The following is a 57,471-nucleotide window of genomic DNA, read 5'->3' as shown; positions in this document are numbered from 1 at the left end:
ACGACCTCGACGGCACCGTCACCGACTGGGTGACCCTGCCGTACAACGAGGCGCGCTACGGCAGCAACAAGGGTCCGCAGGGCAACGGTGCCTGGACCCAGGCGCAGGAGTTCATCCGGGACGCCACCAAGGCCTGGTACGACGGCGAGCTGGCCAAGGGCCGGACCGCCGCCGACGTCAAGGCCGAGATCAAGCAGTACGACGTGCACGACCGCTACGACTTCGACAAGGACGGGAACTTCGAGGAGCCGGACGGCTACATCGACAACCTGGTCGTCGTGCATGCGGGCGTGGACGAGACCTGGGGCGGCGGCGCCCAAGGCGGCGACGCCATGTGGGCGCACCGCAGTTGGGCCCTGCCGGACCCGACAGGCCAGGTCGGCCCGGCCGGCAACAAGATCGGCGGTGCGCCGGTCGGCGACACCGGCGTCTTCGCCTACGACTACGTGCAGGGCGGCGAGAACAGCGGCGTCGGCCTGTTCTCCCACGAGTACGGCCACAACCTCGGCCTGCCGGACCTCTACCCGACCAGTGGCGGCGACAACAGCGTCAGCTTCTGGTCGCTGATGTCCTCGGCCTCGTACCTGGGCCGGGGCAAGAACACCACGGGTGAGTACCCGGGTGACCTGGACGCCTGGAGCAAGCTGCAGTTCGGCTGGCTCAACTACGACGAGGCGCAGGCCGCGACCCGGTCCAGCCACGCGCTCGGCGTCAGCGGCTACAACACCGACCAGGCCCAGGCCGTACTGGTGCACCTGCCGCCGACCACCAAGACCACCACGCTGGCCGACCCCTTCGAGGGTGGCTCGCAGTGGTACAGCGGCACCGGTGACTACCTGGACAACTCGCTGACCCGGACGGTGGACCTGACCGGTCGCACCTCCTCGGCGGCGATCTCGGCGGCCACCTGGTACGACATCGAGCAGGACTACGACTTCCTATCGGTCGAGGCCAGCACCGACAACGGCAAGAACTGGAAGGCCCTGGGCGGCACGGTGGACGGTGCGCCGATCGGCAACACCACCGCCAACACCCCCGGCCTGAGCGGCACTTCGAACGCCTGGCGGCAGCTGAACATCCCGCTGGACGCCTACCTCGGCCAGACCGTGCAGCTGCGCTTCCACGTCACCTCGGACAGCAACACGCACGGCAAGGGCGTACTGCTCGACGCGGTCAAGATCACCGCCGACGGCGCCACCCTGCTCGAGGACGGCGCGGAGAACGGCAACCAGGGCTGGGTGCTGAACGGCTTCGCCCCGCTCAAGGGCAAGGACTCCGTCAAGGAGCACCCGCGGGCGTACCTGGTGGAGAACCGCCGCTACGTCGGCTACGGCGCCTACCTGAAGACCGGCCCGTACAACTTCGGTTACGGCGGCGTCGAGGGCAAGGCCGGCGTGATCGACAACTACCCGTACCAGGAGGGTGTGCTGATCTGGCTCTGGGACACCAGCTACCTGGACAACAACACCAAGGAGCACCTGGGCGGCGGCATGATCCTGCCGATCGACTCCCGCCCGCAGGCGATGAAGTTCAAGGGTGGTGTGCTGGTCAACGGCCGTGCGCAGAGCCACGACGCGACCTTCTCGCTCAACCCCACCTCGGCGTTCACCCTGCACAGCGCGGGCGTGGCGACCAAGTTCCCGTCGAAGCCCGGCATCCCGGTCTTCAACGACCGCACCGGGGTCTACGCGGACCCGGCCATCCCGCAGCTGGGCGTGGCCGTCCCGAACACCAACACCAAGATCGAGGTCGTTCGGGAGACCCAGGGCGGCAAGCTGACCACCATCAAGGTCGGCCCCGCCTCCTGATCCACCGTCACCAACCGAGCCCCGGCCCGCGCAACCCCTGCGGGCCGGGGCTCCGGCGTGTCCGGGAGGCGTTCCCCGTACGATCGACGCAGGGTTGGATGGGAGGGCCATGCTGAGCGTCCAGGCACTGGCCGGGCAGGCCGGTCTCCGGCTGACCGGCGCGACCGAGGCCGGGGCCGAGGCCGGGAGCGGGCTGGAGGTCACCGGGGTCGGCGATCCGGACGGCGAGCTGACGGGCCGGCTGGTCCGGCTGCCCGAGCCGTGCGGTGATCCGGAGCGGCTGTTCGCGGCGCTGGCCGCCGGACGGGCCGCCGCCGCCGTGTCGTCGGCTTCGCCCGGGCCCGAGCTGCTGGCGGCCGCCGAACGGCACGGGGTGCCGGTGCTGAGCGCCGAGGGACGGCCGGTGTGCTGGCTCACCCTGGCCCAGCTGGTCGCGGACGCCCGAGTACGTACCGTGCAGGCCCAACAGGACGAGCAGGCCCGGCTGTTGAGCCACCTACGCGGGCCGGCGGACCGGCGGCTGGAGCGGCTGGTCGGCTGGCTGGCGGGCGCCGTCGGCGGGACGGTGCGGCTGACCGGCGGGCCTGACCTGAGCGCACCGGCCACGGGTGCCCAACTGCCGCCGGACGCCGTGAAGTTGGCCGGGCAGCTCACGGCGGGGCGGCTGCGCTCGGCCGCACTGGACGACGGCCCGCTGCACCTGCGGCTCACCGCGATCGGGGCCGAACCCCCGTACCCCGTACTGACCGTGGCCAGGACCGCACCCTTCGACGGGCGGGCCGCCGCGCTGGTCACCGCTGCGGCGGACCTGATCGCGCCGCTGGTGCAGCTGCAGGCCGCCGCGGCCGACCGGGAGCGGCTGCGGAAGGTGGCGGCGGCGCTGCGGGTCGCGGTCTTCCAGCTGCTGATGGGTGGTGAGGTGACACTGGCCCAGCGCACCGCCGAGGGCCTGACGGCCGGGTTGCTGGACGCCGAGCACCAGCGGGTCTACGTGCTGGAGGGCCCGGCGGCCGAGCGGGACGCGCTGGCCCTGCGGTGCACCGAGGCCACCGCGGGCCGGGCCCTGGTGGTGCGCTGCCCGGCGTACGACCAGCACCTGATCGTGGTCGCGCCGATGCGCGGCCAGGTGACCGAGGACGGCTGGGACGAGGTCGGCCTGACGCTGCGTGACTTCCTGGCCGACCGCCCCGACCGGTACCTCGGCGGCAGCGGCCGGCTGCCGCTCGCGCAGACCGCCGGGTGCTACGGCGACGCCACCCGGGCGCTGGCCGTGGCCCGGCTCCGGCCGGACCGGGCCGCCCTGTACGCGGCCGAGAGCCGGCTCGGCGAGGTGCTCGACCCACGGGCGGCGGCGGGCTGGGCGGACGCCCTGCTCCGGCCGCTGCACACCCTGCCGCTGAGCGGCCGGGACCAGCTGCTCGGCACGCTGCACCTCGGTCTGGAGTTCCCCGCCACCAGCGCGGCGAAGATCATCGGCATCAGCCGCAACACCGTCCGGGCCAGGCTGGACCGCGCGGGCGGGCTGCTCGGCCTCGATCTGGACGAGGTGCGCGGGCAGGCCGTGCTGCACCTGGCACTGCGGATGGCCGGTCAGGTCGGCGACACCGCCGGCGCCCCCGTACGGCTCACCGAGGTCCTGGCCGCACCACCCGCGGTCGAGTGGTCGCGGACCCTGCTCGACCGGCTGGCGGCGGACGGCCGGGAGCTCCGGCGGACCCTGCTCGGCTGGCTCCGGGCGAACTGCGGCGTCGACCGCACCGCCGCCGCGCTGGAGCTGCACCCGCAGACCGTCCGCGACCACCTGCGGGCCGCCGAGCGACTGTTGCAGCGTCAACTGCTGTCGGGCGGCGGCGGCGTGTACGAGGTCGCGCTCGCCTTCGCGGCCCTCGGCGAGCTGCCACTGGAGCAGCCCGTGCACCGTTGAGCCCCGTGCACCGCTGAGCCCGGGTCGGCCCCGGACCGTGCAGTCGTGCGGTACCGCACACCGGTGGGCACTGCTTAGAGTCGGGGCCGAGCTCACCGGGCGGGGTCCGCTGCTACGGATCACTCCGTCGGCCCCGCCCGGTGGACAGGGTGCTCACCGGGCGGGCGTCCCCCACGACAGTCCCGCCCGGTGAGCGACGGGGCAGCCGCCGGTCAGCGGCGGAGCGTCAGCAGCCCGCCGAGCGGGACGTGCAGGGCGAGTTCGAGGCCCTCGACGGTCAGGGTCACCTCGGCGACCGTACCGCCCGTCGCGTCCTGGACCAGGGCCGTGAGCGTCCCCGGGGCCCGGTCGAAGAGCAGCCGGACCAGGGTGTCGGGGTCGGCGTTGCCGAGCAGCAGCAGCTCCCACTCCCCCGGCACCGCGACCGGCACCGGAGCGTAGCGGCCGAACGCCCGGGCGCCGTCGCGGCGGGACTCGATCAGCGGGTAGGCGAGTTCGGGCCGGTGCGGACGGAACTCGGAGCGCTGGAGCAGGTCCCGGTGCTCGGCCATGACGGACAGCCAGAACCGCACCGCGGCCAGCTGGCCAGGACCCTGGACGGCCAGGTCGACGGAGACCTGCGGGGTGGCGAACAGCACCGAGAGCAGCAGCACCGCGATCTGCTCGGGCGCCTCCTCGGGGTGCCAGGTGAGCGGGTCGGCGTGCACGGCCAGCGGGCCTGCGGTGAGCCGCAGGTCGGCGGTGCGGGTGCGGTTCTCGGTGGCATTGTGCGGGCAGTCGGTGGCCCGGACCATCGTCGCGTACGGCCACAGGCCCGGGCCCATGTACTGCTGCCGGTGCTCGACCAGCACCTCGGGCCGCACCGCCCGCAGCCGGGCGTCGAGTTCGGCCAGCAGGCGGCGGACGCCCTCGGCCACCTCGGTGCAGTCCGGGTCCGGGGAGGCGGTGGTGGGCTCGCGCAGGAAGGTGTCGATGAAGTCGATCTTCAGGCCGTCGACCCCGTACCGCTCCACCGCCGCCGCGAGCCGCTCCACCTGGTGCGCCCGGACCACCGGGCTGCGCGGGTCGAGGACGTACGTCTCCAGGGTCGGCAGGTGGGCCAGCGCGTGCTCGGCGAGCGTGTCGATCGCCGCGCTGCGGTCGCCGGCGAACGGGAGGGCGTGCCAGAGCAGGTAGTTGAGGCCCAGCGCGCGGACCCGGGCGACGTGCTCGGCGAAGTCGGGGAAGCCGACCGGGGCGGGCTGCCAGTCGCCGGTGGTGGCGTAGGAGCGGCCGTTCTCGTCGGTCTGCCAGCCGTCGTCGACGATCAGCGCGCCGAAGCCGAGCGGGGCGGCCAGCGCGGCCAGCTTCTCCACCTCGGCCGAGGTCATCGCCAGGTGCAGGGCGTACCAGGTGCAGAAGACCGGCTCGAAGGCCGAGTCCGGCACCACCGAGAGCGGCAGCGAGGTGCCCCACCAGGCGGCCGCGCCCCGGACGGTGTCGGCGAAGTGACGCCCGCTCAGGTCGAGCAGCAGCCGCAGCGTGCCGCCCTCGTGCTCGACCCACCAGCTGAACTCGCCGGTCTCCTCGACCGCACCCTCGCCGATCGAGACCGGCAGCACCGTCTCGCCGACCGCGAAGGTGCAGAGCGCGGCGTCCGCCGTGCCGACCAGGCTGCCGACCGGCGCACCCTTGGGCAGCGCGGCGATCCGGGGCAGCGCCCAGGACGGCGGCAGCCAGCGGGTGCCGGTGCCCGGCGTCCAGTAGCCGGTGGCGCCGGTGCACGGCAGCCGCCACTCCACCCGGGCCCGGACCGGCGCGTCGTCGGTCGGCCGGGTGGCGGTGACTTCGATCAGCAGCACCCCGGGGACGTCCTGCGGGGTGACCCGCACCGCGAGCTCCCCGGCGCCGACGGCGGTGGCTCTGACCCGCAGGCCCGACAGGTCGAGGCCGGTCTCCACCGCACAGGCGGTCTCGGTCCGGCCGGAGGGGTGGGCGCTGCCGTCCCAGCTGAGCGGGGGTGGTGTCTGGGTGGTCACGAGGAGGTGGCCTTTCACGTGAAAGAGCCCCGGGGGGGGGGCCCCGCCGGGGCCTGGGCCCCGGCGGGGAACGGGTTACTTGATACGAGTCACCTGCGGAGCGGTCCCTCGCAGGTGTAGGCGGAGGTGCCGGCCCGGCCTCCGGGCCAGATCTCGACCGGGCCGAACCAGCAGTTGGTGTCGGCCAGGTTGTTGGCGACCGGGGCGGACCGGTCGAGCAGGTAGGTGTCCACCGTCTCGGCCATGTCCTTGAAGACCTGGCCCTGGTCGGCGGGGGCGGTCAGGTTCGCGGTGATCCGGCCCTGGCAGCTGAACCGCATCTTGTTGTTCCAGTCCCCGTTGTCCTTGCAGACCGGCGGGTTCTGGGTGGCGGCGGTGAAGCCGGCCTGCGCCTCGGCGGCCCAGGCGTACGCCAGCGAGCCGTTCGGGGTGTAGGAGGTCGCCGGGACGAAGAGGCTGCGCAGTTCGGTGATCTGCCGGGTCAGGTAGGCGTCGTACTCGGCCTGCACGCCCTGGTCGGTGCCGATCCGGTCCTTCCAGGCCCGCACCCCGGCCAGGTCGTCGGCCCGCAGCAGGCGGTACAGCTCGGTGAACCGCTCCGGGTGACGCTCCGCCAGGTAGCCGAAGAAGGTGGCGGCGTACGGGTAGGTACGGAAGCCGGTCGCCCGGGTGGCATGCACGATCTGGTCGACCGTCATCCGGGGCACCCGGTTGTCGTCGTCGGCCTTGACCGGGTTGACCATGTTGGTCCTGGCCCTGACCCCGTCGGCGCGGGTGGAGCCGGCGAAGAACTCGGCGGTGCCCTCCTCGATCGGGAAGACCTCGTCGGCGGACCAGCGCGGGCCGTCGTAGCCGCCGTGGATCGCCCAACGGCCGTTCAGGTAGTGGGTGTACTCGTGCCGGAACAGCTCCTCCAGGCTGAGGTAGGACTCGCTCGTCGTGCGCTGGTAGGTGTAGAAGGTGGCGCCGTTCTCGATGTACATCCCACCGTTCTCGACGTCCGAGATCCCGTGCAGGTAGCCCTGGAAGGCCCGGTAGTCGGGCTTGGTGCCGAACAGCTGCACGGTGAGGGTGGAGTTGACGTCCTCGGCCAGCGGCGCGTCGGTGCCGAGCAGCCGGAAGTACTGCGCCTTGACCTGCTTGGTGGCGTAGTACAGCTGGTCGACGGCTGCCCGGTCGAGCGAGGTCCGCACCACCAGGGCGCCGTTGTCGTAACTGTAGGTCTGCGGGAACAGCACCCGCCGGATGTCGTCCGGGCAGACCGCGTACCGGCTGCACAGGTCGAGGTTGTACACGCCCCAGACCAGGCCGGACCAGGCCGGCGTGAAGCGGCCGTAGTCGCGGGTGACCTGCTCGAACAGGGCGGTCATCGGGGCGGTGAGCTGCGGTCGGAGCGCCGGGATCTGGGCGAACCGGCCGTACTCCAGCATGCTGTTGGCGATCAGGTACTCGCTGCTGGTGCCGCGCAGGTGGCGGTAGCCGGCGAAGTCGGCGAAGGCCGCCCGGTAGTCGGAGTCGGCCGAGACGGCGGCCAGGAAGGTGCCGGCCGGGTCCTCCAGGCGGTTGCCGACGCCCTGGAAGTTGAGCTGCTGGGCGTTCTGCCCGGCCCAGTTCCAGCCGGCGTTCCCGACGTACGGGCCGGGCTGCGCGAACAGCCGGAGCACCCGCTTGGCCAGGCCGGTCTGGGCGGTTCGCAGGCCGGGGTGGCTGGCCGCGCAGAGCACCTCGCCGAGGGCGTCGCCGTTCTTCGTGTTCGGCTCGAACACCCGCTGGTTGGCGGTGTAGGCGGTGATCGCCCGCTGGACGGCGGCCAGGGTCGGGGCGTCCAGGGTGACCTCGACGTGCTCGAAGTCGTAGAGCACGGCGACGTGCAGGTAGTACCAGAGCTGTTGCTGGTTGCGGTCGGTGCCGTCCAGGCCGGGGGCGATCGAGGTGATCCGGTCGGCGACGGCCTGGACGTGCGCGGGGGCGAACACCGGGGCGTACCTGGGGTTCCAGCTGCGCAGCAGCGGGGCCAGACAGTCGCCGTACTGGACGGCCGGGTCGGCCAGGAAGTCGGCCAGCCGGGCCGGCGTGAAGGCGCTGAACGCCTCGGGGGTGCAGCCGGGTGCGGCGGCGACGGCGGAGCCGGCCTGTTGGACCGTCAGCTCCGGTCCCGGCTGCCCGCCGCCGTCGGCGGTGGCCGCGTGGTCGACGTGGTCGTCCGGACCCGCGACCGGGGCGGCCGAGACGGCGGGGACGGGGTCCGCCGTGCCGGTCGCGGCGGCCGCCGGGAGGGTGGTGAGGGGTAAGGCGAGGCTCGCCGCGAGTGCGACGGTGAGCAGCGCGCGGCGCGCGCCACGGGGTCGGGACACCTTGACTCCTGTGGTGTGGGGGTACTGGCCGGTGTCGAGCGGAAGCCGGCCGTCCTCGGGGTGTCCGGTGACGGTCGGCTCGGGGAGGACCGGCCGCGGGGAGGGCGGCCGGGGTGGTGGTACCCGTGCGGGGCAACCGCGGAAGCGGTCGAACGGCTGCCCCGCACGGGAGTTGTGAGGCCTGGTCGGACGCAGCCCGCCGTTACGGTTCCCCGCCGCGTCCGACCAGGGGCATGGGTCACCTGCGGAGCGGGCCCTCGCAGGTGTAGTTGGCGGTGCCGGCCTTGCCGCCGGGCCAGACGTTGACCGCGCCGAAGGAGCAGTTCATGTCGTCCAGGTTGTTGGCGACGCCCTTGGTCCGGGTCAGCAGGAAGTAGTCGACCGTGTAGGACATGTCGTTGAAGACCTGGTCGGGGTTGTTCGCGTCGGCCAGGTTCGCGGTGATCGCACCGGTGCAGATGAACCGCATCGGCTTGTTGTCCCAGTCCCCGTTGTCCTTGCAGGACGGGGTGATCCCGGTGGCACCGGCGATCGCGGTCTGCACCTCGGAGGCGTAGGCGAACTTCAGCCAGCCGTTCTGGGTGTACGAGGTGCTCGGCACGTACAGGCTGGGGGCGATCGCGATCTGGGCGTTCAGGAAGGCGTCGTACTCGGCCTGCAGGCCCTGGTCGGCGCCGGTCCGGGTGCGCCAGGCGTCGAAGCCGGCCGGGTCGTCGGCGCGCAGGTAGCCGTACATCTCGCGGAGCTTGGCCGGGTGCTTGGCCCAGAGGAACTCGTAGAAGGTGCCGGCGTAGTTGTAGAAGTGGAAGGCCGGGGTGTCGTTGTAGCTCGCGTGCAGCAGCTGGTTGACGGTCAGCCGCGGGACACCCGCCGCCTCGTCGGAGGCCAGCTTGGCCACCAGCGACTTGCGGACCTTGACTCCCTGGTCCCGGGTTGAGCCGTCGAAGAACTCGGCGGTGCCCTCGTCCATCGCGGTGGTCAGGTCGTTGGCGTACCAGCGCGCGTCACCGAAGTAACCCGGGGTCGCCCAGCGGCCGTTGAGGTAGTGGGTGTACTCGTGCCGGAACAGCTCCTCCAGCGTCAGGTACGACTCCGCCGTGGTGCGCTGGTAGGTGTAGAAGGTGGCGCCGCGCTCGATGTAGATGCCACCGTTGCTGGTGTTCATCCCGGTCAGCAGCGGGTGGTAGACCTCGTAGTCCGAACGCGTCGCGTACAGGTGGATGTTGAGGGTGGAGTTCGGGTCCCCGGCCAGCGGGACGTCGGTGCCGAGCACCCGGAAGAAGTGCGTCTTCACCTGCTTGCTGGCGTAGTACATCTGGTCCACGGTGGCCCGGTCCAGCGCGGTGCGGACGGAGACGGCACCGTTGTCGTACTTGTAGGTGTACGGGAAGAGCTTCGCCTCGATCACGTCGATGCAGACGTTGAACTGGGCGCAGTTCCCGTAGTAGTTGGACCAGCCGACCACCTTGATCCAGGGGCCGGACCACTCGCCGAAGGTGGCCTTGGTGGTGGCCAGCAGGGTGCCGATCTCGGCGGTCACGCCGGCCCGCAGCTCGGCGATCTGGCCGGTCCGGCCGTACTCGCCGACCGCGTCCCTGGCCAGCCACTCGCTCGCGGTGCCCTTGAGGTGGCCGTACCCGGCGAAGACCCGGAAGGCGGCCCGGTAGGAGGCGTCGGCGGCGACCACCGGCAGGAAGGCCGGGTCCTGGTTGGAGATGCCCAGCCAGTTGAGGTTGAGCGCGGCCAGCGCGGCGGTTCCCCAGGCCCAGCTCTCGGCGACCCTGGTGCCGGGGGCGAACTTCGCCAGCACCTTCTTGGCCAGGCCGAGGTTGTTCTGCCGCAGGCCCACCGACCCGGCGACGGTCGTCATCTCACGGATCGTCACGGCGGCCAGGTCGGTGTCGTCGAAGGCGTGCGGGCTGTTCCCGTACGCGGTGACGGCCTGCTGGATCGCGGCCACCGTGGCGGCGTCGGTGACGTCGATGCCGTCGTGGTTGAAGTCGTAGTAGACGGTGGCGTGCAGGAAGGTCCACAGCTCGTAGAGGTGGGCCGCGCCGGTGCCGTCGTCGGCGGCGGAGCGCTGGGTGATCCGCTGGGCGACGGCCTGGACGTGGGCGTCGTCCATGGTGGTGTTGTACCGGGCGTCCCAGGTCCACAGGAAGTTCTTCAGGCAGCCGTCGAAGGTGACGGCCGGGTCGGTCAGGAAGTCCGCGAGCCCGTTCGGGCTGAGCGAGGTCATCCCGTCCACCGTGCACGGCACGCCGGCCGCGGTGGCCGCGGCGCTGCCGCCGACGGCGAGTTCGGCGGCGGTCGGGGCCGGGGCGCCGACCCGGTCCGGCAGCATGCCGGGGACCGGTCCGGAGCCGAGCGAGCCGCCACCGGGGGCGGGCGCGGCGGTGCCGATCTTCGCGGTGACGTCGCCGAGCCGGTCCACCTCGTCGTAGCCGGTGGGCAGGGTCGGCGTCGGGGTGGTGGCGGCGGCCGAGCCGGCCACCGGGGTCTTGGCGATCGCCTGGCCGGTCTGGATCGCGGGCAGCGCCAGCGTGGCCGTCAGGACCGCAGCGAGCAGAACTCGACGCGTGGTACGGGTGGTTGCCATGGCTCTTCTCCAAGTGGGGGCGGAGATGTGGGGGGTGCACCGGTGGGGGCGGTGCGTGGAGCTCACGTCGCCGCCGCGCGCGAAGGGAGGGTGCGCGGCGGCGACGCGATGGAGACCGACGGGGGTACGTCAGGCCTCGGGGAAGTGGCAGGCGGCCTGGCGGCTGCCACCTGCCGGGGTGATCTGGAGCAGCGGCCGCTCGGTGCGGCAGATCTGCTGCGCCTTCGGGCACCGCGGGTGGAAGGTGCAACCGCTGGGCGGGTTGGCCGGGCTCGGCGGGTCGCCGAGCAGCACGATCCGCTCCCGGGCGCGTTCGGCTGCCGGGTCGGGCAGCGGAACGGCCGAGAGCAGCGCCTTGGTGTAGGGGTGCGCCGGGTTGGCGTACACCTCGCGCTGGTCGCCGATCTCGACGATCCGGCCCAGGTACATCACCGCGACCCGGTGGCTGATGTGCTTGACCACGGCCAGGTCGTGCGCGATGAAGACGTACGCCACGCCGAGCTCGCGCTGCAGCCGCTCCATCAGGCCGACGATCTGGGCCTGGATGGAGACGTCCAGGGCGGACACCGGTTCGTCCGCCACCACCAGTTCGGGACGGGTGGCCAGCGCCCGGGCGATGCCGATCCGCTGGGCCTGACCGCCGGAGAACTGGTGCGGGTAGCGGTCCAGGTGCTCCGGGGCCAGGCCGACCAGCTGGACCAGGTCGCGGACCTCACGGCTGATCTCGGCGGCCGGGGTGTCCTGGGCGCGCAGCGGGGCGGCGATGATCTGCTGGACGGTCTGCCGCGGGTTCAGCGAGGCGAACGGGTCCTGGAAGATCATCTGGAACTTGCGGCGCAGCGGCCGCAGTTCGCGCTGCGTGGTCCTGGTGATGTCCTGGCCCCGGAAGGAGACCTGACCGGCCGTCGGGTCGAGCAGCCGGACCAGCATCCGCCCGGTGGTGGACTTGCCGCAGCCGGACTCGCCGACCAGCCCGAGCGTCTCGCCGGGGCGGACCTCGAAGCTGACGTCGTCGACCGCCTTGATTCCGGCCGCGCGGCCGAGGCCGGAGCGCGGACCCGGGAAGGTCATGCCCAGGCTCTCGACGGTGAGCAGCGGTTCGGTGGTCATGAAGTCCCTCCGTCGAGGTCGAGCGCGCACGCGTTGCGGTGCCCCTCCGCCACCAGGCGGAGCAACGGGCGCTCCCCGGTGCAGAGTTCACTGGGCTTCGCGGCGTAGACCGGGCAGCGCGGATGGAAGGCGCAGCCGGCCGGCGGGGCGAGCAGCGAGGGCGGGCTGCCGGGGATCGAGCGCAGGCTCTCCCCCTCGACGGCGTCCACCCGGGGCAGCGAGTCCAGCAGCCCCCGGGTGTACGGGTGCCTGGGGGTGGCGAACAGCGCGTCGGCGTCGGCCTGTTCGGCGGCGGAGCCGCCGTACATCACCAGCACCTCGTCGGCCACCCGGGCGATCACCCCGAGGTCGTGAGTGATCATCACGATGCCGAGGCCGCGGTCCTGCTGAAGCTTCATCAGCAGCTCCAGCACCTGGGCCTGGACGGTGACGTCCAGTGCGGTGGTGGGCTCGTCCGCGATGATCAGATCCGGGTCGCAGGAGAGCGCGAGCGCGATCATCGCCCGCTGGCGCATACCGCCGGAGAACTGGTGCGGGTGCTCCCCCGCCCGGCGGGCCGGCTCGGGGATGCCGACGTCGCCCAGCACCTCGACGGCGCGGGCCAGGGCGGCCTTGCGGGTGCCGCCGTGGTGCTCCCGGTACGCCTCGGCGATCTGGTCGCCGATGGTGAAGTACGGGTGCAGCGCGGTCAGCGCGTCCTGGAAGACCATCGCCATCCGGCGCCCGCGCAGCTTGCGGACGGTCTCGTCCGGAGCGCCGAGCAGTTCGGTGCCGTCGAACTTGACCGAACCGGTCACCTTGGCACCCCGGTGCAGGCCCATCACGGCCAGCGAGGTGACGGACTTTCCGGAGCCGGACTCACCGACGATACCCAGCGTCCGCCCGCGCTCGACGGTGAAGCCGACGCCCTTGACGGCCTTGACGATGCCTTCGGCGGTGTTGAACTCGACTTCGAGATCGGTGACTTCAAGCAGCGTACTCACGACAGCCTCGCCCTCGGGTCGATCCAGGCGTAGACCAGGTCCACCACCAGGTTGGAGGTCACGATGAAGAAGGAGGCCAGCAGCGTGACGCCCATGATCACCGGTTGGTCGGACTTGTTCAGCGAGTCCGCGAAGAGCTTGCCGACGCCCGGGAGGCTGAACAGCGACTCGGTGATCAGCGCACCGGCGAGCAGCCCGCCGAGGTCCATCCCGAGCATGGTGGCGATCGGGGTCAGCGCGGGCCGCAGCCCGTGCTTGGTGACCACCCGGCGCTCGCGCAGGCCCTTGGCCCTGGCGGTCCGGACGAACGGCTCCTCCATGGTCTCGATCACCGAGTTGCGGGTCATCCGGGCGTACAGCGCGGCGAACAGCAACGACAGCGTGATCCACGGCAGCACCAGGTTGCGCAGCCAGCCGACCGGATCCTCGCCGAAGGCGATGTACCGGGGCAGCGGCATCAGGCCGAGCACCGTGACCACCAGGTAGAGCAGGATCATCGCGGTGAAGTAGACCGGCAGCGCGGCGATCCCGATGGTGCTGATCATCACCGTGCGGTCCACCCAGGTGTTCCGCTTGAGCGCCGAGAGCACGCCGGCCGAGAGGCCGAGCGCCATCCAGCAGACCGCCGCACCGAGCGCGAGCGAGGCACTGACCGGGAACCGGTCCATCATCAGGTCCCAGACCGGCTGGGCACTCTGGAACGAGTAGCCGAAGCACGGGAAGTTGCACTGGACCGCGTACTGGCCGGTGCCGAGCGTCTGGCCGGCGAAGATGCCGATCAGGTAGCGGCCGAACTGGACCGGCAACGAGTCGTCCAGGCCCATCTGCTGACGGACCATCTCGATCCGCTCGGTCGAACAGTCCTTGCCGCAGAACTGGGCCGCCGGGTCGGCGGGGAAGAGGTAGAACACCGCGAAGGTCAGCGCGCAGATCACCACCAGGGTGGCCGCGATGCCGAGCAGACGGCGGATCAGGAATCCGATCACGACTTGCCGCCCTTCGGGTCCAGGGCGTCGCGCAGCGCGTCACCGAGCAGGGTGAACCCCAGCACCACCAGGAACAGGCAGGCGCTCGGCAGGATGAAGAACATCGGATCGACCTTGTAGTAGAGCACCGAGTCGGCGATCATCTGGCCCCAGGAGGGCGTCGGGGGACGGACGCCCACGCCCAGGAAGGTCAGCGCGGCCTCGGTGCCGATCAGGCCCGGGATGGCCAGCGTGATGTAGACGATGATCGTGCCGGACAGGTTGGGCAGGATCTCGGTGAGCAGGATGCGACTGCTCCGGGTGCCGCTGGCGCGGGCCGCCTCGACGTACTCGCGGTGCTTGAGCGAGAGCGTCTGGGCCCGGATCACCCGGGCGATGTACGGCCAGCTGAAGACGCCCATCACGATGATCAGCAGCATGACGCGGTTGACGTTCCGGGCCACCGAAAGCAGCGCGATCATGAAGATCAGGCTGGGGAAGGACATCATGACGTCCATGAACCGGGAGATCGCGGTGTCGATCCGGCCGCCGAAGTAGCCGGCCAGGATGCCCAGGGTCACCCCGATCAGGGTGATCATGATCGCGGCGGAGAAGGCGACCAGCAGGCTGATCTGGGCACCGTAGAGCAGCCGGGCGAAGATGTCCCGGCCGAGCATCGGCTCGACACCGAGCCAGTGCTCGGGGCTCATCCCGCCGAAGCTGCCCTTGGGCAGGCCGCCGAGATAGGAGTTGATGGCCCTCTTGTCGGTGTCCGCCGGGCCCTTGCCGCTGATCGCGGTGAGCACCGGGGCCAGCAGGGCGGCCAGGATGAAGAAGGTGATGATGCCGAGGCCGGTCAGTGCGGCCTTCTGGCGGCGCAGCCGGTGCCAGGCCAACCGCCAAGGAGAGGCGGGCTGTTGGTGACGGTCGGCGGCGGAGACGGGGGCAGCGGGACTGGCCGCCGCCCCCGCTCCCCCGGCCTCGGCCGGAGAGAGCGGGGCGGTCATGGGGAACTCCCGACTACTTCGCGGTCTTCAGGCCGATGACGGCGTAGTCCACCTGGCCGGCCCACACGGGGTGGGCGAAGGCGCCGGCGATGTTGGAGCCGACCAGCAGCGGCTTCTTGGCCCAGACCAGCGGCACGGCCGGCGACTTGTCCATGATCTTGGCGTCCAGCTCGAGCCACGCCTTGTTGGCGGCCTGGACGTCGCTCATCGCGGCGATCCGGTCCAGCTCGGCGATGGTCTCCGGGTCGTTGAACCGGGTGACGTTGCCGTAGTTACCCTTGTCCTTGATGGCGCGGCCATCGAAGATCATCGGCAGGAAGGTGGCGGCCGACGGGTAGTCGGGGCACCAGCCGCCGATCGACAGGCCGGGCTGCTTGGTCTTGTCACCGGTGATCGAGCTGACCGCGGTCGGGTCGACCGTGGTGATGGTGATCTCGACGCCGACCTTCTTCAGCGCGGCCTGGACGGCCTCCGCCTGCTGCTTGCCACCGGTGGAGGTGATCAGCTCGGTGGCGAAGCCGTTCGCGAAACCGGCCTCGGCCAGCAGCGCCTTGGCCTTCGCCGGGTCGCCGCCCGGCTTGATCAGGAAGTGGTCGATCGGCGCACCCTGGGTGAGCACCGGCGGCAGGTAGGTGGTGGCCACGTCGGTGAACGCCGGGCCGCCGAGCGCGGCCGCGAAGGCCTCCTTGTCCACCGCGTACTGCATCGCGAGGCGGACCTTGGCGTTGTCGAACGGCGCCTTGGTGTTGTTCATGTCGAGCTTGGTGGTGCAGCCCGCGTTCTCGGAGATCAGCCGCTTCTTGACCTCCGGGTTGGTGAGCACCTCACTGATCTTGGAGGGCACCAGGTCGACGTAGGAGAGCGCGCTCTGGTCCTCGCCCTGGTCGGCGATCAGCCGCTCGGCCACACCGGTGCCCTTGAGGGTCTGGTCCACCACGATCTTGTCCGGGTAGGCCTTGCGGACCGTGTCGGTCTTCTGGTCCCAGTACGTGTTGCGGACCAGCACCATGCGCTTGCCGCGGTCGTACGACTCGATCTTGTACGGGCCCGAGGAGACCGGGTGGTTGCTGTAGTTGGCACCGGTCTCCTTCGCCTTCGGGACCGGGGCGAAGGTCGGCAGCGTGACGGTGTAGCCGAACTCGGCGACCGGGCGCTGGAGGTGGAAGACGATGGTCTTCTCGTCCGGGACCTCGATCGACTCCTTGCCCAGGCGCTGGCCGGCCAGCGGACCCTTGTAGTCGGCCGGGGCGACCAGGTAGGTCCGGGCGTAGTCCGGGCCACCGGGCAGCTCGGGCGAGTAGGACCGCTCGACGTTGTACTTGATGTCGTCGGAGACGATCGGCGTGCCGTCCTCGTACTTCAGACCGTCCTTCAGCTTGAAGGTCCAGGTCTTGCCGCCGTCGGTCACCTGACCGAGGTCGGTGGCCAGGTCGGGCTCGATCTTCAGACCCTCGGCACCCGGGGCCGCCTTGAAGGTGGTCAGGGTGCGGTAGAGGGTGCGGACACCGAAGTCCATCACCGGCATGGTCCAGTTACGGGTCGGGTCCAGCTGGTCGAAGTCGGTGTTCGACAGCAGGGTCAGGGTGCCACCCTTGACGGGCGTCCCGCCGATGATGCCGTTGCCCTCGGTGGTGACACCGCCCTGGTTGGTGTCGTCGCTGTTTCCGCCGGTGCTGGAACAGGCCCCGAGGCCGAGGGTGAGTGCTGCCGCGATCGCCGCTGCAAGGGCGGCATGGGTACGCCTGGTCATAGTGCAACTCCGCAGTGGGAGGCCACAGTTGCGGCCTTGGTTCGCCCCGGGGCTGATCCGGGGCCACCGAGAGGGCGACCGCTGGGGTCTAGCCGCTCCAAGGTGTGACCCGTAACATAGTAATGTGAAATTGCACTGGCAAGGGATCGGGCGGCTCGTTACCGAGCTGTGTCCGGTTGCCGCCTCAACTCCCGCCCCACGCAATGACATCAACACCACTGAATCCGGACAGACCGCCCCGCCGAAGGAGTCGCAGACGTGACCACCGCCCCCCGCCCGCTGAACACCGGCAGCCACGACCTGCCCGTCTCCGCAGCCCTTGACGCCTTCATGGGCACCGGCTGGGCCCCCACCTCGCTGCCCGCGAGCGACCGGGTGCCCGGCTACGCCGCGATGCCCGGCCGCCGGGCCCGGCTCGCCGCCGCCTTCCCCGGCGAGCGGCTGATCGTCCCGGCCGGGCAGCTCAAGGTGCGCAGCCACGACTGCGACTACCGGTTCCGCCCGCACAGCGCGTACGCCTGGCTCACCGGTCTGACCGGCGAGGAGCAGGTCGGCCACGTGCTGGTGGTCGAGCCGAACGGCGAGCCGGTGCTCTACCTGCGCCCGCGCTCGCCGCGCGGCGGCGGCAGCCAGTACGGCTCCGAGTTCTTCCGCGACCGCCGCTACGGCGAGTTCTGGGTCGGCCGCCGTCCCGACCTGGCCGAGGCCGAGCAGCTCACCGGCATCCGCACCGCCCACCTGGACGACCTGGAGAAGCTGCTGACCGGCAGTCAGCCCGTCACCCGGCTGCTCGGCGGGTCCGACCCGGTGCTGGAGGCGCTGCTGCCCACCGCCGTCGACACCGCGCTCGGCACCACCCTCTCCGAGCTGCGGCTGGTCAAGGACGCCTGGGAGGTCGAGCAGCTCCAGCTCTCCGTCGACGCCACCACCGCCGGCTTCGAGGACGTGATCCGCGCGCTGCCCGCCGCCTTCCGGCACGGCCGGGGCGAGCGCTGGCTGGAGGGCACCTTCAACCTGCGGGCCCGCGCCGAGGGCAACGGCACCGGCTACGAGACCATCGTCGCCTCCGGCGCGCATGCCTGCGTGCTGCACTGGATCCGCAACGACGGCGCGCTGGACCCCTCGAAGCTGCTGCTGCTGGACGCGGGCGTGGAGGTCGACTCGCTCTACACCGCGGACATCACCCGCACCATCCCGCTCAGCGGCACCTTCTCCCCCGTCCAGCGCCAGGTCTACGAACTCGTCCTGGCCGCCCAGGAGGCGGGCATCGCCACCCTGCGCCCCGGTGCCAGCTTCCGGGACTTCCACCGGGCCGGCATGCGGGTGATCGCCGAGGGCCTGGCCGACTGGGGCGTGCTCAAGATCTCCGCCGAGGAGGCCCTCCAGGAGGACAGCGGCCTGTTCCGCCGCTACACCCTCTGCTCCAGCGGCCACATGCTCGGCCTCGACGTGCACGACTGTGCCAAGGCCCGCGCCGAGACCTACCTCGACGGCATCCTGGAGGAGGGCCAGGTGCTCACCGTGGAGCCCGGCCTCTACCTCCAGCCCGACGACGAGACCCTTCCCGCCGAACTCCGCGGCATCGGCGCCCGGGTCGAGGACGACCTGGTGATCACCGCCGACGGCGCCCGCCTGATGTCCGGCGCGCTCCCCCGCACCGTCGCGGGCATCGAGGAGTGGATGGGCAACCTGCTCGGCTGACCACCCGTCAGGCGGGGGCGGGCCGGTCGGGCCCGTCCCCGCCCCGGGTGACGACGGGTGCTACCGCGCGGCGGCGGCCTCGGCGAGCAGTTCGGCGGTCAGCCCGGCGGCCGGGCCGGTACGGGCCCGGCGGTGGCCGGTACCGGCCCAGAGGTGCATCGCCGTCAGGTCACCCCGGCGGGTGGCGGCGGCGCGCAGCGGCCTGGTGAGGTGGTGCACCTCGGGATAGCCGACCGGAGCGTACGGCTCGTACCGGTCGATGAAGGCGTTGCGCAGACCCCGGGCCGGGCGGCCGGTGAAGGCCCGGGTCACGGTGGTGCCGTCCCGGTGGGTGAGCAGGGCGTCCTGGTGGTGGGGGTCGGCTCCGGACTCGTCGGTGCGCAGGTACGCCGTGCCGAGCTGGGCCGCGCTCGCGCCCGCGCGCAGGGCTGCGGCGATCCCGGCACCGTCCGTCAGCCCGCCCGCGGCGATCAGCGGCAGCGCGGTCACCGCCCGTACGGCGGCCAGCAGTTCGGGCAGCGGGCTGGTGGACGGCACCGCCGACTAACGGTGGGTGCCCCGGTGGCCGCCGGCCTCCGGGCCCTGCACACAGAGCGCGTCCAGGCCGAGCAGCGTGGCGGCCCTGGCCTCCGCCGGGGTGGTGACGGTGCCGATCTGGTAGCTGCCCACCGCGCGGAGCGCGGCGGCCTCGGCGGCCGAGGGCAGCCCGAAGGTGTACGAGAGCACCGGCACCGGATCGGCGAGCAGCAGCTCCAGCTTGGCCTCCCAGTCGTCCCGGTCCGGGCCGATCCGCTCGGGCAGCTCGACGCCGTGCCGGACGGCCTCGGGCCGCAGCAGCTCCCGGTAGGCGGCCACCGCCGCCGGATCGGCGGGCGCCTCCGGGACGAAGAGGTTCACCCCGAACGGACGGTCCGTCAGCTTCCCGGTCGCACCGATCACGGCGGCCAGCGCGGCCGCACCCAGATAGCCCGCAGGCAGCAGACCGAGCCCGCCGCCCTCGTTCACCGCCGCCACCAGCTCGGGGGTGGTGGCGCCGCCGGCCATCGGCGCGGCCATGATCACGGGCAGCTTCATCGGGACCCTCCGGTGCGGTCGGCGGTGCGGGCCAGCGCGATCCGTCCGGCGGTGCAGCCCGCCAGCCGGAGGGCCGCGTCGGCGATCGCGGGGGCCACCTCGGCGGCGGTGCGGGCCGGGTGCTCCCTGGCCACGGCCACCCCGCCCTCGACCAGGCCGAGCAGCAGGTCGGTCCGCAGCTCCCGGTCCGACGGCAGGTCGGCGGCCTGGCCCAGCCGGGCCAGCAGCTCGCCGTAGACGGCCCGCAGCTCCGCCCTGGTCCGGCGGAAGTCCAGGAACCGGTCGCCCCGCACCTCGGGCAGCTGGTAGAGCGCACCGAGGTTGTAGAGCCCGCCGAACAGCAGCTCGGAGTCGTACCTGGCCAGCCGCCAGAGCGCGGCGGCCGGGTCGAGCCCGGGGTCGGCGAGCAGCGTCCGGCCTAAGGCGAGCGAGGGTTCGACCGTGCTCTCCAGCAGCGTGGCGAGCAGGTCCTCCTTGCGGGCGAAGTAGTGGTACATCGACGCCTGCCGCAGCCCCGCCAGCTCGGCCACCGCTCTGGTGGTGGTCGCGGCGTACCCGTTCCGGGTGAACAGCGCGGCGGCGGCCGCCAACACCTGCTCCCGGCCGGACAGTTCGCTGTTCGACGGCCCGGCGGCACGCGGCCGCCCCACCCGGGGCCTCGGGAACGCGGTACCTGACACCTCGTGATCATCGCACAGCACGTTCCCGCGGCGGCCGTCCTCAGGCTCTCCGGCTCAGGCTCGCTGCCTCAGGCCGGCCGGATCAGCCCGCTGGTCAGGCCCGAGGCGATCGCGGCCGTCCGGCTGTCGACGCCGAGCTTGTCGTAGATGTGCACCAGGTGGGTCTTGACCGTCGCCTCGCTGATGAACAGCCGCTTGGAGATCTGCTTGTTGGCCAGCCCGAGCGCCAGCAGCTGGAGGATCTCCGCCTCGCGCGGCGACAGCGTCGGCCGCCCGGCCCGCACCCGCCCGAGCAGCCGGGCCGCGACCGGCGGCGCCAGCACCGTCTCGCCCCGGGCGGCGGCCCGGACCGCCGCCGCCACCTCCTCCGGCGGGGCGTCCTTGAGCAGATAGCCCGTCGCACCCGCCTCGACCGCCGCCAGGATGTCGGCGTCGGTGCTGTAGGTGGTGAGGATCAGCACGGCGGGCGGATCGGGCAGCGCGGTAATCCGCCGGGTGGCCTCCACCCCGTGCATCCCGGCGCCCATCTGAAGGTCCATCAGCACCACGTCGGGGCGCTGCGCCAGCTCCGCCAGCACCCGCAGCGCCTCCGCACCGTCGGCCGCCTCGCCCACCGCCTCCAGCTCGGGCAGGTCGTCCACCATCGCGCGCAGCCCGCGCCGCACCACCGGGTGGTCGTCCACCAACAGCACCCGGATCACTGCGCACCAGCCTCCGTCAGCACGGCCTCGGCCGTCTCGATCGTCCGCAGCGGCAGCGAGACCGCCACCACCGTCCCCTCGCCCGGCGCCGACTCCACCGTCAGTCGGCCGCCCAGTGCCGCGATCCGCTCGCGCATCCCGTGCAGGCCGAACCGCCGGCCCTCACCCGAGGGCAGCGCGAGCGGGTCGAAGCCCACCCCGTCGTCGAAGACGTCCAGGGTCACCTCGTCGTCCAGGTAGGTCAGTGTCACGGCCACCGCCTCGGCCCGGGCGTGCCGGGCCGCGTTGGCCAGCGCCTCCTGGGTCAGCCGGAGCAGCGCGACCTCCGCCTCCACCGGCAGCGGGTACGGCTCGCCGTCCAGGTGGAACACCACGCTCTGGGTATCGGCCAGCCGCCGCAGCGCCTCGGTCAGCGTCACCCCGTCCAGCGCGGGCGGGGTGAGCGCGTGCACGAACCGGCGGGCCTCCGCGAGATTGGCCGAGGCCGTCCGCCCGACCTCGGCGATCCGCTCCCGGGCCGCGCCCGGGTCGGCCGGCAGCGCCGACTCCGCCGAGCGGGCCAGCAGCACGATGCTGGACAGCCCCTGCGCCAGGGTGTCGTGGATCTCCCGGGCCAGCCGCTGACGCTCCGCCAGCCGGCCCGCCTCGCGCTGGGTGGCGGCCAGCTCGTCCCTGGCCCGGACCAGGTCGTCGATCAGCCGCTGACGCTCCCGGCTCTCCCGGTACAGCGCCGCGTAGCCGTACGCGGTGAGCAGCGCGACCACCGCGCCCGCCACCGGACCGAGCACCTTCGCGGTGGTCAGCCCGCCCGTGGTGCCCGCCTGCGCGGCCACCACCACCACGGTCAGCGCACCCACGGCGGCCACGCCCCAGCGCACCGGCAGCAGGTGCAGACAGACGAAGTACAGCGGGAAGGCCAGATAACAGAACTCGGGGTGCCGGAGCGTCAGACCGATCCAGAGCAGCAGCACCGCGCCGAACCAGAGCCCCGCCCACAGCCGGGTGGTGCGCACCGGCGCGAGAGCGCCGCCGCTCAGATAGACCGCCGCAAGCAGTATCGCGGTGAGCAGCGCCGCCGGCCCGAGCCCGCCGTCGGCCACGCCCCGGGCGACCAGCACCACCAGCAGGGCCACGAAAAGGCCGTGCAGGGCGAGGTTCATCAGCCGCAGCGCGGGCGTGTTCCCGGAGTGGCCGGGCGGTTCGGTACTGGTCACGCCTTCCGAGAGTACGGGGTGCGGGGCCCCGGCCCGGCCGCCACGGCATCAACCGTTCGATGTATTCCTGGCTGCATCCCCCGCACGAGTGGAGCCCCCCTCCTCTCCCTGATGGAATCGGGGCCGCGCGCCGACAGGGTGGAGGAGTCTCAGAAAATCTCCGTACCGGGAAGGCCACCGTGTTCGTCGCACTCCGTGACATCCGCTTCGCCAAGGGGCGGTTCGCCCTGATGGGGGCGGTGGTCACCTTGATAACCACCCTGGTCGTCTTCCTCTACGGGCTGACCGGCGGGCTCGCCTCCGCCGCCTCCTCCACCATCGCCGACCTGCCGGCCGACCAGATCGTCTTCGGCGCCCCCGCCGGGGCCACGCCGACGGTCTCGTTCAGCAGCAGCACCGTGTCGTCCGACCAGGCCGCGGCCTTCGCCGCCGCCCCGGGCGTCGAGTCGGTACAGCCGCTGGGCATCTCGATGACCCGGCTGACCGCCAGCGACACGGCCGCCTCGGTCAGCGTGGTCGGGGCCCCGGCCGGGCTGCTGCCCCCGCTGGAGTCCGGCACCGCCCCGACGGACGGTCAGATCGCGGTCGGTGCCGACACCGCCGCCGAGTACCACCTGACGGTCGGTGAGCAGGTCAAGGTCGGCCCGCGCACGGTCACCGTCTCCGGCCTGACCGCCGAGCGCTCCTACAGTCACGCCCCCACGGTGTGGACCACGGTCGCCACCTGGGAGCAGGTCAGCAGCCAGACCCAGCCGACCGCCCTCGCCCTGACCACCTCGGGTGCGGACCTCGGCGCGCTGGACGCGGCGCAGGGCACCGACACCGTCTCGCTCGGCGACTCGCTGGCCGGGATCAACGGGTACTCCGCCGAGCAGGGCAGCCTGCAGATGATCCAGGGCTTCCTGTTCGCGGTCAGCGCGCTGGTGGTCGGGGCCTTCTTCACGGTCTGGACGGTCCAGCGCAAGCCCGACATCGCGGTGCTCAAGGCGGTCGGCGCGAGCAGTGGCTACCTGGTCCGGGACGCGCTGGCGCAGGCCGCCGCCGTGCTGCTCGGCGGTGCGCTGCTGGGCGGCGCGATCGGCGGGGTGGGCGGGCTGCTGGCCGCCGCCAGCGTCCCGTTCGACGTCAGCCCGGCGAGTGTGGGCATCCCGGTCGCGGTGATGGTCCTGCTCGGCCTGCTCGGCGCCGCGCTCGCCGTCCGCCGCATCACCTCCGTCGACCCGCTGGCCGCGCTTGGAGCCAACCGATGACCACCACCGTCCAGTCCACCCGTACCGGCCTCGCCCTGCGCGACGTCACCCTCACCTACCCCGACGGCGAAGCCCGGCTGACCGCCCTCGACCAGGTCTCGCTCTCGGTCGCGCCCGGTGAGTTCACGGCGGTGGCCGGGCCCTCCGGCTCCGGCAAGTCCTCGCTGCTGGCGGTGGCCGCGACCCTGCTCCGCCCGGACAGCGGCTCGGTGCTGATCGACGGTCAGGAGGTCGGCGCACTGGGCGAGAAGGCCCGCTCGGCGCTGCGCCGGGAGCGGCTCGGCATCGTCTTCCAGCAGTCCAACCTGCTCGCCTCGCTGACGGCGGTGGAGCAGCTGCTGGTCCTGGAGTCGGTCCGTGGCGGCAAGCCCCGGGCCGCCCGCGAGCGGGCCGAGGCGCTGCTCGCCTCGGTCGGCCTGGACGCCTCCAAGCAGCGCCGCCGCCCGCACCAGCTCTCCGGCGGCGAGCGCCAGCGGGTCAACATCGCCCGCGCCCTCTTCGGCGATCCCTCCGTCCTGCTGGTCGACGAGCCCACCTCGGCCCTGGACCACGAACGCGGCGCCCAGATCGTCGACCTGCTCGCCACCATCACCCGCGAGCACCGCACCGCCACGGTGACGGTCACCCACGACCGCGACCTGCTGAGGGCGGGGCGATTCTCCCGAACGGGCAGGACCGGCTCAGGACACCGGGTGGCGGTCCGCGAGGTCGCCGTAGCCGCCGGCCTGCCAGATGCGGCGGCGGAACTCCTGGAGGGTGAGGGAGTAGGCAGGGTCGGTCGGGGTGGGCGGGAAGTGGGCGGTACCGCAGCGGGCGCAGTACCAGGCGGTGGCCCAGAGCTCCTCGGCAGCCGGGCGGCCGGCCAGCCGGGTACGGGTCGCCGCGCCGCGACGGACGACCGTGGTGAACAAGAGCACCGCCGCGAGCAGGGCGAAGCCCGAGATCCAGCCGAGGAAGGCCAGGTCGGGGAGGTGCGGCGGCGACGGAGCAACGGAGCTCGACCAGCTGCCATAGGCCGAAACCCCGAACCGGTCGTCCGGGGCGGGGTCGGCGGAGAACCAGTGCCCGGCGAGTGCGCCACCGAGGAACGTGCCGATGGCGACCAACACGGCGAACCCTCCGAGGAATCCGATCCCCGCGGTCTTCACCGCCGATCCCACCGTCAGGCTCTGCGGCACCGGCGAGAGCGCGTCCGAGACCCCCGTGGTCACCGTCCTGGTGACGGTGGTCGAACGGCCTTCGCTGTCCCGGCCGGGCACCAGGATGCGGTCCCGTCCGGCCAGGTAGACGGCCGGGACGCCCTTGACCTGGTCCGCCAGGCCACAGCTCGGACAGGGCTCCAGGGTGTGCCCGGGTCTGCGGTCGTTGGTCTCGCTCATCAGTTCCCCCCATGGGCCCGGTCGGGTGATCCAACCGGTGCTCGTCTGCGCAGACGCGGCGGCGCCCGCGCCGGTTGCACGCCGACGGGCCGCCGGCCCGCAGTGCGGTCCGACGGCCCGTCAGGGTGGAGCGGTCAGCGCGCGCCGAGGCGCAGCGCCGGCTGCTCGGCCGCTGCGGCCTCCACGCCGGCCGCCCAGAGCGAGCGGACGTGGCCGAGGTGTTCGGCCATGCAGGTCTCGGCGGCCTCGGCGTTGCCCGCGATCATCAGGTCGAGCAGGGTGAGGTGCTCCTCGGCGGAGGAGACCAGCTCGCCGCGCTGGTCCAGGCGGTTGAGGCCGTAGAGGCGGGACCGCTTGCGGAGGTCACCGACCACGTCGACCAGCCGGGCGTTCCCCGCCAGGCCGAGCAGCGAGAGGTGGAACTGGCGGTCCGCCTCCAGGTAGCCGATCAGGTCGTGCTTGCGGGCGGCCGCGACGATGGCGTGCGCCTCGGGGCGGAGCGCTTCGAGCTGGTCCCGGTCGGCGGTGCGGGTGACCCGGCCGATGGTGGGGACCTCGATCAGGGCGCGGATCTCGGTGTAGTCGTCGAGGTCGCGCTCGGTCAGCTCGGTGACCCGGAAGCCCTTGTTACGGACCGCCTCGACCAGGCCCTCGCGGGCCAGGTCGAGCATCGCCTCCCGGACGGGGGTGGCGGAGACACCGAAGTCGGCGGCCAGCGCGGGCGCCGAGTAGACGACGCCCGGGCGGAGTTCGCCGGAGATCAGGGCAGCCCGAAGGGCGTGGGCGACCTGGTCGCGCAGGCGCTCCTGGACGGAGATGAGGGCGCGGGGCTTGAGGTCCGCCATGGTGTTCCTCCGGGTGGCTAAGCAGGACACCATTGTACAATGTCACGTTACGTTGATTTGTAAAACAATTCAGGCAGAAATACCGACCTCGTACTGTGCCGCCGCCACCGCGAGGTCCTGCCAGGCCATCCCGACGCTCTTGAAGAACCGCGGACGATCCGTGGGTACAACTGCCTTGCCGTTGACCAATTCTGACAGGTTAGCAAGCCTGGATCCGGCCACACCAGGAATCAGCAGGTCGCCTGCCTCCCGGAGCGCCACCGAGCGCGCCTCCACGTACAGCGCCGCCCGCTCGACCAGCACCGTGTCGACCTCGCGGGCCGTCGGTTCGTGCGAGCCCACCGCCGCCACCGCAGCGTGGTCCGGCACCAGCGCACCGTCGAACAGCGGCTCCCGCGCCGTGGTGCAGCAGACCACCAGATCGGCCTCGGCCACCGCCCCGGCGTCGCCCGCCACCGCGTCGAGGCCGAGCCCCTGGGCGTACGTCACCAGGGCGACCACCGGCTCGACCGATCGGCCGACCACGGTGACCCGGGTCAGCGGCCGGATCGCCAGCAGCGCGTCCAGGTGCGCGTACGCCTGCGGCCCGGAGCCGAACAGCACCAGGTGCGAGGCGTCCGGCGCGGCCAGCAGGCGCAGCGCGAGCGCGGTGACGGCCGGGGTGCGCAGCGAGGTGAGCGCGATGCCGTCGAGCAGCGCGAGCGGCTGCAGGGTCGGCCCGTCCAGCAGCAGGTAGCTGCCGGTGATCCGGGGCAGGCCCCGGGCCGCGTTGGCCGGGACCACGCCCGCGATCTTCACCCCCGCGTACGCGGTGTCGGCGGCCGGCATCAGCAGCAACTCGCCCGCCGGGACGGGGATGTTGCTGCGGGCCGGGCACTCCTCCGGGTCGAGACCCTTGAGCAGTACGGCGGCCAGCGCGTCGACGGCCTGGCCGGGGGTGAGGGTGAGCGGGAGCTGAGCGATGGCCATCAGAGCAGGAACCCCGTCCCGAGAGAGTCGGCCGGGTCGAGCAGGAAGCGGTGCTCGCCGGTGCGGTGGGCGGTGCCGGTGACCTCGGTGATCCATCCGTCGCGGTGCTCCGCGGCGAGCCGCCCGGTGAACACGCTACCGATGATCGACTCGTGCCGCAGTTCCTCACCCGTCGTCAGACGGCCCTCGGCGGCCAGCAGGGCGAGTCGGGCCGAGCTGCCGGAGCCGCACGGCGAGCGGTCGATCTGGCCGTCCGCGAAGACGGTGACGTTGCGCTGGTTGGGGCCTGACGGGGTGTCCGGCAGCTCCTCGTACAGGATCACGCCGTAGACCCCGGAGAGCAGCGGGTCCGAGGGGTGCCTGGTGGCGGGCTCGTCGGCCAGTGCGGCCCTGATCTCCCGGCCCAGTGCGGTGAGTTCGGGCAGCGAGGCGGTGTCGACGGTCAGCCCGAGGTCGGCCGCCCGGACCGAGGCGTAGCAGGCGCCGGAGTGCGCCAGGCCGACCGCGACCGTCCCGCGCGAGGTGGGCACGGCCAGCTTCTGGGCGGTGACGGCGGTGGGCACGTTCCGGAAGGTGACCCCGGTGGTCCGGCCGTCGGTGCGGTGCACGGCGGCGCTCACCCGGCCTGACGGTACGTCGATCCGGACCCGGACGGTGCCGTCCGCCGGGGCGGCCACCAGACCGGAGTCGACCGCCCAGGCGCCGAGCGCGATGGTGCCGTGGCCACAGGCGGTGGAGTAGCCGTCCTTGTGCCAGAACAGCACCCCGAGGTGGGCCTCGCTGTCGTCGGCCGGGACCACGAACCCGCCGTACATCCCGGCGTGCCCGCGCGGCTCGCGGGTGAGCAGCCGGCGGATGTCGTCCAGCGCGCTGGGGCGCGGGTCGGTCGCCGTGCCACCGGCACCGAGCGCGATGGCGCGGCGCTCGGCGACGGTGTCGCCGGGGATCGGCGGCAGCCCGGCGGTGACGATCCGGAACGGCTCACCGGCGGTGTGGTAGTCGACCGTGTGGACCGGCGTCAGCGCGCTCATCGCGGCGAACCGGCGGGCAGCAGGGTCACGGTGCGCTCGGCGGTGTAGAAGTCGAGCACGGCCTGGCCCTGCTCGCGCGGGCCGTAGCCGGCACCCTTGGCACCGCTGAACGGGACGTGGAAGTCCACGCCGCTGGACGGCGCGTTGACCCGGACCATGCCCGCGTCGAGGCGGTCGGCGGCGGCCAGCGCGGTGTCCAGGTCCCGGGTGTGCACCGAGGTGGAGAGGCTGTGCCGGGTGTCGTTGGCGACCGCGATCGCCTCGTCCAGGTCGGCGGCGCGCAGCAGCACGGCCACCGGGCCGAAGAACTCCTCGGTCCGCAGCGGGTGTTCGGCCGGGACCTCCTCGAGCAGGGTCGGCTCGATGAACCAGCCGTCGCGCTCGATCCGGCTGCCGCCCGCGAGCGCGGTGGCCCCGGCGGCGACGGCGCTGTCCACGGCCTCGGTCAGGCGCTCCAGCGCGGGCTTGTTGATCACCGGGCCGCAGACCTCGGTCAGCGCGCCCGGCTCGGCGATCGCGGCCAGCGCCTTGCCGAGCGCGGCGGCCAGCGGCTCGTACGCGTCGCCGACGGCGATCACCCGGCTGGTGGCGGTGCACTTCTGCCCCGCGTACCCGGCGATCGCGGCGGCCAGGTGGGCGGCGGCCTGGGCGATGTCGGCGTCCGGCAGCACGATCGCGGCGTTCAGGCCGCCCATCTCGGCCTGCACCGGGATGCCGCGCTCGGTGGTCGCGGCGACCACGGCCCGGCCGACGGCGGTGGAGCCGGTGAACGAGACCACGTCGGAGGCGGCGACCAGCGCCGCGCCCTCCTCGGCTCCACCCGGGACGACGGTCAGCACGCCCTCGGGCAGGCCCGCGAGTTCGGCCAGCCGCAGGGCACACGCGGTGCCCTCGGGGGCGGGCTTGAGGACGACGGTGTTGCCGACCGCGAGGGCCGGGGCGGCCTTCCAGGTCGGGATGGCGAGCGGGAAGTTCCACGGGGTGATCAGCCCGGCCACACCGTACGGGCGACGGCGGGTCAGCAGCAGGCCCTCGCCGGCGGCGGGCTCGTGCACGGCACCTGACGCGGCGTAGGGCGCCTGCGCGTAGTAGCGCCAGATCGCCACCGTACGGGCCACCTCGCCGCGGGCCTCGGCGAGCGGCTTGCCGACCTCACGGACGATCAGCGCGGCCAGCTCGGCGGCGTTCGCCTCGACGGCGTCGGCGGCGCGGCCCAGGGCGGCGGAGCGGCCACCCGCACCGAGGGCCAGCCAGCCGGACTGGGCGGCGCGGGCCTGGGCGACGGCTTGGGTCGTGCCCGGGCCTCCGGCGGCTTCGACCTCGATCACGAGGTCGCTCGGGTTGGCGGGGTTGTACGAGCTGATCACGGAAAACCTTTCAGCGGACGCCCAGTTGGCACACGCCAGGGGCTCGGGGAACTGCGAGGAGATCTGGCGCCGGGGTCACTGCGAAGGTCGGCGTCGCCCACGCGGCGGAGCCGCACGTCAGCAGAGCCCCGAGCCCCTGGATAGTGCAACTCGTTCAGAGCAGGAAGCCTGCGGGGAACGGGTCGGTCGGGTCGAGGAAGTACTGCGCCGTGCCGGTGATCCAGGCGCGGCCGGTGACGGTGGGGACCACGGCGGGCAGGCCGGCCACCGTGGTCTCCTCGACCAGGCGGCCGGTGAACGAGGTGCCGATGAAGGAGTCGTTCTGGAAGTCCTGGTGCAGCGGGAGTTCGCCGCGGGCGTGCAGCTGGGCCATCCGTGCCGAGGTGCCGGTGCCGCACGGGGAGCGGTCGAACCAGCCGGGGTGGATGGCCATCGCGTGCCGGGAGTGGGCGGCGGTCGAGCCGGGGGCGAGCAGCTGCACGTGGTGGCAGCTGTGGATGGACGGGTTCTCCGGGTGGACCGGGCGGTCGGCCGCGTTGATGGCGTCCATCAGGGCGAGCCCGGCGTCCAGGATCTCCTGCTTGCGCTCCCGCTCGAACGGGATACCGAACTCGGCCAGCGGCAGGATCGCGTAGAAGTTGCCGCCGTACGCCAGGTCGTAGCCGACCGTGCCGTAGCCCGGGACCTCGATCTTCTGGTCGAGGGCGACCGAGTACGAGGGCACGTTACGGATCGTCACGGCCTTGGCCGCGCCGTCCTGGACGTGCACGTCGGCGATCACCAGTCCGGCGGGGGTGTCGAGCCGGACCGTGGTGACCGGCTCCACCACGTCGACCATGCCGGTCTCCACCAGCACGGTGGCGACCCCGATGGTGCCGTGGCCGCACATCGGCAGCAGGCCGGAGACCTCGATGTAGAGCACGCCGAAGTCGGCGTCAGGACGGGTCGGCGGCTGGAGGATCGCGCCGCTCATCGCCGCGTGGCCGCGCGGCTCGTACATCAGCAGGGTGCGGAAGTGGTCCAGGTGCTCCTGGAAGTGCACCCGGCGCTCGGCCATGGTGGCGCCCGGGATGACACCGAAGCCGCCGGTGATCACTCGGGTCGGCATGCCCTCGGTGTGCGAGTCGACGGCGTGGAAGACGTGACGGCTGCGCATGGATTCGGTCCCCTCGGTGGGAGGGCCGGCTGCCCCCGCAGCCGGCCACTGGCATTTCCTCGGTTGACGTACGGTCAGACCAGACCGTCGGCGAGGGCCTTCTCGGTCGCGGCACGGACGGCCGCCTCGATCTCCGGGGTGAGCGGGAAGCGCGGCGGACGGACCGGACCGCCGGGGCGGCCTGCGATGTCCATCGACAGCTTGATGGCCTGGACGAACTCGGTCTTGGAGTCCCAGCGCAGCAGCGAGTGCAGCGAGCGGTACAGCGGCACCGCGGTCTCCAGGTCACCGGCGACGGCGGCCCGGAACAGCTTGGCACTGGCCTGCGGCAGCGCGTTCGGGTACCCGGCGATCCAGCCCACCGCACCGCCGAGCGCCAGCTCGAGCAGCACGTCGTCGGCGCCGATCAGCAGGTCGAGGTCGGGCGCCAGCTCGGCGATCTGGTAGGCCCGGCGGACGTCGCCGCTGAACTCCTTGACGGCCACGATCGAACCGTCGGTGTGCAGCTGGGCGAGCAGCTCGGGGACCAGGTCGACCTTGGTGTCGATCGGGTTGTTGTAGGCGACGATCGGCAGACCGGCCTGCGCCACCTCGGCGTAGTGGGCGCGGACGGCGGCGTGGTCGGCGCGGTAGGCGTTCGGCGGGAGCAGCAGGACCGAGCCTGCCCCGGCCTCGGCGGCCTGCTCGGCCCAGCGGCGGGACTCGGCGCTGCCGTAGGCGGCGACGCCGGGCATCACCCGCGAGCCGTCACCGGCGGCCTCGACCGCCGTGGTGACGACCTTGGCCCGCTCCTCGGCGGTGAGGGTCTGGTACTCGCCGAGCGAGCCGTTGGGGACGACGCCGTCGCAGCCGTTCGCGATCAGCCACTGGACGTGCTCGCCGTACGCGTCGTAGTCGACGGAGAGGTCGGCGCGCAGCGGGAGCGTGGTGGCGACCATGATGCCGCGCCAGGGACGGGTGGGCTCGTGCGTTGCGGACACGTGGACTACTCCTTGAAATGGTGAGGTGTGACATTTTATTAGATGGGAAGAGCGGACACAAGGGGGCACGGCGGACGGGCCGCGCCCCCGGGGGAATGCCTCTCGCGAGGCACTACGAACCGTCGGCCAACTGGGCCAGCGGGACGGGACAGGAGAGCGGCCGGGAGTCCGGGCGCAGTTCGGTGCTGCCGGACAGGCAGGCGACGGCGGGGCCGCACATCCGGCCCTGGCACCAGCCCATCCCGGCTCGGGTGAGGAGTTTGACGGTCCGTGGGTCGGTCGCGCCGAGCTCCTCGACGGCCTCCCGGACGGCGGCGACCGGGACTTCCTCGCAGCGGCAGACGTCGGTGTCGGGACGGAGCCAGTCCGTCCAGCCCGGGCCCGGGCGGTGCGCGGCGGCCATCAGCCCCGCGAAGGCCCGGCGCCGGTCCCGGCGGCGGCGCAGCGCGGCAGGCACCGGGGCGCCGGCGATCACCCGGGCCGCCAGCTCGCCCTCGGCGATCGCCAGGTCGGCCCCGCCGACACCGCAGGTCTCCCCCGCCGCCCAGAGGCCCGGCAGGCTGGTGCGCAGCCCGTCGTCGACCTTGAGCGCGACCGTCCGGTCGGCCGTCAGCACGGTCTCCGCGCCCAGCTCGGTGGCCAGTTCGATTTGCGGCAGCAGCCCGTGGCCGACCGCGAGCGCGTCGCAGTCGATCCGGCGCTCGGTGCCGGGCACCGGGCGCCACTCGGCGTCCAGCCGGGCCACCGTCACTCCGGTCACCCGGTCGGTGCCGTGCGCCTCGACCACCGCGCTGGAGCGCCGCAGCCGGACCTTGCCGCGCAGCAGCCGCGCGCCGTGCCCGGCGCCCTCGACCAGCTTCGCGGGGTTGGCCGCGAGCGTACCGAGCCCCCGGGCGTAGCCGAGGTAGTTGCCCGCCTCGACCACCGCGGGGACACTCGCCCCGGCGGAGACCAGCGAGGAGGCGGCGGCCAGCAGCAGCGGGCCGCTGCCCGCGACCACGATCCGGCGGCCGGGCAGCACCAGGCCGGCCTTGAGCATCGCCTGGGCGCCACCCGCGGTGACCACCCCGGGCAGCGTCCAGCCGGGGAAGGGCAGTTGACGCTCGTACGCGCCGGTGGCCAGCAGGACCGCCTTGGCCTCGACCACCGCGCTGCCGGTGGATCCGGCGCCGACGGTGGCGTGCAGGCGCCAGACCTCGCCCTGCTCGGCGGTCCAGACGTGGTGCTCCGTCAGGTGGGTGACCGTACTGGCGGCCAGCCGGCCGGTCAGCCCGGTGAAGGCGGACCAGCCGTGGTGCAGCCGCTCCGGGTGGGCGGCGCCCAGACCGGGCGCGGGGTGTCGGTAGTACTGGCCGCCGGGGCGCGGGCCCGCGTCCAGCAGGACGCAGCGCAGACCGAGCTCGGCGGCGGTGACGGCGGCGGCCAGCCCGGCCGGACCGGCCCCGATCACCGCGAGGTCGTACGGGGCAGAGGGGTCAGACGGCGAGGTCGGCACGGCCGTGGCCCTCCTGGGTGGTGACGGTGGTGCCGGGCTCGGCGGGCAGCAGGCAGGTGCGCTTACTGGCCTGGCCGTTGACGGTGGCCAGGCAGTCGTAGCAGGCGCCGATCCCGCAGAAGGCGCCGCGCGGGCGGCCGTTCACCCGGGTGGTGCGCCAGGCCAGGATGCCCTCGGCCCACAGCGCGGCGGCGATGCTCTGGCCGGGCAGGGCCGGGATCGGACGGCCGTCGAAGTCGATGGTGTGCCCGGGCTCGGGCCGTGCGCCGACCAGTTCGGCGGGGGTTCGGCGCATGGTGCGTCCTCTCCGGGGTTCGGCGTTCACGCGGCGGCGCCGTCGAAACGGTCGGCGCGGAACGGGGTGAGGTCGAGCTCGGGCCGTTCGCCGGTGAGCTGACGGGCGATCAGCAGACCGGTGGCGGGGGCCAGACCAATGCCCGCGCCCTCGTGGCCGCAGGCGTGGTAGAGGCCGGGCACCCGGGGGTCGGCGCCGATCGCGGGCAGGTGGTCCGGCAGGTAGGGGCGGAAGCCCCGGTAGGCGCGCTGGACCGCGACGGTGCGCAGCACCGGGAAGAGTGCGGCGGCGTTCGCGGCCAGCCGCTGGAGCACCTCCACCGAGAGGGTCCGGTCGAAGCCGACCCGCTCCCGGCTGGCGCCGATCAGGACCGGTCCGGCGGGGGTGCCCTCGACCACGGCGGAGGTCTGCAGGGCGGCCGAGCCGCTCGCCACGTCGGCCACGTAGTCGGCGGCGTAGACCTTGTGCCGGACGATCCTCGGCAGTGGCTCGGTGACCAGTACGAAGCCCCGGCGGGGCAGCACCGGCAGCGCCACCCCGGCCAGCGCGGCGAGGTCCCCGCCCCAGGTGCCGGCCGCGTTGATCACGGCGGGGGCGTCGATCCGGCCCCGGTCGGTGGTGACACCGAGCACCTCACCGGACGGACCGGTGCGGATCGCGGTGACGGTCTCACCGAGCCGGATCGACGCACCGGAAGCCCGCAGCAGGTGAGCGGCTGCCAGCGCGGGCTGGACCTGGGCGTCCTGCGAGTAGTGGAAGCCGCCGGCCAGGCCGGGGGCCAGGTGCGGCTCCAGCTCGGCCAGCCGGTCGCCGGGGATCTCGGTCGAGACCACCCCGGCCTTGGCCTGCTCGGCCGCGAAGGCCCGCAGCGCGGTCATCCCGGCCTCGGCCGAGGCGACCACCAGGCCGCCCTTGGCCTCGTACTCGATCCGCTCGCCCAGCTGCTCGGCGATGGTCTGCCAGAGGCCGGTGGAGAGCAGTGCCAGGTCGAGCTCCGGCCCCGGCTCCTTGTCGGAGACCAGCAGGTTCCCCTCGCCCGCACCGGTGGTACCGCCGGCCACCGGGCCGCGGTCGATCACGGTGACAGCGAGGCCGGCTCGGGCCGCGTAGTAGGCGCAGGCGGCACCGACCACACCGGCGCCGATCACCAGGACATCGTGGGGGGATCTCTTGGACACGTCAGTAATATGTCACATGGTTGTAGCGCTGCCAAGGCCGTGCACACGACAGAAAGGCCCCGACCGCTGGAAGGACCAGCAGGCCGGGGCCTTACGGATGACTGACAGTCTGTCAGGTGATGTCGTCCAGCTGCTCACGGCGCGCCGCCGGAACGGCCGTCGGCAGCTCCGGGGCGGCCGACGCCTCGATGCCCTCGACCGAGCCGACCTGGTCCACCGAGAGGTCCAGGTGCGAGGCCTCGTCCTCGTCCAGCCCGGCATCGGGGTTGCGCCGGGCCCGGCGGCGGTCGTTCAGCAGGGCCACCCCGACCGCAATGAAGTACAGCACGATGATCGGTGCGGCCAGACCCAGCATCGAGAGCGGGTCCGCGCTCGGGGTGGCGAAGGCCGCGAAGACCGTGATCGCCATGATCATTGCGCGCCACCAGCTGAGCAGTCGCTTGCCGCTGACCACCCCGACCAGGTTCAGCATCACCAGCAGCAGCGGGAACTCGAAGCCGAACCCGAAGACCAGCACCATCCTGGTGATGATGTCGAGGTAGTTCTCCACCGGCAGGATCGAGGTGACCCCGCTGGCGGTCAACGAGATCAGCATCTGTGCCGTCACCGGCATGATCACGTACGCCAGCGCGGCACCCGCCAGGAACAGCGGGGTGCCGAGGCCCAGGAAGGAGAGCGTGTACCGGCGCTCGTTCTGGTGCAGGCCCGGCGCGACGAACTTCCACAGCTGGTAGAGCCAGACCGGGGTGGAGACCACCACACCGGTCGTCAGGGCGACCTTGAGCAGCACCGTGAAGGGGCTCAGCAGACCGATGTTGGAGACCAGCGCGCAGTTCATGTCGCCCGGCAGCGGCTTGCCGTCCGGACCACAGACCGGCAGCGGCGCGATCAGGAAGTCGGTGATCTGCCGGTGGTAGAAGAACGCGACGATGGTGATCGCGATGATCGCCAGCAGCGACTTGACCAGCCGGTTACGGAGTTCCCGCAGGTGGTCGGCGAGCGCCATCCGGCCTTCGGGGTCCTTGGCCGACTTCACGGCCTTCTCGGACTTGCTCAACCTCGGTCCTCAACTCGTGCGGTCTGGCCGGGGGCGGACTTGATGACCCGTGGGGCCTCGATCGGGTCGGCCGCGCCCTCCTTGGCGGCGGCCACCGTCTCGTCCTTCAGCGCCTTGGTCTCGGCCTTGAGAATGCGCGCCGACTTCCCGAGCGACCGGGCCAGATCGGGCAGTCGCTTCGCGCCGAACAGCAGCAGGGCCAGGACGACGATGATCAGAATCGTGCCGATCCGCATGTGCGACCGCCTTTCTCCCAGGGGCAGCACTCCCCCACTCCGGGCGATGGTAGCCCCTGCGGGTGACCGAGCGGGAACGAGCCCCTAGGAAGGTTTCAACTGCGCAGCTGCGTCGGCCAGCGCCCGGGAGGCGCCGTCCACCTCACGGGCCAGCGATCTGACGTCCAGCCAGAGGCGGCAGGCCAGCGCGCCGAGGACCAGCAGCCCGGCGGTGGCCAGCAGGACGGCGGCGGTCATGGTCCACGGCACGGTGTCGGCTCCTATCCTTCGACCGGCAGCAGGCGCATGGTGCTGACCCCGGCCCTGGTCAACGCCGCCACGATGTTCTCACCTGCGGGCTTGCGCACCGAGGCGCCGCACTCCGGGCAGGTGAAGCTGTAGAAGGTGCGCTCCCGGGTGGCGCCGAGCGCCAGCCGGAAGCAGTCCGCCGCCAGCTCCACCTTCGCCCGGCAGGCCGAGCAGTAGACCTTGAATCTGGTGCCCTCGGCCACGGATCAGTCCCGGTACCCCTCAAGGGCGGCCAGGGCCGTGGCCCGGGCCGAGTCGGCCAGCTCGGCCGGCGAGACGATCCGGCCGTCCCGGCCGAGCCGCAGCGCCAGCGGCCGGAGCCCGGCCGGGTCGGCGCTGCGCAGGGTGATCCGCAGCCCGCCGTCCGGGAGTTCCTCGGCCGCGTCGTGGGTGTAGTACTCGGCCACCCAGCGACCGCCGGCCCCGACCTCGACCACCACCTCGGGGTCGTCGGCGGCCGGCGAGACCAGCCCGGCCGACAGGTCGCGCGGCTCCAGCCGGGGCGGGGCGGCGGGCTCGTCCAGCACCTTGATCTCGGCCACCCGGTCCAGCCGGAAGACCCGCCGGTCCTCGGAGGTCCGGCACCAGCCCTCGAGGTAGGTGTGCCCCTCGGTGACCAGCCGGATCGGGTCCACCAGACGCTCCGTCATACCGCCGCGCCCGTGCGACCAGTAGCGCAGCCAGATCAGCCGGCCCTCGCTCAGCGCGCGGTCGATGTCGGCGAAGACCTGGCCCTCGGCCTCGAAGGTCACCCCGACCCGGGCGCTGGACTCGGCGCTGTCACCGGCCGCGTCCTCGATCTTGGCCACCGCCCTGGTGAGCGCCTGCCGGTCCCGCTCCCGCAGGCCCGGCAGCCCGGCCACCGCACGGGCGGCCACCAGCAGCGCGGTCGCCTCGTCGGCGGCCAGGCGCAGCGGCTGGGCCACGTCGTCGACGTTGTGCCACCAGATCCGCTCGCCGTCGGTGTCGATGTCCAGCAGGTCGCCGCCGCGGAAGCTGGTGCCGCACATCGGCAGCACGTTCAGGTCGTTGATCAGCTCCCGCTCGGTGATCCCGAACGCCCGGGCCACCTCGGCCACCTCCGCGCCGGGGCGCTCGCGCAGGTAGGTGACCAGCGACAGCATCCGCCGGGTCTGGTCGATCGCGTTGCTCACTGCTGGTGCCCCTCCGGTGCGAGGCCGGCCACCGCGCGCAGCCGGTCGATGACGTCTGCCCGCAGCTCCTCGGGCCCCAGCACCACCAGGTCCGGGCCGAACTCGGCCAGGTCGGCGGCCAGGCCGTTGCCGTACGGGATCTCCAGCTCGTCCCAGCCGCCGGTCAGCTCGGTGACCTTGAGCGCCTTGGTACGGAGCGGGAAGCCCGCGCCCTGGCGCAGCCGGACGGTGGCGCTGGCGGTCGCACCCTCGCCGGCGAACCGGGCCACCACCGCGCGGACGTCCACGTGCTCGGGGACGGCGCCGGTGAACTGCCCGGCCCGGGAGCGCACCTTGCCGGTGATCCGGCTGAGCCGGAACACCCGGGCGGCCTCCCGGTCCCGGTCCCAGCCGGCCAGGTACCAGTGGCCGCGCCAGCACTCCAGCGCCCACGGCTCCACCGCGCGCTGCTCGGCGGCGGAGGCACCGGCCTTGCGGTACTCGAAAGTGACGGGCCGTCGGTCCCGGGCGGCGGTCAGCAGCGGCTCGAAGGCCGCCTCGCGGGCCGGGATCCGCGGCTCCAGCGCACTGTGCTCGCGCTCCTCGGTTATCGGCATCCCGCCGGCCCGCAGCTTCTGCAGTGCACCGCTGGCGGCACCGGACATCTTGGCCTGCTGCCAGACCCGGGCGGCCAGTGTCAGCGCGGCCGCCTCCTCAGCGTCCAGGGCGATCTCCGGCAGCCGGTTGCGGTCCCGGCGGGCCAGGTAGCCGACCTCGCCGTCCAGCGCGTTCTCGTCGACGTCGATGACCAGGCCGAGCTCGCGCAGGTCGTCCTTGTCGCGCTCGAACATCCGGTTGAAGGCCTCTTCGCTGCCCTGCTGCCAGGCCTCGCGGTACGCCTCGACGGACTCCCGGAGCTCCTTCTTGGAGAGCGGACGTCTGGTGTTCATCAGGCACAGGGCGAGGTTCATCAGCCGCTCTGCCTTGGCGATCGCCATCGCGGACCTTTCCGGTAACTGGGGTGCATCGTGCTGGGTGCATCGTGATCCGCGGACGACCGTACCGGTAGCGGGTTTTTCTGCACTGGGTGACGAACTGTCAGACGCCGAGCAGGTCGACCACGAAGATCAGGGTCGAGTTCGCCGGGATCAGCGGGCTCGGCGACTGGGCGCCGTAGGCCTTGTTCGGCGGGATGATCAGCTCGCGCCGACCGCCGACCTTCATGCCCTGGACGCCCTCGTCCCAGCCCTTGATGACCCGGCCGCCGCCCAGCGGGAAGCTGAACGTCTGGCCACGGTTCCAGGAGGCGTCGAACTCCTCGCCGGTGGAGAACGTCACGCCCACGTAGTGGACCTTGACGTTGGCGCCGGCCTTGGCCTCGGCACCGTCACCCACGATGATGTCGCGGATCTGCAGCTCGGTCGGCGCGTCGCCGACGGGGAAGTCGATCTCCGGCTTCTCAAGGCTCACAACAAAGCTCTTCTCGTTCGGTGATGTAACGGGACTACGTTACGCGACGGGCCCGGTGCTAGTCGGCCGCGCCGACACCCGCGTCCAGAATGTCGATCACGAAGACCAGCGTCGAGTTGGCCGGGATCTTCTCCGAGGCCTTGTCGCCGTAGCCGAGGGCGGGCGGGATGACGACCTCGATCCGGCTGCCGATGGTCTGGCCGGTGACCGCCTTGTCCCAGCCCTCGATGACGCCGCCGCCACCGGTGGCGAAGCTGAACGCCTGCCCGCGCTCCAGCGAGGAGTCGAACTGCTTTCCGTCGGCGTACAGCACGCCGGTGTACTGGACGACGACCTTCTCGCCGGACTCGATCTTGCGGCCCTTGCCCGCGATCAGCACCGAGGTCTTCAGCTCGGTCGGCGCCGCGACGCCGGGCACCGGGGTGATGGTGGCCGGCTTCTTGCCGTTGTCCTTCACCTTGGGCATGCCCTCGGCGGGCTCGGCCACGTCACCGCTGACGGTGGCGTCCGGCGCGGTGGCCTGCTTGATGTCGATCACGAAGACCAGGTTGTCCGCGGCCCCGACACCCATCTGCGGGTTGCCCTGCGGGCCGAAGGCGGCGGCCGGCGGAGCGATCACCAGCACCCGGCTGCCGGCCGCGTGACCGGTCACCGCGTCGTCCAGCGCCGGGATCAGCTTGCCGCCGCCGGCCTGGAACAGCTGCGGCTTGTTCTGGTCGAAGGAGCTGGCCAGGTCCTTGCCGGTGGTCCAGTCCTTGCTGGTGAAGTCGGCGGTGACCCAGTTGCCCTTGCCGACCTTCGGGCCGGTGCCCTCGATCAGGGTCTTGACCACGAAGTTGCCGTCGGCCGCCTCCTTGGGCAGCTCGATGACGGCCTTCTTGCCCAGCTCGCCGGTGACCGTCGGCAGCACCTTGGCGTCCGTCTTGATCGGCGGCACCGGGTCCTGGGTCGGGGTGGCCGGGCTGGTCGGGGCCGCGTCGGCGGCCGGCTTCTTGCTGTCCGGCTTGTTCACCACGTACAGCGTCACGCCGCTGCCGACCAGCAGCACCGCGAGCACCGTGCCGAGGATCACGCCGAGCCGGCCCACCGAGCCGGGGTTCTCGTCGTAGCCGGCCTCCGAGAGGTCCTTCTTGCGCACGTTGGACGCGAAGACCTGCGGAGTCTCGTCCTTGCTCTCGCCGCTCTCGGCCCGCCTGGCCTCGGCCTGACCCCAGCCGGCCTGCTGCTTCAGAATGGCGGGCGGGACGACGATCGACTCGCCGTCTCCGGGCAGTGGCCCACCGGGCCGTGCGGCCGCCGGGTCGGCCACCGCTCCGTCGTTCGCGCCACCGGCACTCTTGTCAGTCATGACTCCCCATCCATCTCGCCGCGCCGCGCCCTCACCGGGTCCTGACGGACTCCTGCCACAGTGCGCGACAGTATGTCAGGTGTAGGTGAGGGCGCGGTAAGAGGCCGGACGTGGTGGCTGTCCGCAAATACCTCAGACGGCCTCGAGGATGTCGATCACGAAGACCAGGGTCGAGTTCGCCGGGACGGAGGACTGCGCCTTGTCCCCGTAGCCGAGCGACGGCGGGACCACCAGCTCCACCCGGCTGCCCACGGTCTGGCCGACCAGGCCCTGGTCCCAGCCCTTGATCAGGCTGCCGGTGCCGACCTGCAGCGCCTGCGCCCCGCCGTGGCTCCAGGAGGAGTCGAACTGCTTCCCGTCGGCCCACAGCACGCCGGTGTACTGGACCACCAGGGTCTGCCCCGACTGCACCGGCTTGCCGTCGCCCTTCACCAGCACGAAGGTCTTCAGGTCGGTCGGCGGCGCGGGCGGCCCGGCCGGGATGGTGATGGTCGGCGCGGCCTTGCCGTTGTCCTTGACCTGCGGCATGTCGGCCGGCGGCTGGGTGATCGCGCCGCCGATGGTGGAGTCCGGCGGCAGGCTCTCGATGATGTCGAGCACGAAGACCACGGTGTCACCCGCGCCCACCCCGAGATCGGCGTTGCCCTGGCTGCCGAAAGCGGCGGCCGGCGGGGCCACCACCAGCAGCCGGCTGCCGACCTTCTTGCCCAGCACGCTCTGGTCGAAGGCGGGTACCAGCTGACCGCTGCCCGCCTGGTAGAGCTGCGGCTTGCTGCCGGCGTCGTAGGAGCTGGCGAGGTCCTTGCCGGTGGTCCAGTCCTTGGCGGTGTAGCTGACGGTCACCCAGTCGTTCTTGGCGACCGTGGCGCCGTCCCCCTCGGTCACCGTGTTCACCACGAACTGGCCGCTCGGCTGGTCGGCCGGGAGGGTGATGGTGGCCTTGCTGCCGAAGCTCCCCGCCACGGTGGGCATCGGCGAGGCCGAAGCCACCGGGCTCGGCACCGCCGTGGCGGAGGCCGAGGAGGTCGTGGACGCCCCCGAGGAGGGCGACCCGTCGCTGCTGCACGCGGGGAGCAGGACGAGCGGCAGGACGGCGAGCAGACCGGCGATACGACGCACGGTATTCCTAACTGTCGGTCAAGTACGAGGCGCTACAAGCTCGCCCGACAGCGTACGGCCCGATCTGCTCCCCACCTCGGAGGCACCACTGTCCTACATACCGGCGATCAGCTTCTCCACCCGCTCGTCCACCGAGCGGAACGGGTCCTTGCAGAGCACCGTGCGCTGCGCCTGGTCGTTCAGCTTGAGGTGCACCCAGTCGACGGTGAAGTCCCGGCGCTGCTCCTGCGCCTTCCGGATGAAGTCGCCACGCAGCCGCGCCCGGGTGGTCTGCGGGGGCACCGACTTGGCCTCGAAGGTCTTCAGGTCGGTGGTCACCCGCTCGGCCTGGTTCTTGTTCTGCAGCAGGTAGAACAGGCCGCGCCGGCGGTGGATGTCGTGGTACGCCAGGTCGATCTGGGCCACCCGGGGGTTGGACATGCTCATCTGGTGCTTCTCGCGGTACCGCTCGATCAGCTGGTGCTTCATGATCCAGTCGATCTCGGTGGCCACGCTGCCCAGGTTCTCGGTGCGGACCGCCTCCAGGGTGCGGCCCCAGAGGTCCAGCACCTTGGCGATGGTGCCGGTGTTGATGCCCTTGCGGTCGGCGAACTCCAGCGCCTTGGAGTAGTACTCCTCCTGGATGTCCAGCGCGCTGGCCTCCCGGCCGTTGGCGAGCCTGATCTGGTGGGTGCCGGTCAGGTCGTGGCTGACCTCGCGGATCGCCCGGATCGGGTTCTCCAGGGTCAGGTCGCGCATCACCACCCCGGCCTCGATCAGCCGCAGCACCAGGTCGGTCGCGCCCACCTTGAGCAGGGTGGTGGTCTCGGACATGTTGGAGTCGCCGACGATCACGTGCAGCCGGCGGTAGCGCTCGGCGTCCGCGTGCGGTTCGTCCCTGGTGTTGATGATCGGGCGGGACCGGGTGGTCGCCGAGCTGACGCCCTCCCAGATGTGCTCGGCCCGCTGGCTGACGCAGTAGACCGCGCCGCGCGGGGTCTGCAGCACCTTGCCCGCGCCGCAGATCAGCTGACGGGTCACCAGGAACGGGATCAGCACGTCGGCCAGCCGGGAGAACTCGCCGTGCCGGGCCACCAGGTAGTTCTCGTGGCAGCCGTAGGAGTTGCCGGCCGAGTCGGTGTTGTTCTTGAACAGGTAGACGTCGCCCGCGATGCCCTCCTCGTGCAGCCGCCGCTCGGCGTCCACCAGGAGCCCCTCGAGGATCCGCTCGCCCGCCTTGTCGTGCGTCACCAGCTCGGTGACGTCGTCGCACTCGGGGGTGGCGTACTCGGGATGCGAGCCCACGTCCAGGTAGAGCCGGGCTCCGTTGCGCAGGAAGACGTTGCTGCTGCGGCCCCAGGAGACAACCCGGCGGAAGAGGTACCTGGCCACCTCGTCCGGGGACAGCCGACGCTGCCCACGGAACGTACAGGTGACGCCGTACTCGTTCTCGATCCCGAAAATTCGGCGGTCCATAAGGCTCCTCTTCTCTGCGCGAGGCCTTGCGAAACCCTTGGTGAACCGGACGGGGCATCAGCTCACCACGGTGGAGCGGGAGCCCGGCCCGGGCTCCCGCTGCTACCGGCTACTCGGAGGCGTCCGACTCCTCCGCGGCGGACTCGTCGCCGCTCAGCAGACGGCCGAGCTGGCCGCCCAGGATGCGCTTGAACTTCCGCTGCTGGAAGCGCGTCCGGTCGAGCACCGCGACCTCCAGCTGATCGGGCGTCAGGGTGCGCGGGGAGCCGCCGTTCGGGTCCCTGGCGAGACCGTCCACGGCGAGCCTGAGCGCCCCGGCCAGGGTGAGCCCGGCGCGGTGCTCCTGGCCCAGGTAGTTGGCGATCGAGTCGGCGTTGCCACCGACCACGATCGAGTTCTTCTCGTCCACCACCGAGCCGTCGGGGGTGAGCCGGTAGATCTGGTCGTCCTCGACGGTGGCGCCGACCTCGGCCACCACCAGCTCCACCTCGTACGGCTTCTCGCCGACCGAGGAGAAGATCGTGCCGAGCGTCTGGGCGTACACGTTGGCCAGCCCACGGGCCGTCACATCGGCCCGGTCGTAGGAGTACCCGCGCAGGTCGGCGTAGCGCACGCCGCCGATCCGCAGGTTCTCGAACTCGTTGTAGCGGCCGACCGCGGCGAAGGCGATCTGGTCGTAGATCTCGGACACCTTGTGCAGTGCCCGGGAGGTGTTCTCGGCGACGAAGAGGATGCCGTCGTCATAGGTGAGCACGACCACGCTGCGGCCGCGGGCGATGCCCTTGCGGGCGTACTCCGCGCGGTCCGCCATGGCCTGCTGGGGCGAGACGTAGAACGGTGTGGACACCGGCGATCGTCCCCTTCCTGGTTGGGAGCCGGCGGGCTAGAGGAGTGGGGCCTGCGGGCCGTTGGGGTACTCGAGGCGCCCGTCGGTGATCGAGTGCGCGATCGTGGAGACCTCGTCGTCGGTGAGCCGGCGGAAGCCGTCCTCGGTGATCAGCGAGACGATCGGGAAGATCTTCCGGGCCATGTCCGGGCCACCGGTGGCGGAGTCGTCATCGGCCGCGTCGTACAGCGCCTGCACCACCACGGTGGCGGCCTGATCGGCCGTCAGGTCCGCGCGGTAGAGCTTCTTCAGCGAGCCCCGGGCGAACACCGAACCCGAGCCGGTGGCCGCGAAGCCACGCTCCTCGGACCGGCCGCCGGTGACGTCGTAGGTGAAGATCCGGCCCCGGCCGAGCCGGAGGTCGTACCCGGCGAACAGCGGCACCACGGCGAGGCCCTGCATGGCCATCCCGAGGTTGCCCCGGATCATCGTGGTCAGCCGGTTGGCCTTGCCCTCCAGGGAGAGCACGGTGCCCTCGATCTTCTCGTAGTGCTCCAGCTCCAGCTGGAACAGCCGGACCATCTCGACCGCCAGGCCGGCCGTGCCGGCGATGCCGACGGCGCTGTACTCGTCCGCCGGGAACACCTTCTCGATGTCCCGCTGGGCGATCACGTTCCCCATCGTGGCGCGGCGGTCGCCGGCGATCACCACGCCGCCGTCGAAGACCGCGGAGACGATGGTGGTGCCGTGCGGCGCCTCGATCGTCAGGCCCTCGGGCAGCTTGCGGCCACCGGGCAGCAGCTCGGGCGAGTGCTGGCCGAGGAAGTCGTAGAACGACGAGGACCCCGGAGTCAGGAAGGCAGCCGGTAGACGCCCGGTGCCACCAGTGTTGGCTTCCACACGATTCCTTCCAGGTAGATCAACTAGACGCTTGCCCCGGACCCTACCCGTTTACGGGCGGTGATCCACCTGACAGGTCGTCCGAAGTTTGCGCGCGGCAACCCCGTGCATTTCTGACGGGATTGCCGCGCGCGACGGAAGAACGGGCGAGCGGCTACTGGCCGCCCTTCTGGACGAACTGCCGGACGAAATCCTCCGCATTCGACTCGAGTACGTCGTCGATTTCGTCCAGGACCGCGTCCACGTCGTCGTTGAGCTTTTCCTGGCGCTCCTTGAGGTCGTCCGCGGTCTGTGCCTCCGCGGCCTGCTCCTCGACCTCCTCGGAGGAACGGTTCGCCCGCTGCTGACCACCGCCGGTGTCCTTGCTGGCCATGTACCTCACCCCGCTCGCTCGGTTGGTCCGACCCTATCCACCGGCTACGACATCCGCGTCCGGTTCCTGTACAACGTTCGTCGTCTCTCAGGATGATTCCCCGTCGCGGGATGTTCACCCGTGGTGATCGAAAAGTTACCCGCCGGAGAGCACGCGGACCAGGTCCTCGGCCGTACGGCAGCGGTCCAGCAGCGCCTCGACGTGCTCCCTGGTGCCGCGCAGCGGCTCCAGGGTCGGCACCCGCTGGAGCGAGTCCCGGCCCGGCAGGTCGAAGATGACGGAGTCCCAGGAGGCTGCCGCCACATGGTCGGCGTACTGCTCCAGACAGCGGCCCCGGAAGTACGCCCTGGTGTCCTCCGGCGGCTTCGAGACCGCCCTGGTGATCTCGTCCTCGGTGAGCAGCCGCTCGAACCGGCCGCGGGCCACCAGGCGGTTGTAGAGGCCCTTGTCGGGGCGGACGTCGCTGTACTGGAGGTCGACCAGCTGGAGCCTGGGGCTGTCCCAGTCCAGGCCGTCGCGCTGCCGGTAGCCCTCCAGGATCTCCTTCTTGGCGATCCAGTCGAGCTGCCTGGACAGGCTCATCGGGTCGTTCTCCAGGCGGTTCAGCACGTCCTCCCAGCGCAGCAGCACGTCGACGGTCTGCTCGTCGGCGTCCTGGCCGTAGCGGTCCTCGACGTACTTGCGGGCCAGCTCGAAGTACTCCATCTGGAGCTGGACGGCGGTCAGCCGACGGCCGTTGCGCAGCAGGAGCTGGTACTTCAGCGAGGGGTCGTGGGAGACCCGGTGCAGGGTCCGGACCGGCTGGTCGACGGCCAGGTCGGCGGTGATGAAGCCGTCCTCGATCATCGTCAGGACCAGCGCGGTGGTGCCCAGCTTGAGGTAGGTGGAGATCTCCGAGAGGTTGGCGTCCCCGATGATCACATGCAGCCGGCGGTACTTCTCGGCGTCGGCGTGCGGCTCGTCCCTGGTGTTGATGATGGGCCGTTTGAGGGTGGTCTCGAGCCCGACCTCGACCTCGAAGTAGTCGGCCCGCTGGCTGATCTGGAAGCCGTCCGCGTTGCCCTCCTGGCCGAGACCGACCCGGCCCGCGCCGGTGATCACCTGCCGGGAGACGAAGAACGGGGTGAGGTGGCGGACGATGTCGGCGAACGGCGTCGACCGCTGCATCAGGTAGTTCTCGTGGGTGCCGTAGGAGGCGCCCTTGTTGTCGGTGTTGTTCTTGTAGAGGTTGATCCGCTGACCGTTCGGCAGTTCCAGCGCGCGGGCCGCCGCCGCCGCCATGATCCGCTCCCCCGCCTTGTCCCAGAGCACCGCGTCACGCGGGTTGGTGATCTCCGGCGAGCTGTACTCGGGGTGCGCGTGGTCGACGTAGAACCGGGCGCCGTTGGTGAGGATGATGTTGGCCAGACCGATGTCCTCGTCGGTCAGCTGGCTGGAGTCGGCCACGTCGCGCGCCAGATCGAAGCCGCGCGCGTCCCGCAGCGGGTTCTCCTCCTCGAAGTCCCAGCGAGCCCGCCGCGCCCGGTGCATCGCGGCCGCGTAGGCGTTGACGATCTGGGACGAGGTGAGCATGGCGTTGGCGTTCGGGTGGCCCGGCACGGAGATCCCGTACTCGGTCTCGATCCCCATCACGCGCCGTACGGTCATGCGGCCCTCCTCTGGAATATCCCGAGACGCGCCGTCCGGCKGCGGGGCGGGTGGGCGCCGCAGCCGGACGGTGAGTCGAGCGGTCCGATCGGTGGAGCGGTGTTACAGGTACTGCCCCGTGTTGGCCACGGTGTCGATCGACCGGCCGGACTCGGCACCCTGCTTGCCGGTGACCAGCGTGCGGATGAAGACGATCCGCTCGCCCTTCTTGCCCGAGATCCGGGCCCAGTCGTCCGGGTTGGTGGTGTTCGGCAGGTCCTCGTTCTCCTTGAACTCGTCCACGCAGGCGGCCAGCAGGTGGGCCACCCGCAGACCGTGCTGGCCGGTGTCGAGGAAGGCCTTGATGGCCATCTTCTTCGCCCGGTCGACGATGTTCTGGATCATCGCGCCGGAGTTGAAGTCCTTGAAGTACAGGACCTCCTTGTCACCGTTGGCGTAGGTGACCTCCAGGAAGCGGTTCTCCTCGGTCTCGGTGTACATCCGCTCGACCACGGCCTGGATCATCGCGAGCACGGTCGACTCGACCGAGCCCTCGTGCTCCTTGACGTCGTCCGGGTGGAACGGCAGCGAGCCCTTGAGGTACTTGGAGAAGATGTCCTTCGCGGCCTCGGCGTCGGGGCGCTCGATCTTGATCTTGACGTCCAGCCGGCCGGGCCGCAGGATCGCCGGGTCGATCATGTCCTCGCGGTTCGAGGCGCCGATCACGATGACGTTCTCCAGGCCCTCCACACCGTCGATCTCGGCGAGCAGCTGGGGGACGATGGTGTTCTCCACGTCCGAGCTGACGCCCGACCCACGGGTGCGGAACAGCGACTCCATCTCGTCGAAGAAGACGATGACCGGCGTGCCCTCGCTGGCCTTCTCCCGAGCCCGCTGGAAGACCAGCCGGATCTGCCGCTCGGTCTCGCCGACGTACTTGTTCAGCAGCTCCGGTCCCTTGATGTTCAGGAAGTAGCTCTTGCCCTGCGGGCGCCCGGTCACCTCGGCGACCTTCTTGGCCAGCGAGTTCGCGACCGCCTTGGCGATCAGCGTCTTGCCGCAGCCGGGCGGGCCGTAGAGCAGCACGCCCTTGGGCGGGCGCAGCTCGTACTCCTTGAACAGGTCGGCGTGCAGGTACGGGAGTTCGACCGCGTCGCGGATCTGCTCGATCTGGTTGGCCAGACCGCCGATCTGCCGGTAGTCGATGTCCGGCACCTCCTCGAGGACCAGGTCCTCGACCTCCGACTTGGGAACGACCTCGTAGACGTAGCCCGAACGGGGCTCCAGCAGGAGGGCGTCTCCGGAGCGCAGCGTGATGCCGTGCAGCGGTTCGGCGAGCCGGACCACCCGCTCCTCGTCGGTGTGACCGGTGACCAGGGCGCGTTCGCCGTCCTCCAGCACCTCCTTGAGGGTGACGATGTCACCGATGCTCTCGAAGGCCATCGCTTCCACGACGTTGAGCGCCTCGTTGAGCATCACCTCCTGGCCGCGGCGGAGTTCGTCGAGGTCGATGCTCGGGCTGACGTTCACCCGCAGCTTGCGGCCACCGGTGAAGATGTCGGCGGTGCCGTCCTCGTTCTGCGTGAGGAAGGTGCCGAATCCGGCCGGGGGCTGAGCGAGCCGGTCGACTTCCTCCTTGAGGGCCACGATCTGGTCGCGGGCCTCTCGGAGCGTGGAGGCGAGCCGTTCGTTCTGGGCGGTGACACCGGCCAGGTTGGTCTGGAGCTCGACGATGCGGTCCTCGAGAATCCGAGAACCACGCGGTGAGTCGGCGAGCTTGCGGCGCAAGGCGGCGACCTCCTGCTCCAGGTACGAGACCTGAGCAGCCTCGTCGGAACCCTGAACGGGCCGGCCGGCGCTGCGGTTGTAGTCGTCATCGTGGGATGCCACGGTCCTCACCTCCTCCTGGGGGAGCTGGACGACCCAAACCTACCTGGGACCAGGGGGGTGTAAACCCCTAGATCAGAAAGTTGGAACGGGCGTGTCCGATCTTCGCCCTCGGATGCTTCCCCTCTGCAAGGGAGATACCCACCGCGCACCGGTCAAAGCAGACCGGATGTATCGTCGGTCGGGTCAATATCCGATCGTGACCGGGGGAGCCGGTCGGATCAGTGTACGAATGGCAGGAATGCCCCAGGACGGGATAGACCGGACCGGGCAGGAAACGGCAGGGGACATGTCGGTGACCGGCGAGGCCACGACGGGCGACGCACTCGAGGTCTGGATCGACCAGGACCTCTGCACGGGGGACGGCATCTGTGTGCAGTACGCCCCCGAGGTCTTCGAGTTGGACATCGACGGGCTGGCCTACGTCAAGGGTGACGACGACGAGCTGCGCCAGCAGCCCGGTGACAGCGCACCGGTGCCGCTGACGCTGCTTCAGGACGTGGTGGATTCGGCCAAGGAGTGCCCCGGGGACTGCATCCACGTCCGCCGGGTGAGCGACCGGGTCGAGGTGTACGGCCCGGACGCCGACTGACCCTTCGTCACGGTCACACCTTGGTGGCCGGCTCCGTGGTCCTGCTGCGGAGCCAGTCGCCGCCCTGCCGGTGCCAGGACAGCAGGACCGTCAGGTCCGGGGCGTAGCGCGGGATCTCGTCGCTGGAGTAGCCCCTGCCCCGGGCCGTGACGGTGCCGTCGCTGCGCAGCTTGAGCTCGGTGACGGTCACGCCCTCCTCCGGCTTCACCAGCGTCGCGGCGATCTGCGGGCGGCCGTCCTGACCGGGGGTCAGCAGGAAGACGCCGTCCGGCGGGGTGCCGTTCTCGGCCGCGCAGTGCGCCGCCACGACCGTGCTCGGCCGGCCGTCCAGCACCGCGCCGAAGCTCAGCGCCACCGTGGTGGGGAACGGGCCGCAGTCGAGCGGCAGCGTCGCCTTGGCGGGGTCGGGGGCCACGGCAGCCGGCAGGGCGCTCGGCGCGGCCGGCCGGATCGGTCTGACGGTGCCCTGCGCCGGGTTCACCGCCAGCGCTCCGGCGATCACCGCGGCGGTCGCCGCCGCCACCAGCACCCAGTGCCGCACTCTCGTCCTCGCCCGCACGACGGGGGGCCCGACCTGCTGCTCTGTCATCTGCACCGTCTCGACCGCGAGTTCCACCAGGCAGTCCCCTCCAGGGTGGGGTGGCATCGAGGGTGCATCATTTCACGCCCCGCGTCCGGGAGAGCAACAGGGGCGCGGAGCTTTGCAGCTCCGCGCCCCTGTTGTGCTGTCGGTGGTGTTACTCGGCGTCCTTGGCGGCCGTGTACGCAGCCGCGGCGGCCCGCTCGGCCGCGCGCTCGGCGAGCGACTTCTCCGCCGCACCGGGGCCGCTCTCGTAGTCCTCGCCGTACGAGCCCTTGGCGGGACGGCGGCGGCGCAGCGGCGGCTCGACACCGTCGGCCAGCCGACGGGAGGTCAGCAGGAAGCCGGTGTGGCCGATCATGCGGTGGTCCGGGCGGACGGCGAGACCCTCGACGTGCCAGGTGCGGACCATGGTCTCCCAGGACTGCGGCTCGGTGAAGGTGCCGTGCTCGCGGAGCGCCTCGACGGTGCGCGAGAGCTGCGTGGTGGTGGCCACGTAGCAGCAGAGCAGACCGCCGGGGACGAGCGCCTTGGACGCCACGTCCAGGCACTCCCAGGGGGCCAGCATGTCGAGGATCATCCGGTCGACGTCGGTCTCCACCAGGTTGTCCTGGAGGTCACCGACCGTCAGCTTCCAGGCCGGGTGCGGGCTGCCGAAGTAGCGCTCGACGTTGGCCTTGGCGATGTCGGCGAAGTCCTGGCGGCGCTCGTACGAGGCGAGCAGGCCGGTGTCACCGACGGCGCGCAGCAGGTACGTGGAGAGCGCGCCGGAGCCGACACCCGCCTCGACCACGCGGGCACCCGCGAAGATGTCGGCCATCGCCAGGATCTGCCCCGCGTCCTTGGGGTAGATCACAGCGGCGCCGCGAGGCATGGAGAGGACGTAGTCGGGGAGCAGGGGGCGCAGCGCGAGATACGGGACGTTCCCCGTGGTGCGCACGACAGTGCCCTCGGGGGCGCCGATCAGCTCGTCATGGGGGAACGCACCCTTGTGGGTGTGGAACTGGTTCCCGGCCTGGAGCGTGAACGTGTAGTGGCGGCCCTTGGGGTCGGTCAGCTGGACCTGGTCCCCGACCTGGAAGGGCCCGCGTCGGCGGGTGGCACCGGTCGGTTCGGACATGCGGACAATCCTAAGGGAAACGGAACGCTCCGCCGACCAAGTGATCTTTTCGGGGACTTTCAGCGCCCGCGAACCGCCGCGTTCAGCCGCCGCTCCAGGTCGGTCAGCGTCAGCACGCCGTACACCGTGCCGTCCGGCCGGACCACCAGGTACTCGGTCGCCGGGGTGCCGCGCATCGCGGTCAGCAGCTGCTCCCCCGTCAGGTCGACCCCGAGCCGCAGGCCCGGCTCCAGCTCCCGGGCCAGCGCGCCGACGGCGACCCAGGGGCGGCGCTGCTCCGGGACGGCGTTCACCGCCGCCTCCTTCACCAGGCCGGTCGGCTCGCCGCTGCCGTCCACCACCACGACGGCACCGGCCTGGGCCTCCCTGGCCTGCCGGAGCGCCTCACCGAGCGGGGTCTCGGCGGTCACCGAGACGCTGCGCCGGGCCAGTTCGGCCAGCCGGAGGGCGGGCAGGGCCTCCTTGAGCCGGGCGTTGCGCAGCGCGCCGCCGGCCCCGTTCCAGATGATCACGGCCAGCACGGCGGCCAGCACGCTGTCGATCAGGCTGTCCGTGGTGGAGCGATCCAGGCCACCGCGCGAGGCGGTGTACATCGGCAGGCCGATCAGCACCACCAGGGCCAGCCCCCGGCCGATCCAGGCGGCGGCCACGGTGCCCGTCATCGGGCGGCCGGTGACGCCCCAGACCAGCGCCCGCAGGATCCGGCCACCGTCCAGCGGCAGACCGGGCAGCAGGTTGAAGGCGGCCACCACCAGGTTGCTGACGAAGAGTCCGGCCAGCAGCACGCCGGGCACGCTGGCCGACTCCACGGCCTGGAAGGCCAGGTAGAAGATGCCACCGAGGACGAGCGAGAGCAGCGGACCGACGAAGGCCAGCCAGAACTCCCGGGCCGGGGTGTCGGCCTCCTTCTCGATCTCGGAGACGCCGCCGAAGAACTGCAGCTGGATCCGGCGCGGGTTGAGCTTGAGCCGCAGCGCCACCACGGTGTGCGCCAGCTCGTGCACCAGCACCGAGGCGTAGAACGCCACCGCGAAGGAGAACGAGACCAGGTAGCGGGTGCCGCCGAGCTCGGGCAGCACCTCGGTGAGCTGACCGCCGAAGATCCAGGTGATCAGCGCCGCGATGACGAACCAGGACGGTGTGACGTAGACCGGCACGCCGAACGGACGACCCATCAGGATGCCGCCGGGCCGTTCCTGCCTCCCGCTGGTCTCACTCAACGTGGCCCCTTTTTCTGTAGCTGCGTGTCCGCTGTAGCCGGTCCCGCCACGCTACGTGATCTCCCGGTGGATCGGCCGACCGCCCCGTCCATGTGTTCTCTACCCGTCCAACGCACGGCCGAGCGCCGTCGTTGCACAGCTGTGTCTGGCGTGACAGTGACCTGACGGCGGGATGACCGCCCGGGGCCATAAGGTCGTAGGCATGCACCAGACCGACAGCGCTCCCGCCGAGGCGGCCCCTGCCTCTGCGGAGGTCCCCGCTCCCAGAACGCCACGGCCGCCGAACGGGCTGTCGCCGAGCCGGGCGGGCGACTTCATGACCTGCCCGCTGCTCTACCGGCTGCGGGTGATCGACCGGCTGCCGGAGCCGCCGAGCGCCGCCGCGACCCGTGGCACCGTGGTGCACGCGGTCCTTGAGCGGCTGTTCGACAGCCCGGCCGCCGAGCGCACCCCGGAGCAGGCGCTCGGGCTGCTCCGGCCGCAGTGGGAGCGGCTGCTCGGCGAGCGGCCCGAGCTCTCCGGGCTGTTCCCCGACGACCCGGACGGCGCGGCGCTGACCCGCTGGCTGGGCGACGCGGAGAAGCTGATCGACCGTTGGTTCCGGCTGGAGGACCCGACCAGGCTGCACCCGGTGGAGCGCGAGCTCTACGTGGAGACGGTGCTCGGTTCGGGTCTGCTGCTGCGCGGCTACATCGACCGGGTCGACGTCGCGCCGAGCGGTGAGGTCCGGCTGGTCGACTACAAGACCGGCCGGGCGCCCTCGCGTGACTTCGAGGGCAAGGCGATGTTCCAGATGAAGTTCTACGCCCTGGTGGTCTGGCGGTGGAAGGGCGTGCTGCCCAAGCGCCTCCAGCTGGTCTACCTCGGCGGCGGCGGGGACGTGGTCACGTACGACCCGGACGAGGCCGACCTGCTCGCGGTGGAGCGGAAGCTGACGGCGCTCTGGGAGGCCATCGGCCAGGCGGTCGCCACCGGTGACTTCCCGGCCACCCGCAACCGGCTGTGCGACTGGTGCGACCATCAGAGCAGCTGCCCGGAGTTCGGGGGCACTCCCCCGCCGTACCCGCTGCCGGTGCAGCGGAGCGACGCCGGGCAGGCAGACGGGCACGATGACGGGCGCGGCGACGACCGCGCAGACGACGGTCCCGCGACGGGACAGACGAGCAAGGAGTCCGAGTGACGATCCGAGTGCTGCTGGTCGACGACCAGCCGCTGCTGCGTACCGGTTTCCGGATGATCCTGGAGGCCGAGGCCGACCTGGTGGTGGTCGGCGAGGCCGGGGACGGGCAGCAGGCGCTTGAGCAGGTCAGGGCGCTCCAGCCGGACGTGGTGCTGATGGACATCCGGATGCCCCGGATGGACGGCGTCGAGGCCACCCGCCGGATCGCAGGCCCCGGCCGGGACGGCCCGGCCAAGGTGCTGGTGCTGACCACCTTCGACCTGGACGAGTACGTGGTCGAGGCGCTCCGGGCGGGGGCCAGCGGCTTCCTGCTCAAGGACGTGCCGGCCGAGGAGCTGGTGCAGGCGATCCGGGTGGTCGCGGACGGCGCGGCGATGCTCGCTCCGTCCATCACCCGCCGGCTGCTGGACATGTACGCCACCAAGCTGCCCTCCGGCGACGAGACGCCGCCGCAGGCGCTCACCGCGCTGACGGAGCGTGAGCTGGAGGTGCTCAAGCTGGTGGCCCGGGGGCTCTCCAACGCGGAGATCGCCGGTGAGCTCTACGTCAGCGAGACCACGGTGAAGAGGGGGGGCCCGGCCGGGCGCGCAGTAGCCCCGGCGGAGGAAASGGCCCCCCCCCGTCGTCGGGGGGGGGCCCTTTCGTGCTCCTGACGGAACGTTACTTCTTCGCTGCGCGGCCGATCTCCCAGAACCGGAACACGCCGGTGGTGTCCACCGTGCCGTCCACCCCGGTGATGTCGGTGCCCGAGGCGTAGAACGCCTTGTTCTGGAACAGCGGCACCAGCGGCGCGGCCTCGGCCACCATGTTCTGCATCTGCGCGTACGCGCCACCGGCGGTGCGGTCGGTCTGCCTGATGCTCTCCGGCACCAGCTTCTGGCTGATCTTCGGGTCGTCCCAGCCGTTGTGGAAGGCGCCGCCCTCGACCACCAGCGGGGTGACGAAGTTGTCCGCGTCCGCGTAGTCCGGGGTCCAGGCGACCACGTACGCCTGGTACTTGCCCTCGCTCCAGTTCTTGATGTACGTCTTCCAGTCCGGCTCCTGCTGGACCGTCACCTGGAACAGGCCGCTCGCGTCCAGCTGCTTCTTCAGCTCGTTGGCCTCCGCCTCGCCGGCCCGGGCCCGGGACCAGGTCAGGCTGAGCTTGACCGGGGTGGCCACCTTGCCGGCCGCGAGCAGCTTCTTGGCCTTGGCCACGTCCGGCTCGCCGTAGCGGTCGAAGAACGCGGTGTTGTGCCCGTTGATCCCGGCCGGGACGATCGAGTAGAGCGGCTGCACGGAGCGCGCGTACACGTCGCGGGCCAGCGCCTTGCGGTCCACCAGCTGCGCCACGGCCTGCCGGACGGCCGGGTTGCCGGTCAGCGTGTCCTTGGTGTTGAAGACCATGAAGCGGGCATCCGCGCTCTCCCCCTCGGCCACCTTGAGCTTGCCGGTGCCGGCCAGCTGGTCGTCCTTGAGCTTGGCGGCGGTGGCCGGGTCCAGACCGTTGTCGGCCAGGTCGATCTCGCCCTGCTCCAGCGCGCTCTTGAGGCCGGCGGCATCCGCGAAGTAGCGCAGCACGAACTTGTTGTTCTGCAGCTTGGCATCGCCGTGGTACTCGCCGTTGGCGGAGAGCGAGATCTTCTCGGGCGCGCCCTTGGCGTTCGCCTCGATCGAGCCGAACTTGTACGGTCCCGAGCCGACCAGCTTGTCGTTGCCGAGCAGCTTGTCGGCCGGGAAGACCTGGTGGTCCACGATCGAGCCCGCCGCCGAGGCGAGCTTGGCCGGGAGCACCGCGTCCGGAGTGTTCAGCTGGATGGTCACCTCGCTGCCGTTGGCCTCGACCGACTTGATGGTCGACAGCAGGCCTGCGGGCCCGTTCTCATCATTGATCTTCTGCATCCGCTGGATCGAGAAGACCACGTCCTCGGCGGTCAGCGGGTGACCGTTGGAGAACTTCAGGCCGCCGCGCATCGTGCACTTGTAGACCAGCGCGTCGATCCCGGTGAAGGCACAGGACTCGGCGGCGTCGGGCAGCGGGCTGGTCGCCCCGGCGGGGAACTTCAGCAGCGACTGGAAGGTGTTGTTCAGCACCAGCCAGGACCCGGCGTCGTACGCCCCGGCCGGATCCAGCACCGTGGTGACGCTGGTCGTCCCCATCGTGATGGCGCCCTTGTCGTCACTGCCGGTGACCGCCTTCTTGGCCGAGGCGCAGCCTGCGGCCGTGGTGGCGACCAGGGTGGCGCATGCCAGCACGGCCAGTCGGTTGGCTGAAGTCATGCGCAAACACGTTCCTTCTGCGGGCTGACCGGTTGTGGACCGGTGGCTGCCGTCGGGCGCCCGCGTGGGTGTGGCGGGCGTCTGTGGTCGGATCTGATCGGATGTAGCGTGCCATATCGAACACGTACGAATATCACGGGTCGAAACGGCCGACTCAGTGGTGACGGAGCGTCAGCACTTCCGACAGTGACGAGTTGTCAGCCAATGCCCGTTTTCTCCCGAACCCACCGCTGCCCGCCGTCACCGGTCGGGGACGGCGGGCAGCGGTCGTCGGAGCAATTTCACACCCGAATCGTGACCTCGGGATCGGGCCCGGAACAGTGTCAGCCCCGGGCAGCGTCACACCCGGGCAGCCACCACCGCGCGCAGCAGCTCCAGGTCGAGCTGCTCCAACGAGCGCAGCACGGTGCGGCCGGGGCCGGGCTCGATCGGCGCCACCGACGGCACCGCGATCACCGGGCAGCCCGCCGCCAGACCGGCCTGCACGCCGGTCGGGGCATCCTCGACCACCACGCAGCGGCCGGGCTCGGCGCCGAACCGGGCCACCGCGGCCAGGTACGGGTCGGGGTGCGGCTTGGTGCGGGTCACCTCGTCCCCCGCGACCGAGAAGGCGAAGTGGTGCCGGCCCAGGCTGTCCAGCACGATGTCGATGATGTGCCGGTGCGAGGCGGACACCAGGGCGGCCGGGATGCCGTGCGCAGCAAGGGTGTTGAGCAAGCGCTCGGCCCCGGGCATCAGCGGGACGCCACCGGCCAGCAGGTCGACGAAGCGCTGGTTGATCAGCACCGTCAGCTCGGCCTGGCTCAGCCCGACGCCGGTGGTCGCGATCAGGTAGTCCAGCACCCGGCTCATCGGGCCGCCGACCACGTGCGCCCGGTCCGCCTCGTTCAGCTCGTAGCCCAGCTCGGCGAAGAGCGAGACCTCCGACTGCCACCAGAAGTCCTCGGTGTCGACCAGGGTGCCGTCCATGTCCAGCAGCACGGCCTGGAGGCCGTCGCCGTCCCCGTGGTCGAGCCTCTGGGTGGTGGCGGTGGAGATGGTGGTCATGGTGGGCGTCCTTCCGTCCGGCCGTCCCCGGGGATGGCACAGGCCGGCCCGCTGGTGAGCGGACCGGCCCGTTCAGGGTGATCCAGGATACGCCCGGCTCCCCGGTTCGGAGCGAACGGAGCGCGGCCAGTCGGTTACCCCGTGCTGAAGTGGCAACGCCAGGTCAACGCTGCCCGAGCGCACCTAGCGCGCGTTGAAGTACTTCGCCTCCGGGTGGTGGATGACGATCGCGTCGGTGGACTGCTCCGGGTGCAGCTGGAACTCCTCGGAGAGCACCACGCCGATCCGCTCCGGCTGCAGCAGCTCGGCGATCTTGGCCCGGTCCTCCAGCTCGGGGCAGGCCCCGTAGCCGAGCGAGAAGCGGGCACCGCGGTACTTCAGCGCGAACATGTCCTTGACGTCCTGCGGGTCCTCGTCACCGAAGCCCAGCTCGAACCGGACCCGGGCGTGCCAGAACTCGGCCAGCGCCTCGGCGAGTTGGACCGAGAGGCCGTGCAGCTCCAGGTAGTCCCGGTACGCGTCGGCGGCGAACAGCTCGTTGGCCGCCTCCGAGATCCGGTTGCCCATGGTGACCACCTGCAGGCCCAGCACGTCCTTCTGGCCGCTCTCCTCCGGGCGGAAGAAGTCGGCCAGGCAGAGCCGGCGGCCACGGCGCTGGCGGGGGAAGGTGAACCTGGTCCGCTCGGAGCCGTCCTGGTTGTAGACCAGCAGGTCGTCGCCCTTGGACGCGGCCGGGTAGTAGCCGTAGACCACGGCGGCCTCCAGCCAGCCCTCGGTCTGCAGGCGGTCCAGCCACATCCGCAGCCGGGGGCGGCCCTCGGTCTCCACCAGCTCCTCGTACGACGGGCCACCGGTACGTGCCGCCTTCAGGCCCCACTGGCCCTTGAACAGCGCGTCCTCGTCCAGCCAGGAGGCGTAGTCGGCGAACGGGATGCCCTTGACGATCCGGTCGCCCCAGAACGGCGGGGCGGGCACCCGGTTGTCCACCGAGACGTCGGAGCGGATCTGACCGAGGTTGACCTCCTCGGCCTCCTCCACCTCGACCTTGGCGTGCCGACGCTTCTTCAGCTCCGGCAGCGTCGCACCAGGGACCCCGCGCTTGACCGCGATCAGGGCGTCCATGAGGCGGAGGCCTTCGAAGGCGTCGCGGGCGTAGCGGACTTCGCCTTGGTAGATCTCGTGGAGGTCTTGTTCGACGTAGGCGCGGGTGAGGGCGGCGCCGCCGAGGATGACGGGGAAGTCGGCGGCGAGCTGACGCTGGTTCAGCTCTTGGAGGTTCTCTTTCATGATGACGGTGGATTTGACGAGGAGGCCGGACATGCCGATGACGTCGGCGCGGTGTTCCTGGGCGGCGTCGAGGATGGCGGAGACGGGTTGCTTGATGCCGAGGTTGACGACGGTGTAGCCGTTGTTGGAGAGGATGATGTCGACGAGGTTCTTGCCGATGTCGTGGACGTCGCCCTTGACGGTGGCCAGCACGATGGTGCCCTTGCCCTCATCGTCTGACTTCTCCATGTGCGGTTCCAGGTGCGCCACGGCGGTCTTCATCACCTCGGCGGACTGCAGGACGAACGGCAGCTGCATCTGGCCGGAGCCGAACAGTTCACCGACGACCTTCATGCCCGCCAGCAGGGTGCCGTTGACGATCTCCAGCGCCGGACGCTCCGTCAGCGCCTCGTCCAGGTCCGCTTCCAGGCCCTTGCGCTCGCCGTCGACGATGCGGCGCTGCAGCCGCTCCTCCAGCGGCAGCGCGGCCAGCTCCTGGGCCTTCGACTCCGCACTCGAGGCGACGCTGACGCCCTCGAAGAGCTGCAGCAGGCGCTGCAGGGGGTCGTAGCCCTCGGCGCGGCGGTCGTAGACCAGGTCGAGGGCGACCGTGCGCTGCTCGTCGGGGATGCGGGCGATGGGCAGGATCTTGGAGG

General features: G+C 71.6%; 48 protein-coding genes and 3 pseudogenes (1 of these 51 only partly in view). 8 read left to right on the top strand and 43 right to left on the bottom strand.

Annotated elements, in window-relative coordinates:
• Window positions 1-1,808, top strand: the 3' portion of a protein-coding gene (locus ACXJMZ_RS22365) for an immune inhibitor A domain-containing protein (protein ID WP_457031836.1). Its footprint begins 574 nt before the window's first position; the window shows 1,808 of its 2,382 coding nt (coding positions 575-2,382); its start codon lies beyond the left edge, outside the window; the stop codon is at window positions 1,806-1,808.
• Window positions 1,809-1,917: 109 nt separating this feature from the next.
• A complete protein-coding gene (locus ACXJMZ_RS22360; protein ID WP_457031835.1) occupies window positions 1,918-3,732 on the top strand; it encodes a helix-turn-helix domain-containing protein in 1,815 nt (604 codons plus the stop codon).
• A gap of 212 nt (window positions 3,733-3,944) precedes the next feature.
• Here the strand turns inward: ACXJMZ_RS22360 and ACXJMZ_RS22355 are convergent, their stop codons facing one another.
• From ACXJMZ_RS22355 to ACXJMZ_RS22320, 8 genes are all read right to left on the bottom strand, one after another.
• Complete coding sequence (locus ACXJMZ_RS22355; protein WP_457031834.1) at window positions 3,945-5,750, bottom strand: glycoside hydrolase family 36 protein; 1,806 nt, start codon at window positions 5,748-5,750, stop codon at window positions 3,945-3,947.
• Window positions 5,751-5,839: 89 nt separating this feature from the next.
• Window positions 5,840-8,104, bottom strand: coding sequence for a collagenase (locus ACXJMZ_RS22350; RefSeq protein WP_457031833.1), 2,265 nt, complete (start codon window positions 8,102-8,104; stop codon window positions 5,840-5,842).
• 238 nt (window positions 8,105-8,342) lie between these two features.
• Window positions 8,343-10,703, bottom strand: coding sequence for a collagenase (locus tag ACXJMZ_RS22345; RefSeq protein WP_457031832.1), 2,361 nt, complete (start codon window positions 10,701-10,703; stop codon window positions 8,343-8,345).
• Between the two features lie 129 nt (window positions 10,704-10,832).
• Entirely contained in the window at window positions 10,833-11,813 is a 981-nt protein-coding gene (locus tag ACXJMZ_RS22340; RefSeq protein ID WP_457031831.1) for an ABC transporter ATP-binding protein, read from the bottom strand.
• Window positions 11,810-12,796, bottom strand: coding sequence for an ABC transporter ATP-binding protein (locus tag ACXJMZ_RS22335; RefSeq protein WP_457031830.1), 987 nt, complete (start codon window positions 12,794-12,796; stop codon window positions 11,810-11,812). The genes ACXJMZ_RS22340 and ACXJMZ_RS22335 overlap by 4 nt, the downstream gene beginning before the upstream one ends.
• Window positions 12,793-13,782: an ABC transporter permease gene (locus ACXJMZ_RS22330; RefSeq protein WP_457031829.1), complete on the bottom strand. Its 990-nt coding sequence runs from the start codon at window positions 13,780-13,782 to the stop codon at window positions 12,793-12,795. The genes ACXJMZ_RS22335 and ACXJMZ_RS22330 overlap by 4 nt, the downstream gene beginning before the upstream one ends.
• Complete coding sequence (locus ACXJMZ_RS22325) at window positions 13,779-14,768, bottom strand: ABC transporter permease (RefSeq protein WP_457031828.1); 990 nt, start codon at window positions 14,766-14,768, stop codon at window positions 13,779-13,781. Before ACXJMZ_RS22325 ends, ACXJMZ_RS22330 begins: the two co-directional genes overlap by 4 nt.
• Before the next feature lie 13 nt (window positions 14,769-14,781).
• Window positions 14,782-16,518, bottom strand: coding sequence for an ABC transporter substrate-binding protein (locus ACXJMZ_RS22320; protein WP_457031827.1), 1,737 nt, complete (start codon window positions 16,516-16,518; stop codon window positions 14,782-14,784).
• A 258-nt stretch (window positions 16,519-16,776) separates the two neighbouring features.
• On the opposite strand from ACXJMZ_RS22320, the gene ACXJMZ_RS22315 reads away from it, so the two are divergent.
• The gene (locus ACXJMZ_RS22315) at window positions 16,777-18,219 is read left to right on the top strand and encodes an aminopeptidase P family protein (protein WP_457031826.1); all 1,443 of its coding nucleotides are present in this window, start codon (window positions 16,777-16,779) and stop codon (window positions 18,217-18,219) included.
• Window positions 18,220-18,279: 60 nt separating this feature from the next.
• Here the strand turns inward: ACXJMZ_RS22315 and ACXJMZ_RS22310 are convergent.
• From ACXJMZ_RS22310 to ACXJMZ_RS22295, 4 genes and pseudogenes are all read right to left on the bottom strand, one after another.
• Window positions 18,280-19,275 (bottom strand): annotated as a pseudogene (locus ACXJMZ_RS22310) (nitronate monooxygenase).
• A 14-nt stretch (window positions 19,276-19,289) separates the two neighbouring features.
• Window positions 19,290-19,973 carry a TetR/AcrR family transcriptional regulator gene (locus ACXJMZ_RS22305; protein ID WP_457031825.1) on the bottom strand — a complete coding sequence of 228 codons (684 nt, stop codon included), beginning with the start codon at window positions 19,971-19,973 and terminating at the stop codon, window positions 19,290-19,292.
• 68 nt (window positions 19,974-20,041) lie between these two features.
• A complete protein-coding gene (locus ACXJMZ_RS22300) occupies window positions 20,042-20,674 on the bottom strand; it encodes a response regulator (RefSeq protein WP_057228404.1) in 633 nt (210 codons plus the stop codon).
• Window positions 20,671-21,888, bottom strand: coding sequence for a sensor histidine kinase (locus ACXJMZ_RS22295; RefSeq protein WP_457031824.1), 1,218 nt, complete (start codon window positions 21,886-21,888; stop codon window positions 20,671-20,673). The genes ACXJMZ_RS22300 and ACXJMZ_RS22295 overlap by 4 nt, the downstream gene beginning before the upstream one ends.
• A 179-nt stretch (window positions 21,889-22,067) precedes the next feature.
• Here ACXJMZ_RS22295 and ACXJMZ_RS22290 point away from each other — a divergent pair, with 179 nt between their 5' ends.
• Window positions 22,068-23,138: an FtsX-like permease family protein gene (locus ACXJMZ_RS22290; protein WP_457031823.1), complete on the top strand. Its 1,071-nt coding sequence runs from the start codon at window positions 22,068-22,070 to the stop codon at window positions 23,136-23,138.
• A pseudogene (locus ACXJMZ_RS22285) lies at window positions 23,135-23,806 on the top strand (ABC transporter ATP-binding protein); the annotation flags it as partial. The gene ACXJMZ_RS22290 and the pseudogene ACXJMZ_RS22285, both read left to right, overlap by 4 nt.
• Before the next feature lie 12 nt (window positions 23,807-23,818).
• Here the strand turns inward: ACXJMZ_RS22285 and ACXJMZ_RS22280 are convergent.
• From ACXJMZ_RS22280 to arc, 25 genes are all read right to left on the bottom strand, one after another.
• On the bottom strand, window positions 23,819-24,517 hold the full coding sequence (locus ACXJMZ_RS22280; RefSeq protein WP_457031903.1) for a hypothetical protein: 699 nt from the start codon (window positions 24,515-24,517) through the stop codon (window positions 23,819-23,821).
• Between the two features lie 134 nt (window positions 24,518-24,651).
• Complete coding sequence (locus tag ACXJMZ_RS22275) at window positions 24,652-25,362, bottom strand: GntR family transcriptional regulator (protein ID WP_057228410.1); 711 nt, start codon at window positions 25,360-25,362, stop codon at window positions 24,652-24,654.
• A gap of 69 nt (window positions 25,363-25,431) precedes the next feature.
• Window positions 25,432-26,331, bottom strand: a complete 900-nt coding sequence (locus tag ACXJMZ_RS22270; RefSeq protein ID WP_457031822.1) for an ornithine cyclodeaminase family protein — start codon at window positions 26,329-26,331, stop codon at window positions 25,432-25,434.
• On the bottom strand, window positions 26,331-27,362 hold the full coding sequence (locus ACXJMZ_RS22265) for a proline racemase family protein (RefSeq protein WP_457031821.1): 1,032 nt from the start codon (window positions 27,360-27,362) through the stop codon (window positions 26,331-26,333). Before ACXJMZ_RS22265 ends, ACXJMZ_RS22270 begins: the two co-directional genes overlap by 1 nt.
• Window positions 27,359-28,768 (bottom strand): aldehyde dehydrogenase family protein, encoded by a 1,410-nt coding sequence (locus ACXJMZ_RS22260; protein WP_457031899.1) that lies wholly within the window; start codon window positions 28,766-28,768, stop codon window positions 27,359-27,361. The genes ACXJMZ_RS22265 and ACXJMZ_RS22260 overlap by 4 nt, the downstream gene beginning before the upstream one ends.
• A 115-nt stretch (window positions 28,769-28,883) precedes the next feature.
• On the bottom strand, window positions 28,884-29,885 hold the full coding sequence (locus ACXJMZ_RS22255) for a proline racemase family protein (protein ID WP_457031820.1): 1,002 nt from the start codon (window positions 29,883-29,885) through the stop codon (window positions 28,884-28,886).
• Window positions 29,886-29,959: 74 nt separating this feature from the next.
• Complete coding sequence (locus ACXJMZ_RS22250) at window positions 29,960-30,823, bottom strand: dihydrodipicolinate synthase family protein (protein WP_457031898.1); 864 nt, start codon at window positions 30,821-30,823, stop codon at window positions 29,960-29,962.
• A gap of 154 nt (window positions 30,824-30,977) precedes the next feature.
• A complete protein-coding gene (locus ACXJMZ_RS22245) occupies window positions 30,978-32,360 on the bottom strand; it encodes an FAD/NAD(P)-dependent oxidoreductase (protein ID WP_457031819.1) in 1,383 nt (460 codons plus the stop codon).
• Window positions 32,341-32,655, bottom strand: a complete 315-nt coding sequence (locus tag ACXJMZ_RS22240; RefSeq protein ID WP_457031818.1) for a (2Fe-2S)-binding protein — start codon at window positions 32,653-32,655, stop codon at window positions 32,341-32,343. Before ACXJMZ_RS22240 ends, ACXJMZ_RS22245 begins: the two co-directional genes overlap by 20 nt.
• Before the next feature lie 26 nt (window positions 32,656-32,681).
• Entirely contained in the window at window positions 32,682-33,833 is a 1,152-nt protein-coding gene (locus ACXJMZ_RS22235; protein WP_457031817.1) for an NAD(P)/FAD-dependent oxidoreductase, read from the bottom strand.
• Window positions 33,834-33,945: 112 nt separating this feature from the next.
• Window positions 33,946-34,839, bottom strand: coding sequence for a twin-arginine translocase subunit TatC (gene tatC, locus ACXJMZ_RS22230; RefSeq protein ID WP_457031897.1), 894 nt, complete (start codon window positions 34,837-34,839; stop codon window positions 33,946-33,948).
• Window positions 34,840-34,886: 47 nt separating this feature from the next.
• Window positions 34,887-35,126 carry a Sec-independent protein translocase subunit TatA gene (tatA, locus tag ACXJMZ_RS22225; RefSeq protein ID WP_057228426.1) on the bottom strand — a complete coding sequence of 80 codons (240 nt, stop codon included), beginning with the start codon at window positions 35,124-35,126 and terminating at the stop codon, window positions 34,887-34,889.
• An 84-nt stretch (window positions 35,127-35,210) separates the two neighbouring features.
• Window positions 35,211-35,375, bottom strand: a complete 165-nt coding sequence (locus ACXJMZ_RS22220; protein WP_457031816.1) for a hypothetical protein — start codon at window positions 35,373-35,375, stop codon at window positions 35,211-35,213.
• Between the two features lie 11 nt (window positions 35,376-35,386).
• Window positions 35,387-35,617 (bottom strand): hypothetical protein, encoded by a 231-nt coding sequence (locus tag ACXJMZ_RS22215; RefSeq protein WP_057228428.1) that lies wholly within the window; start codon window positions 35,615-35,617, stop codon window positions 35,387-35,389.
• Between the two features lie 3 nt (window positions 35,618-35,620).
• Window positions 35,621-36,538 carry a helix-turn-helix transcriptional regulator gene (locus ACXJMZ_RS22210; RefSeq protein ID WP_057228511.1) on the bottom strand — a complete coding sequence of 306 codons (918 nt, stop codon included), beginning with the start codon at window positions 36,536-36,538 and terminating at the stop codon, window positions 35,621-35,623.
• A gap of 26 nt (window positions 36,539-36,564) precedes the next feature.
• Window positions 36,565-37,545, bottom strand: coding sequence for a helix-turn-helix transcriptional regulator (locus tag ACXJMZ_RS22205; RefSeq protein ID WP_457031815.1), 981 nt, complete (start codon window positions 37,543-37,545; stop codon window positions 36,565-36,567).
• A gap of 100 nt (window positions 37,546-37,645) precedes the next feature.
• Complete coding sequence (locus ACXJMZ_RS22200) at window positions 37,646-38,017, bottom strand: FKBP-type peptidyl-prolyl cis-trans isomerase (RefSeq protein WP_457031814.1); 372 nt, start codon at window positions 38,015-38,017, stop codon at window positions 37,646-37,648.
• Window positions 38,018-38,075: 58 nt separating this feature from the next.
• A complete protein-coding gene (locus ACXJMZ_RS22195; RefSeq protein ID WP_457031813.1) occupies window positions 38,076-39,365 on the bottom strand; it encodes an FKBP-type peptidyl-prolyl cis-trans isomerase in 1,290 nt (429 codons plus the stop codon).
• A gap of 132 nt (window positions 39,366-39,497) precedes the next feature.
• On the bottom strand, window positions 39,498-40,484 hold the full coding sequence (locus ACXJMZ_RS22190) for an FKBP-type peptidyl-prolyl cis-trans isomerase (protein ID WP_457031812.1): 987 nt from the start codon (window positions 40,482-40,484) through the stop codon (window positions 39,498-39,500).
• A gap of 93 nt (window positions 40,485-40,577) precedes the next feature.
• Complete coding sequence (pafA, locus tag ACXJMZ_RS22185) at window positions 40,578-41,939, bottom strand: Pup--protein ligase (protein WP_457031811.1); 1,362 nt, start codon at window positions 41,937-41,939, stop codon at window positions 40,578-40,580.
• A gap of 109 nt (window positions 41,940-42,048) precedes the next feature.
• A complete protein-coding gene (prcA, locus tag ACXJMZ_RS22180) occupies window positions 42,049-42,786 on the bottom strand; it encodes a proteasome subunit alpha (protein WP_457031810.1) in 738 nt (245 codons plus the stop codon).
• 36 nt (window positions 42,787-42,822) lie between these two features.
• Window positions 42,823-43,665 (bottom strand): proteasome subunit beta, encoded by an 843-nt coding sequence (gene prcB / locus ACXJMZ_RS22175; protein WP_457031809.1) that lies wholly within the window; start codon window positions 43,663-43,665, stop codon window positions 42,823-42,825.
• Window positions 43,666-43,819: 154 nt separating this feature from the next.
• Window positions 43,820-44,038: a ubiquitin-like protein Pup gene (locus tag ACXJMZ_RS22170; RefSeq protein WP_457031808.1), complete on the bottom strand. Its 219-nt coding sequence runs from the start codon at window positions 44,036-44,038 to the stop codon at window positions 43,820-43,822.
• A gap of 135 nt (window positions 44,039-44,173) precedes the next feature.
• Window positions 44,174-45,685, bottom strand: coding sequence for a depupylase/deamidase Dop (dop, locus tag ACXJMZ_RS22165; protein WP_457031807.1), 1,512 nt, complete (start codon window positions 45,683-45,685; stop codon window positions 44,174-44,176).
• A gap of 102 nt (window positions 45,686-45,787) precedes the next feature.
• Entirely contained in the window at window positions 45,788-47,554 is a 1,767-nt protein-coding gene (gene arc, locus ACXJMZ_RS22160; protein WP_457031806.1) for a proteasome ATPase, read from the bottom strand.
• A gap of 286 nt (window positions 47,555-47,840) precedes the next feature.
• Here arc and ACXJMZ_RS22155 point away from each other — a divergent pair, with 286 nt between their 5' ends.
• Window positions 47,841-48,143: a ferredoxin gene (locus tag ACXJMZ_RS22155; RefSeq protein WP_457031896.1), complete on the top strand. Its 303-nt coding sequence runs from the start codon at window positions 47,841-47,843 to the stop codon at window positions 48,141-48,143.
• A 13-nt stretch (window positions 48,144-48,156) separates the two neighbouring features.
• On the opposite strand, the gene ACXJMZ_RS22150 is transcribed toward ACXJMZ_RS22155, so the two are convergent.
• From ACXJMZ_RS22150 to ACXJMZ_RS22140, 3 genes are all read right to left on the bottom strand, one after another.
• Entirely contained in the window at window positions 48,157-48,759 is a 603-nt protein-coding gene (locus ACXJMZ_RS22150) for a hypothetical protein (RefSeq protein ID WP_457031805.1), read from the bottom strand.
• Window positions 48,760-48,880: 121 nt separating this feature from the next.
• Window positions 48,881-49,843 carry a tRNA (adenine-N1)-methyltransferase gene (locus ACXJMZ_RS22145; RefSeq protein WP_457031804.1) on the bottom strand — a complete coding sequence of 321 codons (963 nt, stop codon included), beginning with the start codon at window positions 49,841-49,843 and terminating at the stop codon, window positions 48,881-48,883.
• Window positions 49,844-49,902: 59 nt separating this feature from the next.
• Window positions 49,903-51,063, bottom strand: a complete 1,161-nt coding sequence (locus tag ACXJMZ_RS22140; RefSeq protein ID WP_457031803.1) for a site-2 protease family protein — start codon at window positions 51,061-51,063, stop codon at window positions 49,903-49,905.
• 202 nt (window positions 51,064-51,265) lie between these two features.
• On the opposite strand from ACXJMZ_RS22140, the gene ACXJMZ_RS22135 reads away from it, so the two are divergent.
• Both ACXJMZ_RS22135 and ACXJMZ_RS22130 read left to right on the top strand, forming a co-directional pair.
• Complete coding sequence (locus tag ACXJMZ_RS22135; protein WP_457031802.1) at window positions 51,266-52,243, top strand: RecB family exonuclease; 978 nt, start codon at window positions 51,266-51,268, stop codon at window positions 52,241-52,243.
• Window positions 52,240-52,809 (top strand): annotated as a pseudogene (locus ACXJMZ_RS22130) (response regulator transcription factor); the annotation flags it as partial. The gene ACXJMZ_RS22135 and the pseudogene ACXJMZ_RS22130, both read left to right, overlap by 4 nt.
• A 94-nt stretch (window positions 52,810-52,903) precedes the next feature.
• Here the strand turns inward: ACXJMZ_RS22130 and ACXJMZ_RS22125 are convergent.
• The 3 genes from ACXJMZ_RS22125 to ACXJMZ_RS22115 all read right to left on the bottom strand — a co-directional run.
• Window positions 52,904-54,502, bottom strand: a complete 1,599-nt coding sequence (locus tag ACXJMZ_RS22125) for an ABC transporter substrate-binding protein (RefSeq protein ID WP_457031801.1) — start codon at window positions 54,500-54,502, stop codon at window positions 52,904-52,906.
• Between the two features lie 339 nt (window positions 54,503-54,841).
• Entirely contained in the window at window positions 54,842-55,549 is a 708-nt protein-coding gene (locus tag ACXJMZ_RS22120) for an HAD family hydrolase (RefSeq protein ID WP_457031800.1), read from the bottom strand.
• A 183-nt stretch (window positions 55,550-55,732) separates the two neighbouring features.
• Window positions 55,733-57,471 (bottom strand): vitamin B12 dependent-methionine synthase activation domain-containing protein (locus tag ACXJMZ_RS22115; protein ID WP_457031799.1); only part of this gene is annotated, 1,739 nt, incomplete at its 5' end.

The organism is Kitasatospora sp. P5_F3, from assembly GCF_054049135.1.
The sequence above is the reverse complement of the archived record's forward strand: the minus strand, read 5'-3'. Positions and strand labels throughout refer to the sequence as shown.

Bases quoted from the DNA above. Each gene is read 5' to 3' on its own strand.
- ACXJMZ_RS22360 (WP_457031835.1), top strand. From the start codon at position 1,918: ATGCTGAGCGTCCAGGCACTGGCCGGGCAGGCCGGTCTCCGGCTGACC.
- ACXJMZ_RS22345 (WP_457031832.1), bottom strand. From the start codon at position 10,703: ATGGCAACCACCCGTACCACGCGTCGAGTTCTGCTCGCTGCGGTCCTG.
- ACXJMZ_RS22340 (WP_457031831.1), bottom strand. From the start codon at position 11,813: ATGACCACCGAACCGCTGCTCACCGTCGAGAGCCTGGGCATGACCTTC.
- ACXJMZ_RS22325 (WP_457031828.1), bottom strand. From the start codon at position 14,768: ATGACCGCCCCGCTCTCTCCGGCCGAGGCCGGGGGAGCGGGGGCGGCG.
- ACXJMZ_RS22320 (WP_457031827.1), bottom strand. From the start codon at position 16,518: ATGACCAGGCGTACCCATGCCGCCCTTGCAGCGGCGATCGCGGCAGCA.
- ACXJMZ_RS22280 (WP_457031903.1), bottom strand. From the start codon at position 24,517: ATGAGCGAGACCAACGACCGCAGACCCGGGCACACCCTGGAGCCCTGT.
- ACXJMZ_RS22275 (WP_057228410.1), bottom strand. From the start codon at position 25,362: ATGGCGGACCTCAAGCCCCGCGCCCTCATCTCCGTCCAGGAGCGCCTG.
- ACXJMZ_RS22270 (WP_457031822.1), bottom strand. From the start codon at position 26,331: ATGGCCATCGCTCAGCTCCCGCTCACCCTCACCCCCGGCCAGGCCGTC.
- ACXJMZ_RS22265 (WP_457031821.1), bottom strand. From the start codon at position 27,362: ATGAGCGCGCTGACGCCGGTCCACACGGTCGACTACCACACCGCCGGT.
- ACXJMZ_RS22255 (WP_457031820.1), bottom strand. From the start codon at position 29,885: ATGCGCAGCCGTCACGTCTTCCACGCCGTCGACTCGCACACCGAGGGC.
- ACXJMZ_RS22250 (WP_457031898.1), bottom strand. From the start codon at position 30,823: ATGGTCGCCACCACGCTCCCGCTGCGCGCCGACCTCTCCGTCGACTAC.
- ACXJMZ_RS22240 (WP_457031818.1), bottom strand. From the start codon at position 32,655: ATGCGCCGAACCCCCGCCGAACTGGTCGGCGCACGGCCCGAGCCCGGG.
- tatC (WP_457031897.1), bottom strand. From the start codon at position 34,839: ATGGCGCTCGCCGACCACCTGCGGGAACTCCGTAACCGGCTGGTCAAG.
- tatA (WP_057228426.1), bottom strand. From the start codon at position 35,126: ATGCGGATCGGCACGATTCTGATCATCGTCGTCCTGGCCCTGCTGCTG.
- ACXJMZ_RS22210 (WP_057228511.1), bottom strand. From the start codon at position 36,538: ATGCTGTCGCTGGTCACCTACCTGCGCGAGCGCCCCGGCGCGGAGGTG.
- ACXJMZ_RS22205 (WP_457031815.1), bottom strand. From the start codon at position 37,545: ATGGCGATCGCCAAGGCAGAGCGGCTGATGAACCTCGCCCTGTGCCTG.
- ACXJMZ_RS22195 (WP_457031813.1), bottom strand. From the start codon at position 39,365: ATGACTGACAAGAGTGCCGGTGGCGCGAACGACGGAGCGGTGGCCGAC.
- pafA (WP_457031811.1), bottom strand. From the start codon at position 41,939: ATGGACCGCCGAATTTTCGGGATCGAGAACGAGTACGGCGTCACCTGT.
- ACXJMZ_RS22170 (WP_457031808.1), bottom strand. From the start codon at position 44,038: ATGGCCAGCAAGGACACCGGCGGTGGTCAGCAGCGGGCGAACCGTTCC.
- dop (WP_457031807.1), bottom strand. From the start codon at position 45,685: ATGACCGTACGGCGCGTGATGGGGATCGAGACCGAGTACGGGATCTCC.
- ACXJMZ_RS22155 (WP_457031896.1), top strand. From the start codon at position 47,841: ATGTCGGTGACCGGCGAGGCCACGACGGGCGACGCACTCGAGGTCTGG.
- ACXJMZ_RS22145 (WP_457031804.1), bottom strand. From the start codon at position 49,843: ATGTCCGAACCGACCGGTGCCACCCGCCGACGCGGGCCCTTCCAGGTC.
- ACXJMZ_RS22135 (WP_457031802.1), top strand. From the start codon at position 51,266: ATGCACCAGACCGACAGCGCTCCCGCCGAGGCGGCCCCTGCCTCTGCG.
- ACXJMZ_RS22125 (WP_457031801.1), bottom strand. From the start codon at position 54,502: ATGACTTCAGCCAACCGACTGGCCGTGCTGGCATGCGCCACCCTGGTC.
- ACXJMZ_RS22120 (WP_457031800.1), bottom strand. From the start codon at position 55,549: ATGACCACCATCTCCACCGCCACCACCCAGAGGCTCGACCACGGGGAC.